This is a genomic window from Streptomyces sp. NPDC013457 (genome assembly GCF_043089925.1).
In the GTDB taxonomy this organism is placed as follows: domain Bacteria; phylum Actinomycetota; class Actinomycetes; order Streptomycetales; family Streptomycetaceae; genus Streptomyces.
Map to the genome: position 1 here is coordinate 127,208 of NZ_JBICBL010000016.1, position 55,518 is coordinate 182,725.

51 protein-coding genes (2 of these 51 only partly in view) are annotated in these 55,518 nt (G+C 72.4%); 26 read left to right on the forward strand and 25 right to left on the reverse strand.

What is annotated here, in order from left to right; translation table 11 throughout:
* The 3 genes from ACF1G2_RS33295 to ACF1G2_RS33305 all read right to left on the reverse strand — a co-directional run.
* Positions 1-820 carry the 5' portion of an endo alpha-1,4 polygalactosaminidase gene (locus ACF1G2_RS33295; RefSeq protein WP_391801887.1) on the reverse strand. The gene continues 53 nt to the left of window position 1, outside the view, so only the first 820 of its 873 coding nucleotides appear in the window; the start codon lies at positions 818-820; the stop codon falls past the left edge of the window.
* 188 nt (positions 821-1,008) lie between these two features.
* On the reverse strand, positions 1,009-1,455 hold the full coding sequence (locus tag ACF1G2_RS33300) for an SRPBCC family protein (protein ID WP_391801888.1): 447 nt from the start codon (positions 1,453-1,455) through the stop codon (positions 1,009-1,011).
* 83 nt (positions 1,456-1,538) lie between these two features.
* The gene (locus tag ACF1G2_RS33305) at positions 1,539-1,805 is read right to left on the reverse strand and encodes a DUF5990 family protein (RefSeq protein WP_391801889.1); all 267 of its coding nucleotides are present in this window, start codon (positions 1,803-1,805) and stop codon (positions 1,539-1,541) included.
* Between the two features lie 424 nt (positions 1,806-2,229).
* On the opposite strand from ACF1G2_RS33305, the gene helR reads away from it, so the two are divergent.
* Together helR and ACF1G2_RS33315 are read left to right on the forward strand one after the other, a co-directional pair.
* Complete coding sequence (helR, locus tag ACF1G2_RS33310) at positions 2,230-4,401, forward strand: RNA polymerase recycling motor ATPase HelR (RefSeq protein WP_391801890.1); 2,172 nt, start codon at positions 2,230-2,232, stop codon at positions 4,399-4,401.
* Between the two features lie 151 nt (positions 4,402-4,552).
* Complete coding sequence (locus tag ACF1G2_RS33315; protein ID WP_391801891.1) at positions 4,553-5,929, forward strand: cytochrome P450; 1,377 nt, start codon at positions 4,553-4,555, stop codon at positions 5,927-5,929.
* A gap of 26 nt (positions 5,930-5,955) precedes the next feature.
* On the opposite strand, the gene ACF1G2_RS33320 is transcribed toward ACF1G2_RS33315, so the two are convergent.
* Positions 5,956-6,702 carry a permease prefix domain 1-containing protein gene (locus ACF1G2_RS33320; RefSeq protein WP_391801892.1) on the reverse strand — a complete coding sequence of 249 codons (747 nt, stop codon included), beginning with the start codon at positions 6,700-6,702 and terminating at the stop codon, positions 5,956-5,958.
* Entirely contained in the window at positions 6,699-7,040 is a 342-nt protein-coding gene (locus ACF1G2_RS33325) for a PadR family transcriptional regulator (RefSeq protein ID WP_391801893.1), read from the reverse strand. The genes ACF1G2_RS33320 and ACF1G2_RS33325 overlap by 4 nt, the downstream gene beginning before the upstream one ends.
* 84 nt (positions 7,041-7,124) lie before the next feature.
* On the opposite strand from ACF1G2_RS33325, the gene ACF1G2_RS33330 reads away from it, so the two are divergent.
* Entirely contained in the window at positions 7,125-7,574 is a 450-nt protein-coding gene (locus tag ACF1G2_RS33330) for a DUF2269 family protein (RefSeq protein ID WP_391801894.1), read from the forward strand.
* Positions 7,571-7,852 (forward strand): hypothetical protein, encoded by a 282-nt coding sequence (locus tag ACF1G2_RS33335; protein WP_391801895.1) that lies wholly within the window; start codon positions 7,571-7,573, stop codon positions 7,850-7,852. Before ACF1G2_RS33330 ends, ACF1G2_RS33335 begins: the two co-directional genes overlap by 4 nt.
* 101 nt (positions 7,853-7,953) lie before the next feature.
* Here the strand turns inward: ACF1G2_RS33335 and ACF1G2_RS33340 are convergent, their stop codons facing one another.
* Entirely contained in the window at positions 7,954-8,694 is a 741-nt protein-coding gene (locus tag ACF1G2_RS33340) for a class I SAM-dependent DNA methyltransferase (RefSeq protein ID WP_391801896.1), read from the reverse strand.
* 125 nt (positions 8,695-8,819) lie between these two features.
* On the opposite strand from ACF1G2_RS33340, the gene ACF1G2_RS33345 reads away from it, so the two are divergent.
* Positions 8,820-9,311 (forward strand): NUDIX hydrolase, encoded by a 492-nt coding sequence (locus tag ACF1G2_RS33345; RefSeq protein WP_391801897.1) that lies wholly within the window; start codon positions 8,820-8,822, stop codon positions 9,309-9,311.
* Between the two features lie 4 nt (positions 9,312-9,315).
* Here ACF1G2_RS33345 and ACF1G2_RS33350 read toward each other — a convergent pair whose 3' ends face one another.
* A complete protein-coding gene (locus ACF1G2_RS33350) occupies positions 9,316-9,978 on the reverse strand; it encodes a class I SAM-dependent methyltransferase (RefSeq protein ID WP_391801898.1) in 663 nt (220 codons plus the stop codon).
* 161 nt (positions 9,979-10,139) lie between these two features.
* On the opposite strand from ACF1G2_RS33350, the gene ACF1G2_RS33355 reads away from it, so the two are divergent.
* A complete protein-coding gene (locus ACF1G2_RS33355) occupies positions 10,140-10,925 on the forward strand; it encodes an SGNH/GDSL hydrolase family protein (protein ID WP_391801899.1) in 786 nt (261 codons plus the stop codon).
* 42 nt (positions 10,926-10,967) lie between these two features.
* Here the strand turns inward: ACF1G2_RS33355 and ACF1G2_RS33360 are convergent, their stop codons facing one another.
* Entirely contained in the window at positions 10,968-11,372 is a 405-nt protein-coding gene (locus ACF1G2_RS33360) for a DUF5997 family protein (RefSeq protein ID WP_391801900.1), read from the reverse strand.
* Between the two features lie 58 nt (positions 11,373-11,430).
* Here ACF1G2_RS33360 and ACF1G2_RS33365 point away from each other — a divergent pair, with 58 nt between their 5' ends.
* Positions 11,431-12,216: a LysR family transcriptional regulator substrate-binding protein gene (locus ACF1G2_RS33365; protein WP_391801901.1), complete on the forward strand. Its 786-nt coding sequence runs from the start codon at positions 11,431-11,433 to the stop codon at positions 12,214-12,216.
* An 82-nt stretch (positions 12,217-12,298) separates the two neighbouring features.
* Positions 12,299-13,309 carry an MBL fold metallo-hydrolase gene (locus ACF1G2_RS33370; protein ID WP_391801902.1) on the forward strand — a complete coding sequence of 337 codons (1,011 nt, stop codon included), beginning with the start codon at positions 12,299-12,301 and terminating at the stop codon, positions 13,307-13,309.
* Positions 13,310-13,387: 78 nt separating this feature from the next.
* Here the strand turns inward: ACF1G2_RS33370 and ACF1G2_RS33375 are convergent, their stop codons facing one another.
* From ACF1G2_RS33375 to ACF1G2_RS33410, 8 genes are all read right to left on the reverse strand, one after another.
* Positions 13,388-14,572 carry a cytochrome P450 gene (locus ACF1G2_RS33375; RefSeq protein WP_391801903.1) on the reverse strand — a complete coding sequence of 395 codons (1,185 nt, stop codon included), beginning with the start codon at positions 14,570-14,572 and terminating at the stop codon, positions 13,388-13,390.
* A complete protein-coding gene (locus tag ACF1G2_RS33380) occupies positions 14,562-15,269 on the reverse strand; it encodes a tRNA-dependent cyclodipeptide synthase (protein ID WP_391801904.1) in 708 nt (235 codons plus the stop codon). The genes ACF1G2_RS33375 and ACF1G2_RS33380 overlap by 11 nt, the downstream gene beginning before the upstream one ends.
* 252 nt (positions 15,270-15,521) lie before the next feature.
* Positions 15,522-16,928 (reverse strand): serine hydrolase domain-containing protein, encoded by a 1,407-nt coding sequence (locus ACF1G2_RS33385; RefSeq protein ID WP_391801905.1) that lies wholly within the window; start codon positions 16,926-16,928, stop codon positions 15,522-15,524.
* Positions 16,929-17,054: 126 nt separating this feature from the next.
* On the reverse strand, positions 17,055-17,942 hold the full coding sequence (locus tag ACF1G2_RS33390; protein ID WP_391801906.1) for a hypothetical protein: 888 nt from the start codon (positions 17,940-17,942) through the stop codon (positions 17,055-17,057).
* 142 nt (positions 17,943-18,084) lie between these two features.
* Positions 18,085-18,330: a hypothetical protein gene (locus tag ACF1G2_RS33395; RefSeq protein WP_391801907.1), complete on the reverse strand. Its 246-nt coding sequence runs from the start codon at positions 18,328-18,330 to the stop codon at positions 18,085-18,087.
* 195 nt (positions 18,331-18,525) lie between these two features.
* Positions 18,526-18,870, reverse strand: a complete 345-nt coding sequence (locus ACF1G2_RS33400; protein WP_391801908.1) for a hypothetical protein — start codon at positions 18,868-18,870, stop codon at positions 18,526-18,528.
* Between the two features lie 107 nt (positions 18,871-18,977).
* Entirely contained in the window at positions 18,978-20,504 is a 1,527-nt protein-coding gene (locus tag ACF1G2_RS33405) for a carboxylesterase/lipase family protein (RefSeq protein WP_391801909.1), read from the reverse strand.
* Between the two features lie 81 nt (positions 20,505-20,585).
* A complete protein-coding gene (locus tag ACF1G2_RS33410; protein WP_391801910.1) occupies positions 20,586-23,225 on the reverse strand; it encodes a SpoIIE family protein phosphatase in 2,640 nt (879 codons plus the stop codon).
* A gap of 178 nt (positions 23,226-23,403) precedes the next feature.
* Between ACF1G2_RS33410 and ACF1G2_RS33415 the strand changes: the two genes are divergently transcribed.
* Positions 23,404-24,768, forward strand: coding sequence for an NAD(P)/FAD-dependent oxidoreductase (locus ACF1G2_RS33415; RefSeq protein ID WP_391801911.1), 1,365 nt, complete (start codon positions 23,404-23,406; stop codon positions 24,766-24,768).
* Positions 24,769-24,819: 51 nt separating this feature from the next.
* Here ACF1G2_RS33415 and corA read toward each other — a convergent pair whose 3' ends face one another.
* On the reverse strand, positions 24,820-25,902 hold the full coding sequence (gene corA / locus ACF1G2_RS33420) for a magnesium/cobalt transporter CorA (protein WP_391801952.1): 1,083 nt from the start codon (positions 25,900-25,902) through the stop codon (positions 24,820-24,822).
* Between the two features lie 179 nt (positions 25,903-26,081).
* Between corA and ACF1G2_RS33425 the strand changes: the two genes are divergently transcribed.
* Positions 26,082-27,434, forward strand: coding sequence for a serine hydrolase domain-containing protein (locus tag ACF1G2_RS33425; protein WP_391801912.1), 1,353 nt, complete (start codon positions 26,082-26,084; stop codon positions 27,432-27,434).
* 87 nt (positions 27,435-27,521) lie between these two features.
* Positions 27,522-28,115, forward strand: a complete 594-nt coding sequence (locus ACF1G2_RS33430) for a hypothetical protein (protein ID WP_391801913.1) — start codon at positions 27,522-27,524, stop codon at positions 28,113-28,115.
* 31 nt (positions 28,116-28,146) lie between these two features.
* Here ACF1G2_RS33430 and ACF1G2_RS33435 read toward each other — a convergent pair whose 3' ends face one another.
* Genes ACF1G2_RS33435 through ACF1G2_RS33445 form a run of 3 tightly spaced genes read right to left on the reverse strand, consistent with a single transcriptional unit; the run spans position 28,147 to position 30,925 of the window.
* Positions 28,147-29,097 carry a tellurite resistance/C4-dicarboxylate transporter family protein gene (locus ACF1G2_RS33435; RefSeq protein ID WP_391801914.1) on the reverse strand — a complete coding sequence of 317 codons (951 nt, stop codon included), beginning with the start codon at positions 29,095-29,097 and terminating at the stop codon, positions 28,147-28,149.
* Positions 29,098-29,147: 50 nt separating this feature from the next.
* Complete coding sequence (locus tag ACF1G2_RS33440; protein ID WP_391801915.1) at positions 29,148-29,927, reverse strand: class II aldolase/adducin family protein; 780 nt, start codon at positions 29,925-29,927, stop codon at positions 29,148-29,150.
* The gene (locus ACF1G2_RS33445) at positions 29,924-30,925 is read right to left on the reverse strand and encodes a C-terminal binding protein (protein WP_391801916.1); all 1,002 of its coding nucleotides are present in this window, start codon (positions 30,923-30,925) and stop codon (positions 29,924-29,926) included. Before ACF1G2_RS33445 ends, ACF1G2_RS33440 begins: the two co-directional genes overlap by 4 nt.
* Before the next feature lie 204 nt (positions 30,926-31,129).
* Between ACF1G2_RS33445 and ACF1G2_RS33450 the strand changes: the two genes are divergently transcribed.
* On the forward strand, positions 31,130-32,029 hold the full coding sequence (locus ACF1G2_RS33450) for an Lrp/AsnC family transcriptional regulator (protein ID WP_391801917.1): 900 nt from the start codon (positions 31,130-31,132) through the stop codon (positions 32,027-32,029).
* 42 nt (positions 32,030-32,071) lie between these two features.
* Positions 32,072-32,998 carry a universal stress protein gene (locus ACF1G2_RS33455; protein ID WP_391801918.1) on the forward strand — a complete coding sequence of 309 codons (927 nt, stop codon included), beginning with the start codon at positions 32,072-32,074 and terminating at the stop codon, positions 32,996-32,998.
* A gap of 137 nt (positions 32,999-33,135) precedes the next feature.
* On the opposite strand, the gene ACF1G2_RS33460 is transcribed toward ACF1G2_RS33455, so the two are convergent.
* From ACF1G2_RS33460 to xylB, 3 genes are all read right to left on the reverse strand, one after another.
* Entirely contained in the window at positions 33,136-35,862 is a 2,727-nt protein-coding gene (locus ACF1G2_RS33460; RefSeq protein WP_391801919.1) for a molybdopterin-dependent oxidoreductase, read from the reverse strand.
* Positions 35,859-36,686 carry an FAD binding domain-containing protein gene (locus ACF1G2_RS33465; RefSeq protein ID WP_391801920.1) on the reverse strand — a complete coding sequence of 276 codons (828 nt, stop codon included), beginning with the start codon at positions 36,684-36,686 and terminating at the stop codon, positions 35,859-35,861. The genes ACF1G2_RS33460 and ACF1G2_RS33465 overlap by 4 nt, the downstream gene beginning before the upstream one ends.
* A 181-nt stretch (positions 36,687-36,867) precedes the next feature.
* On the reverse strand, positions 36,868-38,355 hold the full coding sequence (gene xylB / locus ACF1G2_RS33470; protein WP_391801921.1) for a xylulokinase: 1,488 nt from the start codon (positions 38,353-38,355) through the stop codon (positions 36,868-36,870).
* A 134-nt stretch (positions 38,356-38,489) separates the two neighbouring features.
* On the opposite strand from xylB, the gene xylA reads away from it, so the two are divergent.
* From xylA to ACF1G2_RS33535, 13 genes are all read left to right on the forward strand, one after another.
* Entirely contained in the window at positions 38,490-39,674 is a 1,185-nt protein-coding gene (gene xylA, locus ACF1G2_RS33475) for a xylose isomerase (protein ID WP_391801922.1), read from the forward strand.
* A gap of 203 nt (positions 39,675-39,877) precedes the next feature.
* Entirely contained in the window at positions 39,878-40,519 is a 642-nt protein-coding gene (locus ACF1G2_RS33480; protein ID WP_391801923.1) for a GntR family transcriptional regulator, read from the forward strand.
* Positions 40,520-40,523: 4 nt separating this feature from the next.
* On the forward strand, positions 40,524-41,432 hold the full coding sequence (locus ACF1G2_RS33485) for a dihydrodipicolinate synthase family protein (RefSeq protein WP_391801953.1): 909 nt from the start codon (positions 40,524-40,526) through the stop codon (positions 41,430-41,432).
* Entirely contained in the window at positions 41,429-43,189 is a 1,761-nt protein-coding gene (gene araD, locus ACF1G2_RS33490; RefSeq protein ID WP_391801924.1) for an L-arabinonate dehydratase, read from the forward strand. Before ACF1G2_RS33485 ends, araD begins: the two co-directional genes overlap by 4 nt.
* 82 nt (positions 43,190-43,271) lie before the next feature.
* The gene (locus ACF1G2_RS33495) at positions 43,272-44,228 is read left to right on the forward strand and encodes a carbohydrate ABC transporter permease (RefSeq protein ID WP_391801925.1); all 957 of its coding nucleotides are present in this window, start codon (positions 43,272-43,274) and stop codon (positions 44,226-44,228) included.
* The gene (locus tag ACF1G2_RS33500) at positions 44,228-45,154 is read left to right on the forward strand and encodes a carbohydrate ABC transporter permease (protein WP_391801926.1); all 927 of its coding nucleotides are present in this window, start codon (positions 44,228-44,230) and stop codon (positions 45,152-45,154) included. The genes ACF1G2_RS33495 and ACF1G2_RS33500 overlap by 1 nt, the downstream gene beginning before the upstream one ends.
* 5 nt (positions 45,155-45,159) lie before the next feature.
* Complete coding sequence (locus ACF1G2_RS33505) at positions 45,160-46,338, forward strand: Gfo/Idh/MocA family protein (protein ID WP_391801927.1); 1,179 nt, start codon at positions 45,160-45,162, stop codon at positions 46,336-46,338.
* A complete protein-coding gene (locus ACF1G2_RS33510) occupies positions 46,335-47,174 on the forward strand; it encodes a PmoA family protein (RefSeq protein ID WP_391801928.1) in 840 nt (279 codons plus the stop codon). Before ACF1G2_RS33505 ends, ACF1G2_RS33510 begins: the two co-directional genes overlap by 4 nt.
* Entirely contained in the window at positions 47,171-48,736 is a 1,566-nt protein-coding gene (locus ACF1G2_RS33515; RefSeq protein ID WP_391801929.1) for a family 43 glycosylhydrolase, read from the forward strand. The genes ACF1G2_RS33510 and ACF1G2_RS33515 overlap by 4 nt, the downstream gene beginning before the upstream one ends.
* Positions 48,733-50,070, forward strand: a complete 1,338-nt coding sequence (locus tag ACF1G2_RS33520) for an ABC transporter substrate-binding protein (RefSeq protein WP_391801930.1) — start codon at positions 48,733-48,735, stop codon at positions 50,068-50,070. The genes ACF1G2_RS33515 and ACF1G2_RS33520 overlap by 4 nt, the downstream gene beginning before the upstream one ends.
* A gap of 58 nt (positions 50,071-50,128) precedes the next feature.
* Entirely contained in the window at positions 50,129-51,469 is a 1,341-nt protein-coding gene (locus tag ACF1G2_RS33525; RefSeq protein ID WP_391801931.1) for a polysaccharide lyase family 1 protein, read from the forward strand.
* 171 nt (positions 51,470-51,640) lie between these two features.
* The gene (locus tag ACF1G2_RS33530; protein WP_383309407.1) at positions 51,641-51,853 is read left to right on the forward strand and encodes a DUF4287 domain-containing protein; all 213 of its coding nucleotides are present in this window, start codon (positions 51,641-51,643) and stop codon (positions 51,851-51,853) included.
* Positions 51,854-51,944: 91 nt separating this feature from the next.
* Positions 51,945-53,813, forward strand: coding sequence for a hypothetical protein (locus ACF1G2_RS33535; protein ID WP_391801932.1), 1,869 nt, complete (start codon positions 51,945-51,947; stop codon positions 53,811-53,813).
* A gap of 6 nt (positions 53,814-53,819) precedes the next feature.
* Here ACF1G2_RS33535 and ACF1G2_RS33540 read toward each other — a convergent pair whose 3' ends face one another.
* Both ACF1G2_RS33540 and ACF1G2_RS33545 read right to left on the reverse strand, forming a co-directional pair.
* A complete protein-coding gene (locus tag ACF1G2_RS33540) occupies positions 53,820-54,086 on the reverse strand; it encodes a hypothetical protein (protein WP_352190044.1) in 267 nt (88 codons plus the stop codon).
* Between the two features lie 52 nt (positions 54,087-54,138).
* Positions 54,139-55,518, reverse strand: partial view of an FAD-binding oxidoreductase gene (locus ACF1G2_RS33545; protein ID WP_391801933.1) — the 3' portion only. Its footprint extends 27 nt past the window's final position; 1,380 of the gene's 1,407 nt are visible here — the last part of the coding sequence; its start codon lies beyond the right edge, outside the window; its stop codon occupies positions 54,139-54,141.

The following is a 55,518-nucleotide window of genomic DNA, read 5'->3' on the forward strand; positions in this document are numbered from 1 at the left end:
CCCGCTGCACGATGGAGAGGGTGCCGCCCCAGCGCGCGCACGCCCGGGAAAGGCCCTCCGGCTCGTACTCGATGACCAGCACGCGGTTGTCGAAGGCGGTCGCGTACGGTGCGCACTCGTCGTACTGGCCGCACTCCTCGGCGACCGCGAAGTCGAAGCCGATGTCCCGGCCCCGCGGCGCGAGTTCGGCGGCGTTCTTCTGTCCGATCGCCAGTCCGGCCGCATGGGCGCGGCCGACGAGCAGCCGGGCGAAGGCGAGGTCGTGCTCGGCTGTGAGACGGCCCTGGGAGCGTTCGTACGAGTCGAGGTTGTCGGCCTCGACCGCCTGGTACCCGGCGGTGGCGCAGCCGTCGATCCACGCGCCGACGATCGCGGCGAGACGCTGCCGCTTGGCGGGGGTGGAGATGTCGAAGAGGGCCTCGTCCCAGTCCTGGTCGACGACCAGTTCGCCCGAGGGGCTCCGGAGGAGCAGGTCGGGGTGGTGATCCTGCCACCACTCGGTGGCGTCCGGCTGGGCCTGGAAAGCGTTGACGTAGCAGATGTTGTAGAGCCCGTCGGCCGGCTTCGCCGTGCGGTCACGGGAGACCGCTCCGACTCCGGGGGGCGGCGGGTACGGCCCGCCGATCTGGTAGTCGAACCCGACGTGGGGCTCGGGCGGGACGACCGCGCCGGGGGACGAGGACGGCGGCGCGGGCGGGGCGGAGTCGCCGTCACCTCCGTCGCCGGACGAGGTACATCCGACCGCCGTGGCGGCGAGCACGCCGGCCAGGGTCAGGGCCGACAGCGCGCTGCGGAGGGGACGGGATGCGCGGGCGATCACGGTGCGGGGGCTCCTGGTCGTCGATTGCTCGGGGCGGCGCACGGCCGCCCGCGATCCCCTACGGTACGTGCGCGGCCCGACCCGGCCCGCATCGGACCACCGGACACCCGGCGAACGGGCCGACAACATTGAGCGTGCGTCACACATCCACGGTGCTCACGTACCTGAACGTGAGGAACGGGACGTGGTCACGACGCCTCGGCCGCCGCCTTGATGCGGCGGCCGAACGCGTCGGCGTCCTTGCGGGCCGCGCCGAGCGCGAGGCCGACGAGCAGCTTGCCGAGTCCGTGGCCCTCCAGGACGTTGAAGATCCTGACCCGGGTTCCGCCGTTCGGGAGTGGTTCGAGGTCGTAGCCGCCCTCGGCGGCCGTGACGATGTTCTTCGAGATCTCGGCCCAGCGGATCCGGTGCGGTGCGTCGAACTCGGTGATGCGGAACTCGCGCCCCGTCTTCATCCCGGCGTCCTTCACCGTGCTGCGGAAGACGGTGCCCACGGCCGTCGGCGTGTCGGGGACGCGCTCGATCCTCTGCACCCGGGGGCTGAACTTGGGGTCGTTGCGGCCGTCGGCGAGGAACGCGAAGACTTCCTCGATGGGACGGTTCACGTCCGTCGTCGCCTCGAACTGTCCGGACATGAGCGCACTCCCTGGTGTGTTCGCCGTCTGTCGGCGAGCGTACGGGAGGGGGTCACGCCCCGCACTCCGGAGCGGCCGGACGGTCAGCGGGTCGTCCAGCGGACGCGCGGCGGGCGCACCGAGGCACAGAGCGGCATGCCGCAGGCGTCGGTCAGGCCGAGCCGTGCTTCGGCGGAGCCTCGCTCCACGGCCTGGGCGGGGAGGTCGCCGAGGAGGAGTCCGGCCCGGCGGAACATCGTGAACGCTCCTCCTGCTGGTACCTCGCCCCAGGTGAGGTAGAGGAAGCGGGCGCCGCGCCGGCCCTGCACGTACGGCCCGCGGAAGTCCCGCGTCCCGTCCGGCGCGAGCATCGTCTCGACCGTGAACTCCCACACCGTTCGGCGGCGTCCGCGGGCACCGCGCCTTCCGGCTCGCGCCCGCGCTGCACCGCGACGTGCACGTCCTGGTGGTCGCCGCAGGTCCGTCCCGGCAGGTCGCTGCCGACGATGCGCAGGGAGAGCGCCGTCCTGTCGCTCACTGCGAGTCCACCCCGCCGCCGCCCTGTGGTGTCATCATCGGCTCTCGACCTCCCGGGCACATCGTGGGGCGCGTCTGTCCGCACGCTGCGGGAGGTGTGAGGCTGCCCGGACTCCGCGGGCGATGGGGGCGGGGAGGTGTACTCACTCCCCGCCACTCTCAACTTATAGCGCACAGGGGGGCTTGCGGCAAGGCCCCGGTGGTGCCGCACAATCGCCCATCTAAGCCAGCCACCTGCGGACATAGGAGATTCACCCAGTGCGTGTGACCGCCCTGCCCCACAGTGCGTTCGACCTTTCCGGCCACCTCTCCGCCAAGGCCGTCCCGGCGCTGATCGGCCGTGACGAGCAGCACTTCGTGGCGATCGCGGAGAGCCTGGAGCAGACGATCGCCGAACTGTCCGAGCGCCTCGACGCCACACGGAAGGCGCCCGGCGGCGTCGGCCGCGAGGCGATGGACCGGGACGCGGAGATCCACCGGCTGAGCAACCGCCTGCGCACCCTGCGCCGCTTCGGCCTCGACCTGTGCCTCGGGCACGTCGTCGCCGCCGACGACCCGGAGCCCGTGTACATCGGACGGCTCGGCCTCACCGACAGCGAGGGGCGCCGGCTGCTGCTCGACTGGCGCTCCCCCGCGGCCGCGCCGTTCTTCGCGGCCACGCACGCCGACCCGATGGGCCTGACGAGCCGTCGCAGGTACCGCTGGACCCGCGGCCGGATCAGCGACTACTGGGACGAGGTGTTCACGGCCGACGGGCTCGAAGGGCACGCCGCGCTCGACGACCAGTCCGCCTTCATCGCCAGCCTGGGCGCCACGCGGTCGCCCCGGATGCGCGACGTGCTCGCCACCATCCAGGCGGACCAGGACGCCATCATCCGGGCGGGATCCCGCGGGGCACTCGTCGTCGACGGCGGCCCCGGTACGGGGAAGACGGTCGTCGCCCTGCACCGCACGGCGCATCTCCTCTACTCCGACCCGCGTCTCGGCCACCGCCGCGGCGGCGTGCTGTTCGTCGGGCCCCACCAGCCCTACCTGTCCTACGTGGAGGACGTGCTCCCCAGTCTCGGCGAGGAGGGCGTGCAGACCTGCACCGTGCGCGACCTCGTCGCGGAGGGCGCCCGGGCGTCGGCCGAGACCGACCCCGAGGTGGCTCGTCTGAAGTCGTCCGCGGACATGGTGAGGGCGATCGAGAAGGCCGTCGCGTTCTACGAGGAGCCGCCCCGCGAGGGCATGAACGTCACAACCGACTGGGCCGACTTCTGGCTGAGCGCCGACGACTGGGCCGAGGCGTTCGCGGCACCGGACCCGGTTACCCCGCACAACGAGGCGCGTGACCTGATCTGGGATGAGCTGACCACGATCCTGCTGGGCAAGTTCGACGGAGACGTCGCACCCGAGGTGTTCCAGAGATCGCTCCGCAACGACCAGGAACTGGCCGACACCCTCCATGGCGCGTGGCCGCTGCTCGAACCGACCGACCTCGTCGGGGATCTCTGGTCGGTCCCCGCCTACCTGCGCATGTGCGCCCCGTGGCTGGGTCCCGACGACGTGCGGAAGCTGCGGCGCGCTGACGCCCAGGCCTGGACGGTGTCCGACCTGCCGCTGCTGGACGCGGCGCGGCAGCGGCTCGGGGACCCGGAGGCGGCACGGCGCAAGCGGCAGCACCAGGCCGCCGTCTCCGCCGAGCGCGAGCGGATGGCCCGGGTGATCGACGAGATCATCACGACCGCCGACATCGACCAGGCCGGCGACGAGAGCGAGGGCGCGGTGCGGATGCTGCGCGGGAAGGACCTCCAGGACAGCCTGATCGACGAGACCGCACTGCCGGGCACCGACCGGGACCTGCTCGTGGGTCCGTTCGCGCACATCGTCGTGGACGAGGCCCAGGAACTGACCGACGCGGAGTGGCAGATGCTGCTCCAGCGCTGCCCGTCCCGGAGCTTCACCATCGTCGGCGACCGTGCGCAGGCCCGGCAGGGGTTCACGGAGTCGTGGGAGGAGCGGCTGGAGCAGATCGGGTTCGACCGGATCGAGGTGGCCTCGCTGGGCATCAACTACCGCACGCCCGAGGAGGTCATGGCGGAGGCGGAGCCGGCGATCCGGGCCGCGCTTCCGGACGCCAACGTGCCGGCCTCCGTCCGCAGCAGCGGCGTGCCCGTCGGCCACGGATCCGTCGCGGACCGCGACGCGATCCTCGACGAGTGGCTGTCCGGGCATGCCGAGGGGACCGCCTGTGTCATCGGCGACCCCGCCTTCCGTGAGACGTCCCGCGTCCGCTCGCTGACGCCCGCACTGTCGAAGGGTCTCGAGTTCGACCTGGTCGTCCTCGTCGACCCGGAGGCGTTCGGCAGGGGTGTCGAGGGAGCGGTCGACCGCTATGTCGCGATGACCCGGGCGACGCAGCGGCTTGTCGTCCTGACGGGCTCCTGACCCGGGGGTGACGGACGAGGGCGCCGGTCCCGGGGTGTGCGGGGCCGGCGCCCTGGCGTCATGGCACTGCCTCTGGCCTGCGCGGATCCCCGCGTGATCCCTCGCACAGACCGACCGGTAGGCGTGCGGTCGCGTGCTAGCGTCCGCGAGCGTGACATCCGCCCCCGGCGGGCCCGGGCCCGCTTCTCCGACGGGTCCGGCCGGCCCCTGCCCGTACGGTGGCGGGACCGGCTCCGCGCCCGCGCCGAGTCCGCTGCGCGACCGGTTCGGTGGTCCCGTCGGCCGTTTCGAACTGCTCGACCTGTTCGGCGAGGAGTTCGTCGCCGATCCCTACCCCTGGCTGGACGCGCTGCGGACCGAGGCGCCGGTCCATCACGACGCCGCCACCGGTCTGTGGCTGGTCAGCCGGTACGAGGACATCCGCCGGGTGCTGCTCGATCCGGAGGCGTTCCGGCCGGACAACGCTCAGCACGCGGTCACGCCGCTGACCGTGCCGGCGCTGCGGCTCCTCGCCCGCGCGGGATTCCGGCTGCGGCCCGCCCTGGCCAACAACGCGACCGAGAGCCACGCCGGGCTGCGCCGTGTGGTGACGCGGTTCTTCAACGCCCAGCGGGTCGCCGCGGCGGTGCCGGTGATCGGGCGGATCGCAGGCGAACTCCTCGACAGCGTACGGGCGGAGCTCGACGCACGGGGTTCCGGCGACCTCTTCGGCACGTTCGCGCACACCCTGCCCTGCCGGGTCATGATGGAGCTCCTGGGGATCGACGATCTGGACCCCGTGACGCTGGTGCGCTGGAGCGACGCCTCTCTGGAGCTCTTCTACGGTCGGCCGGATCCGGAGCGGCAGGTCGAACTCGCCGCGCTCGTCGGCGAGTTCCACCAGTGGCTGACGTCGGTCGTCGTCGACCGGAAGGCGGCGCCGGACAGCTTCGTGGGGGCGCTCGCCCGCCACCGCCTGCCCGACGGCGAGGCGGTGGACGTGCATACGGCGGTCGGCGCCTGCTTCTTCGTCTTCATCGCCGGACAGTCCACGACCGGTCAGCTCATCGCGACGGTGCTGCGTAACGCGCTCGCCGAACCCGGCCTGTGGCAGCGATTGGCACACGAGGAGGGGCTGGCCGAGGCGTGGGTCGAGGAGGTGCTGCGCCGGGAGCCGCCCGTGACCACCTGGCGCCGGGTGACGGCGGCTCCGGTGGAGCTGGGCGGCGTACGGCTCGACGCCGGCGCCGAGTTGCTGCTGATGCTCATGGGCAGCGGATCCGACACCGAGGTCTTCGACGCCCCGGACCGGCTGCTCCCCTCGCGGGCCAACGTCCGCCATCATCTGTCGTTCGGGGCGGGCCGCCACCGCTGCCCGGGCGCCTCCCTTGCCCGTACGGAGGCGGCGGTGGCCCTCAAGGCGGCGGCCGGCCGTCTCCCGGGTCTCCGGCTCACCCCGGGTGCGCCGCCTCCGCCCGTCCTGGACCTGCTCTCGTTCCGCGCACCGCTGGAGGTGCGGGTGACTGACGCCCTGACCGCCGGAGTCTGAGGCGCTCGGACACCGGGGCGCGGCGGTCAGGCGGGCAGCCGGGCGCAGCGGCGGCAGGCGCGGGCCGAGGAGGCCGTCAGGGCGTGGGAGGCCGCGGCGAGGCCGCACGCCAGGGCGATCAGGGGCCACTGTGCGGTCATGAAGGACGCGACGGCCAGCGAGAGGGCGGCGAGCGCCATGGACACCGTGGCCGTCGTGCCCGTCCACGCGACCAGGAGCGGGAGTCGCTCCGGGGTGGGCAGGCGGCGGGCGAGTGTGCCCGTGGCCGCCAGGGCGCTCGCGGCGAGCAGGGCGGCGGCGCCCGCGACGACGGCCAGCAGTTGAGCCGTACGGGGCAGCAGCCCGTCCGGGCCGGTCCCCGTGGTGACGAGGGTGTACCAGCAGGCGAGGAGCAGCGGGGCCACGAGGACGACGGAGCGCGCCGTGTGGCGGGCCTGGGCGATCGTCAGTTCGCGCTGGCAGGCGGGGGCGAGTTCGGCGGGCGTCCCGAACTCCCGTACCGCCTCGCGGACCGCTTCCCCGTAGGGCGTTCCCTCGCGGGTGTACGCCTCCACGGCGTCGGACAGCCCGCCGCGCACCTCCTCGACGAGGCGCTCCATGATGCGGCGCGGACCGTGGAGCGCGCCGCGCAGCTCCGTGGCGAACGCGTCGATCGGGTCCCCGGAGTCCGTCGGGTCCGCCGAGCCGACGGAGTCGGTGGGGTCGATGGAGCCGGTGGGATCGGTGATGTCGGTGGGATCGGTGGAGTCGTCCACGTCCCTGCGCGCCCTCATGTCGCGGGCCTGGGCGGGGCGGCGGGGTTGAGGACCGAGCCGATCGCCGTCGTGAACTCGCGCCAGGCCGCCCGCTCCCCCGCGAGCGCTCCGCGCCCGGCGTCGGTGAGTTCGTAGCAGCGTCGGCGGCGTTCGCCGGTCGCGTCCCAGCTGCTGCTCAGCAGACCGATGCGCTCCAGCCGGTTGAGCGCCGGATAGATCGTGCCCGTGCGCAGGTCGAGCACGCCTCCGCTGCGCTGCTGGACCGCTGTGATGATCGCGTACCCGTGCAGCGGCCCCGGCTCCAGCACGGCCAGCAGCAGTCCGTCGAGGTGCCCTCGCACCGCATCAGCCCTCATAGGTAGGCAGCCTACTCAATGAAGCAGTAGCCGTGCTATCTATTGGCAGCCAACATATAGCGCATCGGCTGGAGGGGGCTCGCAGTGACCAAGCTGCTGCTGTCCATACACGTACTCGCGGCGATTCTGGTGGTCGGGCCGATCACCGTCGCCGCCTCGCTCTTCCCCCGCTACGCGCGGCAGACCTCCTCGGTCGCCGCGCTGCTGCACCGGATCTGCCGGGGTTACGCCGTCGCCGGCGTCGCCGTCCCGGTCTTCGGCATCGCCACGGCGATCCAGCTCGGCGTCCTCACCGACGTCTGGCTGATCACCTCGCTGGTGCTGACCGCGATCGCCGCCGCCGTCCTGATCCTCGCGATCCTCCCCGGCCAGCGGCGCATGCTGGACGGGGCCGAGACCGCCGGAGGCCCCGGCGACTCGGCCTCGCGCGCGACTGCGGCGCGGCTGGCCATGCTCACGGGCGTCTTCAACGTGCTGTGGGCGGTCGTCGTGGTCCTCATGATCGTCCGGCCCGGCTCGACGACGGGGGCGTGACGACCGTGCGCGTCCTTCGTATCGCCGCCGCCGCGGAGGCGGCCTCCCTGGTCGCCCTGCTGGCCAACCTGCTCACCGCGCACGCGCCCGCGGTCTCATCCCTCGTCGGGCCGCTTCACGGGACCGCCTACCTGGTCACGATCGCGGCGGCCTGGCCGGCTCCCGGCGCCGCCCCGTCGGGCGCCCGATGGCTCGCCGCCATCCCGGGGGTCGGCGGACTGCTCGCGCTCCGCCGGCTCCGGGGCAGCCACCCAGACGCCCAGAAGCCCGCAGGCTGATCGCCGGCCGGGACGCCGAGCATGACTCCGCGACCCGGCGCCCGGCGCAGCGTCGCGGAGCCCGGCGCCCGGCGCAGCGGCGTGGAGCCCGGCGGCCGGCTTCAGGCCGGCTTGCGCCATACGGAGATGTGCTTCGGGGAGTCCTGGACGAACGGCGCCCCGTCCCAGTCCGCGACGCGGCGCTCCAGCTCGAGCCCGGCGATCCGTGCCATCAGGTCGAGCTCCGCCGGCCAGGCGTACCGGTGCCGGGAGTTGCCACGACGGTAGCGGCCGTCGTCGCCGTCACGGGTGAAGTGGTGCGAGACCAGAATCTGCTCGACCAGGTCGAAGGTGTCGAAGCCCAGATGCCGCTCGGAGACGTCGAACGGCACCGCGACCTGGCCGGGTGGCAGGGACCGCAGCGGCGGCACGCCCAGCTCGATGACGAATCGGCCGCCGGGCTCCAGATGACGTGCGGCGTTGCGGAAGCACTCGACCTGCTCGTCCTGCGTGAGCAGATTCGTGATGGTGTTGTAGACGAGATAGACCAGGGCGAACTCGCCCGGAACGACCGTGGTGGCCATGTCCCCGATGGTGACCGGGAGCGCGCTCTCGTCGGCCTTGCGCCGCAGCACCGCCGCCATGTGCTCGGAGAGTTCGATGCCCACGACCCGCACGCCGCGTTCCCGGAGCGGGACGCCCACTCGTCCGGTTCCGATGGCGAACTCCAGCGCCCGGCCGTCTCCGGCGAGCTCGGCGAGAAAGGCGAGAGTCGGTCCGAGCACGGCGGCCGAGGACATCTCGGTCTCCTCGGCGTCGTAGCGGTCGGCGGTCGCACGGGTCCACAGTTCACTGCTCGTCACGAGCGCCCACTCTGCCGGGTGCCGAGGGACACTGTCGACGCGTTTTCGCCGCCAGGAGTTCCCCGGGCGGGCATGGTGTTGGCTGGCTTGCGACACCATGCCCCGCATCCGTACGAGGAGTCGACATGTCCCCCGCCGGCCAGCCGCCCCAGCGCAACGCCCAGCCCCCGACCGCCCAGGCCTCGCTCGGCGCCGGTGTCGTGGTGACCGACGACGCCGGGCGGGTTCTGCTGGGGCTGCATCCCAGCGGGGCGTGGGAGCTGCCCGGCGGGAAGGTGGATCCGGGCGAGTCCATCGAGTCGGCGGCGGTGCGTGAACTCGCCGAGGAGACCACGCTCGTGGCCGACGCGGCCGACGTCGAGGTCATCGGGATCCTGCTGGACTCGCTCACCTCGACGGAGCTCACCCGGCTGACGGCGGTGGCGGTCGTACGGGCCTTCAGCGGCACCCCTGCCGTGGCGGAGCCGGACAAGATCCTGCGCTGGGAGTGGACCGCGCTCGACCGGCTCCCCGAGCCGCTGTTCACGCCCTCCGCCCAGGCGCTCAGGACGTGGCGCCCCGAACTGCCCATCGAGGAGGGTCCGTTCCACCGCTACCGCGTGATGCCGGGCCGCTGACGGATCACACCTCGGCGATGAGGGCGTACCGTTCGTCGTCCACCCGCTTCCCCCAGAGGTCGTCGTCCGCGGCTCCGTCGAGGGGTTCGACGCGGAGGCGGGCGACGAGCGGGCGGACGGCCGCGGCCAGCCCCTCGGCGCCGATGCCGCCGTGCCATGGCAGGGCCTCGGCACCCGCGACGTACGGGACGCCGCTCTGCCCCGACTCCCGCCAGCGCCCCTCGACGAGGACCAGCGTGCCGCCCGGCCGCAGGCGGCTCACCCAGGCGCGCAGTGCGGCCTCGGGGTCGGGCAGGGTCCACAGCAGGTGCCGGGACAGCACGGCGTCGAACCGCTCGCCCCCGGTCGGCGGCGCCATCGCGTCACCGGACAGGAACCGGCCTTCGAGGCCGGCCGCCGCGAACTTGGCCTGCGCCTGTTCCACCATTCCCGGAGCCAGGTCGACGCCCGTCACCCGATGGTCCGCCGAAGCGAGGAGCAGCGAGAGGGAACCCGTCCCGCATCCGACGTCGAGGACGTCGGCCGGTGCGGGCGGCATCCAGGTCTCGAGACGCCGGGCCCAGGCCGCGCGGGTGCGGTCGGCGCGCAGTCCGTGGTCGGGTTCGTCGTCGAAGCTCGGGGCGGCGGAGTCCCAGTAGGCGGCGATGGCCTCGGTACGGTAGGTCATCCGACGATCTTGGCAGCGGGCACTGACAGCGGGCCCGGGACCTCGTCCGCGCACCGAGAGACCAGCGGGGAACCTAGTCGCGGAATTGAATAGGTACGGTGTTGAATACCTCTGACGCGTGCCGCTGAGGGCACGCCGCCGCACGGAGGAGCAAGAGGCCCATGCACACCGGCCCGTACACGCGTTATGTCGCCCTGGGCGACAGTCAGACCGAAGGCCTCGGGGACGGCGACGACACCACCGGCCTCCGTGGCTGCGCCGATCGGCTCGCGGAGCTGATGGCGGCGAGCAGCCCCGGACTGACCTACGCCAATCTGGCCGTACGGGGCCGCCTCGCGGGTCAGGTCCGCTCCGAACAGCTCGGTCCGGCGCTGGCGCTGCGGCCTGACGTGGCCACCGTGGTCGCCGGGATGAACGACCTCCTCCGGCCACGGTTCGACGCGGACGAGGTGGCCGGTCATCTGGAGGCGATGTTCGCCCGGCTCACGGCCCAGGGCGCGCGGGTGGCGACGGTGACGTTCCCGGACACGGGGCGGGTGATCCCGCTCGCCCGGCCGCTCGCCTCGCGCGTCCTCGCGCTCAACGAGCGCATCCGTGAGGCGGCGGCGCGGCACGGCGTCGCGGTCGCCGAGACCTTCCACCACCCGGTGGTGACGGACTCCCGGCTGTGGAGCGACGACCGGCTGCACGCGAGTCCGCTCGGCCATGAGCGGATCGCCGCGGCGGTCGCCCACGCCCTCGGGGTTCCGGGCAGCGACGACGCCTGGACCCGTCCGCTGCCCGAGCGCCCGGGCCCCCCGCCGTCCGTCCCGCGCAGGGCGCTCGACGAGGCGCGGTGGGTCGCGGGCTTCCTCGGCCCGTGGCTCGGAAGACGGCTGCGCGGCCGCTCCTCGGGGGAGGGCCGCACGGCGAAGCGTCCCGAGCTGGTGCCGGTCCTGGCCGGGTGAGGGACGGCGCGGGCCGTACCGCTCACTCGGCGCGAAACAGCCTCAGGAGTCCGAGCGGTCGGCCTTCGCCGCCTTCTCCGCCTGCATCTCCTTGATGCGGACCGCTTCCTTGCGGACCTCGGCCTGCGTGGCGCGCTCCTTCTGGAGCCACTCGGGGTCGTCCGCCTTCAGTGCCTCGATCTGCTCGGTGGTGAGGGCCTCGGTGATGCCGCCACGGGCGAGTCCGGAGATGGAGATGCCGAGCTTCGCCGCGATCACCGGCCGCGGGTGGGGGCCGTTGCGCCGGAGCTCGCGGAGCCACTCGGGCGGATCGGTCTGCAGGGCGTTCAGCTCGGTGCGCGAGACGACACCCTCCCGGAAGTCGGCGGGGGTGGCCTCGAGGTACACACCCAGCTTCTTCGCCGCGGTCGCGGGCTTCATCGTCTGGGCGCTCTGGTGCGACGTCATGGTGTCAAGGGTATCGAGCGTGTGAGCTACCTCTGACCACGACCGGTAACCTGGCGGGGTGACTGGCCAGGAAGAACCCTCCTCGTTCCGGCTCGCGTACGTACCGGGAGTGACGCCCACGAAGTGGGTGCGGGTCTGGAACGAGCGCCTGCCGGACGTCCCGCTGACCCTCGTCCAGGTGCCGGCCGCCGAGGCGGACGAGCTGCTGCGGACCGGCGGTGCCGATGCCGGGCTCGTGCGCATGCCGGTCGACCGTACGGAGCTCAGCGCGATCCCCCTGTACGCCGAGACGACCGTGGTCGTGGTTCCGAAGGACCATGTGGTGGCGGCGGTCGAGGAGGTGTCGCCCGAGGAGCTGGCGGACGAGATCCTGCTGCACCCGCTCGACGACACACTCGACTGGGACCGTCCGCCGGGGCGGCCGGCGATCGAGCGCCCGGCGACGACGGCCGACGCGATCGAGCTGGTCGCGGCCGGTGTGGGTCTGCTCGTGGTCCCGCAGTCGCTCGCGCGCCTTCACCACCGCAAGGACCTCACCTACCGGCCGCTGTCGGACACCCCCGAGTCGCGGGTCGCGCTCTCCTGGCCGCAGGCGGAGCCGACGCCGGACCTGGTGGAGGAGTTCATCGGAATCGTTCGCGGGCGGACGGTCAACAGCACCCGGGGTCGCGCCGCGACGCCGCCGCAGCCGAAGGCCAAGGCGAAGGCGAAGCGTCCGGAGAAGAGCGGCAGGCCGGCCGACAAGAGCCCCCGGGCCGGTTCCGGCGGTGCGAAGGGCGCCAAGGGTTCGAAGAGCGTCAAGCGCGGCAGCAGCAAGCCCGGCAAGCCCCGCCGCAGGCCGTAGCGGCCCGTCGCGCCTCGCCGGAGGGGGCGTCCGTGCGTTCCGGTGATGGACAGCGGAACGCGGCGGGTGATCTTCTGACGGGATGACCGACGACACGCACGCGTACGCCCGGCGGAACGTCCTGCGGGGCGCCGCCATCGGCACGGCCTTACCGTTTCTGCCGACCACGGCCCATGCCCGCACCCCCTCCCCCGCCACCGCCACCGCCGCTCGGAATCGCGCCGAGGCCTCCGCGCACGCCTCGGCCTCGCTTCGGTGGCTGGGCACGTCCGGCTGGCGGATCGACACCGGCGGGCGCACGGTGCTCTTCGACCCGTATCTCACCCGCTTCAGGACCGGCCTCTTCGACGGGGACTTCGACCCGGCCACGCGGATCGCGGCGACCGATCCCACGCTCGTACGGGAGTACGCCGGTCGCCCGGAGCTGATTCTCGTCAGCCACTCGCACTGGGACCACATCGCCGACGTCCCCTACCTCGCGAAGACCACCGGGGCCCGTGTGGTGGGAACCGAGACGACCTTCCATCTGCTGGTGGCCTTCGGCGTGGACCCGCTCCAGATCTCCGTGGTCAAGGGCGGTGAGGTGCTCGACTTCGGCGGCGGCCTCACCGTGGAGGTGGTGGCGAGCCTCCACAGCCGTAACAGGAAGCACTCCTACTTCGCGCCGGGCACGCTCACGGCGCCGCCCGCCGCCGCTCCGGCGACCATCTCCGACCTGCCCGAGGGCGACACGCTCGCCTTCCAGGTCACGGCCGGCTCCGACGGGCCCGCCGTGTTCCTGATGGGCGCGAGCGACTTCGCCGAGCGGGCGGCCGAGGGGCTGCGGCCCGACGTGGCGACGGTCGCGGTCCCCTCCAGCACCGCGACCCACCGGTACGTCCCCCGGCTGCTGCGCACCCTGGGATTCCCGCCGGTCGTGGTCCCGGTCCACTGGGACGACTTCGAGACGCCGCTGCGCGGGCCCGTGGTGCCCGACCCGACGATGGACCTGTCCGGGCTGATCGGCCAGGTGCACCGGGAGTCGCCCGCGAGCCGTGTCGTCGTTCCCGACTACCGGACCGTGTACGGCGGTGACATGCGACCCCGTCGCTGACGCACCGTCGCCCCCGGCGGGTGGCCGGGGGCGACGGCGGTCGGCGTACGTGCGCGTGCGGATCAGGTCACCCGGGGATCACCAGGCGACCGGCAGACGTTCGGGGATGCGCTTCATGAAGCGGGTTCGCCAGACGAGCTGGTCGAGCGGCACCGCGAGGTGCAGGTCGGGCATCCGGTCGAGCAGGATCTCCAGGGCGATCTCGGTGTGCCGCTTGCCGAGCGCGGTGGCCGGGCAGTAGTGACCGCCGCCGCCGAAGGAGAGGTGGGTTCCGGCGTTCGGCCGGTCGATGTCCACCGTGTGCGGGTCGGGGAAGACCGCCGGATCGGTGTTGGCGGCCTCCACGAGGACGAGGAGGAGCTCCCCCTTCCGTACGTCGACGTCTCCGAGTGTGACGTCCTCCAGGGCGAGGCGCGGAAGGCCGTCTGCGATGGAGAGGTTGACCCGGAGCAGCTCGTCGACGGCGGCGGGGATCTTTTCCGGCTCCTTGCGGAGCCGCTCCCGGACGTCGGGGTTCTGGAGCAGGGAGAACAGGGCCATGGTGAGGAAGCCCATGGTGGAGATCACGCCCGCGCCGAAGAAGGTGACGCCGACCGTGGCGAGCATCTCGTCGGTCAGATGGGCGTAGTCGGGGTTCCCGCGCAGGGCGGCGAGCTCGGCCATGAGGCCGGTGGTCGCCGCGTCGTCGAGGCGCTCGACCATATAGGCGATGTCGCGGTCCCAGTTGAGCCGGGCGCCGGTGACGGGGCAGGCCGAGTTCATGAAGGCGATGTCCAGGCTGGCGGCGAGGCGCGGTGCGTCGGACTCGGGTATGCCGAGGATCCTGCAGTGCAGGTGTTCCGCGTACGGGCTGGTGAACCGGGAGCGGAGGTCCACCGGCGGTCCGTACGCGAGGAGTTCGTCGACGAGCTCGGAGGCGTGGCGGCGCATCCAGTCGGTGAGGCCGTCGTTCTTGGGGTTGATGGCCTTGAGAACGGCCTTGCGGAGCCCCGCGCCGGTGATGTTCCCCATGTTGTTGACCACCTCGGGCGGGATGGTCAGCGCGTACTGCCGGGGCACTCCGGGGGCGGAGGTGTCCTTGAGCGAGAACCTCGGGTCTTCGAGGACCTGCTTGCAGAGCGCGTAGGAGGAGACCAGCCATGCCTCGTCGCCGGCGATCGTACGGACCCGCTTGACCGGCTCGGCGCGCAGGGACTCGATCTCCGGCGGCAGGCGGTCGCCCCGGGCGGAGAACGGAAAGTCGATCAGCGTGTCAGTGGTCATCGTGGTCTCCGGGGATCGCGGTGACGATGGCGTGGCCCTGGTTGCGGGAGGCACGCAGCCCGGAGCCCCGTGAGTAGAGGAGTTCGGCCATCGGCAGGAGCTGGTGGTAGCAGTTGAGGGAGGACGGGACACCGAGGATCGCGGGGGTGTCCAGAAAGAGCGGGGCCTCGGCGCAGATGTACTGGAGACAGACCTCGCGCTGGCGGGCGGTGGGTGTCTGTCCTTCGAGGACCTTGGAGGAGAGGAAGGCCGAGACGAGCAGGTCGCACGTGGCGAGGAACTCGGCGTCGGTGGCGAGCAGGTCGTCCAGGTGTTTGCGCAGGTGCCGGTAGGCGGGGATGTCGAGGAGCGCCGACATGGGGCGCCCTCGGAGCCGTTGGCCGCCGGGGTCGGTGGCGGCGACGGCGTTGTTGACCTTGGCGCGTACGCCGCGGAGGTTCTTGACCGTCTTGCGGCGGGCCTCGTCCGGCGGGTAGCCGAGGGCCTCGAACATGTCGTCGACGTGCAGGTCGGTGTAGATGAGATCGACCTGCTCGAAGTTGCGGAGTCCCCAGGCGGCGAGGTCGGCCACCCGCTGGGCGGAGAAGTAGCCGTTGCCCGGGGAGATGCCGATGACCGCGTGGGCGCCTTCGGTGTGGATCACTTGGCAGTGCTGCGTGTACGGCTGGACCTTGAAGCTGTCGGTCGCTGTCGTCAAGTGAAGAGATGTCCTTCGTCACCGCTAGTCCCGTGGGGGCCGTGTGCCCCTGGTGTGGCGGCGACGGCATGAAGTTACCGGCGATCTCCGGAGAGTGACGATTCTGATCGAGACGTGACCTGAAGTCGTCTGTACATGGCGGAAAATGACGCACCGCCCCGCCTTGGATCGGAGCATTCCGGCCAAGAAATCTCGGCGGGTCCGCCGACCCGTCCGGCCTCCGTGCGGGGGCGAGGCCGACCGGACGAGCCGTCACGCGGAGCCGGTGGGAACCCGGTTGAAGACCCGCCCGCCGAGGTCGATGCCGGCTATGGCGCCGCTCGTGTCGCGGGAGAAGTAGCCGCGCTGCCCCGCCAGCCCGCCGGCCGTGACGATGAACTCGTCGCCGTCGCCGGGCAGCAGGCCCATGGCGGCCGGCTCGTAGTCCGCGGGCATCTCGAACTCCGCCGACTCCCGGATCTCGGGCTTGATCGCCGCCGCGAGGGTCACCTCCGCCCCGTCGGTGGCGACGGTGAGGGTCATGGCCTCGTTCTCGTACGCCCCGACGATCGTCCCGGCCCGCGTCCCGTCGTACGGCAGCGGCTCCGGGTCCGCGTCCACGACACCGAGGTAGTGCTCCAGGGCCCAGCGGACGACCGAACGGTTGGAGGGGATGCCCTCCGGGCCGGCGTTGGACATGGCGACGACGGCGAAGTTCCGCTCGGGCACGAGCACCAGCTCGGCGAACTGGCCGTTGACCGAGCCTCCGTGCTCGATAGTACGGACGCCGCCCGCCTCGCGCAGGAACCAGCAGATGCCGAAGCCGTCGCCGAGGTTGCTGGCGCGCAGCTCGACCGTCTGCCGCCTCATCGCGTGCAGCAGTTCGGTGGGCAGAAGGCGCTCGCCGCCTTCCGTGAGACCGTCGCCGAGGTGGAACCGCGCCCAGGCGAGGACGTCCGATGCGGAGGTCGCGAGGCCGCCGCCGGGGTTGTCGGTCCGGGTGAGCCTCCATTCCCTCGCCACGGCCGGACTGCCTTCCTCGCCGGGGTTGTGGCCCACGGCGAAGCGCCTGGTCATGACCTCGCCCGTGCCGAAGAAGCTGTTCGTGAGGCCCAGCGGCTCGATCAGGAGCGAGGCGACGGCCCGCGCGTACGTCAGACCCGTGACGTTCTCCAGGACCCGGCCGAGGAGGTTGAATCCGGCCTGGCTGTAGGAGGCGCGCTCGCCGGGTTCACCGATGAACGGGAGGTCCGCCAGCGTCTCCACGAAAGCGGCCAGCGCGTCGTCGCCGTCACCGGTGTCGACGATGAGGTTCCAGTCGAGTCCCGAGGTGTGGTTGAGCAGGTCGAGGACGGTGATCTCGGCGGCCGCCTTCTCGTCGGCGAGCACGAGTTCGGGGACGTAGCGGCGTACCGGTGCGTCCAGGTCGACGCGGCCGTCGGCCACCAGCCGCATGAGCGCGGTCGCCGTGAAGGTCTTCGTCGCCGAGCCCACGAGGAAGAGTGTGTTCTCGTCCACCGGGAGCGGGTTGTCGATGCTGGTCACGCCGTGGCTCGCGAAGGTCTCGCGGCCGTCCGCCCAGACTCCCACGCTGACACCGGGGATTGCGTGCTCGGTGGCCGTGCGGGTGACGAACTCGGCCAGCTCGGCCTGGGACTGCTCGGTGCGGTGCGCGCTCATGGGAGGTTCTCCTGCTCGGGTGTCGTCGTTCTCCATGACCACGACGATGCCCGGCCGCCCTGACAGCCTGCGGCCCGCACGCTGACGGGCGCCGACAGCGGCTGTCAGCGCCCGTCAGGACTCGGCTCAGCGGCCGATCTCGGCGGCCGGCCCCATGACGATGACGGGCTCCTTGGCCGGGTCGAGGGCGCGCAGGAGCTCGCGCATGACGTCCGCGGTCAGGGAGATGCAGGCCTGGGTGGGGCCGCCGTGGTCGACGTGGACCCAGACGCCTCCGCCGCGGTCCTCGCCGAGCGGCCTCTCCCGGTTCAGGGGCGTCGTGCCGGGGATGCGGTTGTAGTCGATGGCGACGACGTAGTCGAACGAGCCCTCCAGGGGTTCGCCGAGGAAGCCGGTGCCCGGGGAGACGAACTGCTCGTCCTGGTCGTACGGCAGCTTCGAGCCGGGGTCGGGCAGACGGCCGCCCGCGTCTCCGAGCCGGAACACACCGATCGGGGTGCGCAGATCACCGGCCCAGTGGTCGTCCGTCCAGCCGCGCAGCGCGTTGTGGGCGGGCCAGGGGCCGCCCTTGCGCTGCCATCGCCCTGCGGCGTCCCGTTCGTAGAACACGGCCGTGGCCTTGCTGGTGTCCAGGGACCCGCCCGTGACGACGAACGCCTGCTTCGTACCGTCCGGGATCTGCGTCAGCATCGTCGGACCGACACCGGGCGGGCCCGTAGGGGCCTTCGGCTCGGCCACGGCGGTTCCGGGCGCGCCGAGGGCGCCGGGCGCGCCGGGGCCGCCGGGGGCCGCGGCGCCTCCGCGCCCGGCCGCCGGTGTCCCGGGGGACTCGGCCGCCCCGGGCGACCGGGGCGCGGTGGCCGGCCCCGCGTTCTTGGACGCGGCGCGTGCTCCGGGCGCGGCGGTCGGAGCGGGTTCTTCCGCCGACACCTTCATGTAGCCGATGACCGCGAGTGTCGCGCAGATCGCGGCGGCCACCACGCGCGGGCCGGTGCGGACGTTCCTGACAGGCATGGGGCAGCATCCTCCGACGCTGGGGACGGCAATGCCGCGATACGTACCCGATCCGGGTGCGCGCCTGTCGGATGAACGGCGTACTCACCCGACCGGGGCAGAGCGGACGGCGTGTCACGGTCCGCCCGGACCTGAATGTCCGTCAGGAGGTTGCGCCGCCCCGGAGGCCCCGCCATCGGGGCGCCCCGCCGTCCGGCCGGTCGGGGCTCGCTGAGTGGAACGGGACCCCGAGCCGGGCGGCGAGGGCCTGACCTGCGCGCCGGGCCTCCTCGGCCTCGGGCCACGGCGGGACCGTGCCGTCGAAGAACCGGATGTCGCCACCGTGCCGGATCACGGCCGGCGGGTGACCGGCCTCCGGCTGGTCCGTGACGAGGACGAGGTCCACCATCCAGCCGAAGGTGTCGCCGTCCCACAGCGCCTCGACCGCCGCCGGCCGCCCCGGCAGCGTCGCGGCCCGCTCCGCAAGGGCCGCCGGGTCGAGCGGCTCCGTGGCCCCGGTCCGCGCCCGGACCGAGTTCGCCCTGGCGCTCGTTCACAGCGTGTCGAGCGCCTCGCGCAGACCTGGTCAGTTCATGATCCCGTGTCAGGCGGTGGCGGCGGGGGTCTCGTCGAGCTCCCAGGCGTGGCGCTTGAAGTCACGGACGAAGTCGGGGTGGTCCTCCCAGTTGCGGGCGACGCGACGCAGGACGTCCCAGTTGTGCTCCAGGGCCTGGTCGATGATGTGACGGAGCGCCGGATCGGCCTCCGCCCGCTGGTCGGCGAGGCCCTTGACCGCCGCGGCCGCCTTCACCGTGCCGAGGAGGGCCCGCAGCGCGCGGGAGGTGTCGTCCATGCCGAAGCCGTGGTCGCTGCCGTTCTCGGGGTCGAACAGCGGCCGCAGGCGGTCCTCGATGAACGCGGTGATCCGCTCGAAGTGCTGGACGTCCATCGGGTTCTCCCTGTCCTGCCGTCGTCCCCTTGGGAGGGAGCGGCCTGTCGCGTGCTTCCGTGGTCCGCGCGGTGGTGCGTCCGCGCCCGCCGATTATCCCGTCTCCGCTATGGGAGTGACGGCGGGGCCGTCCGTACGCCGTCCCAGAGGGCGTACGCGGGTGTCGCGCCCTCGGTGCGGTCGCCGGGCACGTCCCAGACGTGGACGGTGGGTGAGACGGTGCCGGCCGGCGAGGGTGTGAGCGGGGCCCAGCCCGGGTCTCCGGCGGCGGCGAACGCGGTCCAGGCGTGGACCATCCGCCGGGAGAGGGCCCGGTCGTCGGCGTCGGCGGGACCGCCGGTCAGGAAGTCGGCTCCGGTCGCGTCCAGGGTGCCGAAGGCGAAGGGCACGTCGGCGGCGTGCCAGGCGCGCACCGGGCTGCCGTCGGGGCGGGTACGGCGCCGGTCGAAGCGGGACAGGAACGTGCGGCCCGCCCCGGCCCGGGCGTGGGCCTCTGCGAGGCGGACGGTGGGTACGGAGAAGACCGCGTCGCCCGCGAGGGCCAGGAAGACGTCGAGTACCGGCGCGTCGGGCATGAGGGCGCGGTAGGCGGCGACGAGGGCCGGGGGAAGTCCGTAGTCGGCGGCGAACCGGGCGAGGCCGTCGTCGGTGGTGACCGTCGGCATGCTGCCGACCTGGTGCATCAGCCGGTACTCCTCGGTGGCGTGGCAGACGAGGAGGTCGACCGGGTGGGCCGCGCCGTCGGTGGCCGGGGCCTCGACGGGGTCCCGGGTCAGCAGCACACCGTCGAGGACGGGGCCGTAGAGGACGGTGTCGTAGTGGAGGTACCCCGACGCGGGATCGCCGGCGTACCGCGCCACCACGCGGTCCGAGGCTTCGACGAGCGCCTGCGGGGACGCGGCGAGCAGTCCTTCGGCGGTGGGTGCGACGCCCGCTGCGTGGGCCACCTCGCGGGCCACGTGCTCGGCGAGCTCCGGCGGGAAGAAGGCGTCGGGGACACTGTGGGCGATGGCGCGGCGGAAGAGCCCGTCGGCCCGTCCGCCGCTCATCAGACAGGCGATCGAGCCGCCGCCCGCGGACTGTCCGGCCACCGTGACGTTGTCCGGGTCGCCGCCGAAGGAGGCGATGTTGTCGCGCACCCACTCCAGTGCGGCGATCTGGTCGAGCAGTCCGCGGTTGTCGGGGAAGCCCGGCACGTGCCCGAAGCCTTCGAAGCCGAGCCGGTAGTTGCAGGTCACCACGACCGTGCCGGCGCGGGCCAGAGCGGAGCCGTCGTAGTCCGGCTGGGCGGAGGAACCGAAGGTGTAGGCGCCGCCGTGGATCCAGAAGAGGACGGGCAGCGGGTCCGAAGTCCCCTCCGGGGCCCAGATGTTGAGTGTGAGGATGCCTTCGTCGCCCGGGCGCCAGACCGGGGAGCCTGGCAGTTCCGCCGACTGCGGGGCGACCGCGCCGAACCGGGTGCAGTCCCGTACCTCGTCCCAGGCCTCCGCGGGCCTCGGCGCGCGGAATCGCCCGGCGCCGAACGGCGGTGCGGCGTACGGGATGCCCAGCGTGTTCCGCAGTCCGTCGGCGACCGTGCCGCGCACAGGTCCTCGCTTCGTCTCGACGGTGTGGTCGGCGGTCCCCGCACGCACAGGTGGATCTCCCTCTCGACGCCGTCGGCCTCTCCGCGCGGCAGCCCACGCTGACACGCGGCCCGGCAGCCGGACAAACGATTAAAGATCTTGAGCGAGGCCCTGGGGAGTGTGTACAGCGGTACCGTCCCCTTCCAGGGGCTGTTCGGCCCAGATGACCTTGCCCTCGGCCGTGTAGCGGGTCCCCCAGCGCCGCGTGAACTGCGAGATCAGGAAGAGCCCCCGGCCTCCCTCGTCGGTGGTGCGCGCGTGGCGCAGGTGCGGCGAGGTGCTGCTGGCGTCGAAGACCTCGCAGATCAGGGTGCGTTCGAGGATCAGCCGGAGCCGGATGGGGCCGGTGGCGTGGCGGATGGCGTTGGTGACGAGTTCGCTGACGACGAGCTCGGTGGTGAAGGCGAGCTCGTCCAGGCCCCAGGCGGCGAGCTGTCGGGCGGCCATCACCCGCGCGCGGGCGACGACGGCCGGGTCGGCGGGCAGGTCCCAGACGGCGACCTGACCGGCCGCCAGACCGCGCGTCCTGACGAGGAGGAGGGCGGCGTCGTCGGTGTACGGCCTGCTGGGCGCCAGCTCGTCGACGATGGCGCGGCAGAGTTCGTCGAGCGGCAGGTCACGGGATTCCAGGACGCGGCGCAGCCCTTCCTTGCCCGCCCCCGGCGCGGCGATGATCCCGTCGGTGTAGAAGGCCAGGACGCTGCCCTCCGCCAGCGGCAGCTCGACGGACTCGAAGGGCAGTCCACCGATGCCGAGCGCCGGTCCGGGCGGGAGCACGGGGAAGGTGACCGTGCCGTCGGGCGCCAGGACGGCGGGCGCGAGGTGGCCCGCGCTCGCGAGGTCGCAGCGCAGGCTGACCGGATCGTAGACGGCGTAGATGCAGCTGGCGCCGACGCCCGCGGGGGTGGCCGTGCCGCCGAGCTCGCCTTCGGCGCCCTCCCGGGTGACCTGGAGGACGAGGTCGTCGAGATGGGCCAGGAGTTCCTCGGGCGAGAGGTCCAGATCGGCGAGTGTCCGTACGGCGGTGCGGAGCTGGCCCATCGTGGCGGCCGCCTCGATCCCGTGGCCGACGACCTCGCCGACGACGAGGGCGACCCTGGCTCCCGAGAGGGGGATGACGTCGAACCAGTCGCCGCCGAGGCCGGACAGTTCGTCGGCCGGCCGGTAGAAGGAGGCCGCGTCGACGGCCTCCTGCGCGGGAACGCCGTGCGGCAGCAGGCTGCGCTGGAGCACGAGGGCCGCGGCGCGCTCGCGGGTGTAGCGGCGGGCGTTGTCCAGGCAGACGGCCGCGCGCGCCACGAGCTCCTCGGCGAGCCGCAGGTCGTCGTCGTCGAACGCCTCGTCCTGCCGGGCGCGGAAGAAGGTGGCCATGCCCAGGGTGACGCCCCGGGCGAGGATCGGCACGACGATCGCCGTGTGCGGTTCGGGCTCGGCGGCCGCCGATGCCGCCATGGGCCCGGCGCCCGTGGGCGCGACGCCAACGGGTTCGGTGCCCGCCGGCGCGGCGCCTGGCGTCTCTGCGCCGGTGGCCTCGGCGCCGGTGGTCTTGCCCTCGGCGGTCGCGCCATCGGCGGGCGATTCCGTGTCCGGCCGCTCCTCGGCCGGGGGCAGGGGCACGGGGAGGGCCGCGTCCCGTGTCGCGGCGTCCAGCCGGGCGGCGCGCCAGGAACGGCCGTGGGCCAGGGAGCGGATCTGGGGTGACGACGGCAGGTATCCGCACGGCTCCCCCGGCTCGACCATGGCCAGGATCCCGCCGGGGACCGTCTGCACACCGGCGCGCATGAGCTGTACGGACGTGGCACCGCCCGTGGGTCCCGGAGCGGGCTCCGCGCCTCGGACGACGGTGTCCAGCAGGTCGACGGCGACGAAGTCCGCCAGGCCGGGCACCGCCACGTCGGCCAGGTCCTGGGCGGTGCCGACCACGTCCAGACTGCGGCCGATGCGCTCGCTGGCCAGGGCCATCAGGGCGAGGCGCAGTCGGGCACGGTAGCGGTCGGTGATGTCGACGACCGCGTAACAGACGCCGAGGACGCGGCCGTTGTCGTCGTCCAGCCGGACGAAGGACATGGCGTGGGCATGGTCCCTGCCGGGGTGGGACCGGGGGCGGCCCACGTGCTCGTAGCCGAGGACGGGCTCACCGGTCGCGAGGACCTGGCGCATCTTGGATTCCACGAGGTCGGCGTTCATCCCGGGCTGGATCTCCGCGAACCGCCTGCCGCGCCGTTCTTCGACCGTGCCGCCGCCGAACTGCTCGAGAGCGGTGTTCGACCACACGCACCGCAGTTCGGTGTCGACCAGACAGAGTCCGACGGGCATCCGGGTGACCATCCGCTCCAGGAGCGCGGGGCCCATCGTCCACTGCCGGGACGGAGCCGCTCCCACGGCGACGACGAGCCAACGGGCCGCGCCCGCCTCGCCCGGCAACGGGAGCACCGTGACGTCCACGGCGATCGTTCGGCCGTCCTGGTGACGCGCGAGCAGGACCCCGGACCAGCCGCCGTCCCGCGCCGAGGCCTCCAGGATGCCGGGGAGCCGGGCGGCCTCGTCAGCCGCGAGCAGCGCGCCGACGCGCCGTCCGCTCAGCTCCGCCGCGGGGTAGCCCAGCAGCTTCTCGGCCGCGTACGGGCGGCCGACGACAGCTCCGTCCTCGTCGAAGAGGAGGACGACGGAGTCGGCGACGCCGAACACCGCCTCGTGCGCGGTGCTGTCTGTGCCCTCAGGTCTCCCCACGGCCGTCGGCTCCGTTTCTCCACACCCCGCCCTGTTTTTCCCTTCTACCACACTATGGCCGGTATTCGACTGTCAGGTCGGGCTCCGTCGTCACCTCTTCGGCGGACGGACCGGGTTTCCGATCGGCCCGAGGGGTTAGTCAGCACTCAAGGACCGACGATCCGGGAGGCGGGCAAACGTGACTCGACCGAAGATTCTCGTGGTGGGCGCAGGGTTCGCCGGGATCGCCTGTGTGCGGCGCCTGGAACGGCGGCTGACGAGCCGCGAGGCGCAGATCTCGCTGCTGTCGCCCTTCTCGTACCAGCTCTACCTGCCCCTCCTCCCCCAGGTGGCCTCGGGTGTGCTGACCCCGCAGTCGGTCGCCCTGTCGCTGCGGCGCAGCGAGCGGCACCGCACCCGGATCATCCCCGGCGGCGCGATCGGCGTGGACACCAAGGCCAAGGTCTGCGTCGTACGGACGATCACGGGTGAACTCGTCGACGAGCACTACGACCATCTGGTCCTCGCGCCCGGCAGTGTGACCCGCACGTTCGACATCCCGGGTCTGCGTGAGCACGCGCGGGGCATGAAGACGCTCACCGAGGCCGTCTACCTCCGCGACCATGTCATCGCCCAGCTCGATCTGGCCGACGCCGGGCACGACGAGGCGGAGCGGGCGGCCCGGCTCTGCTTCGTGGTGGTGGGCGGGGGTTACGCGGGAACGGAGACGGCCGCCTGTCTGCAGCGGCTGACCCACAGCGCGGTCAAGCGCTACCCGCGCATCGACCCGAAGCTCATCAAGTGGCATCTGGTGGACCTCGCGCCCAAGCTCATGCCCGAGCTGGGCGACAAGCTGGGCAAGGCGGCGCTGGACATCCTCCGGCGGCGCGGGATCGAGGTCTCGCTCGGGGTCTCGGTCGCCTCCGTGGACGCCGAGGCCGTGACGCTGACCGACGGGCGGGTGCTGCCCAGTCGCACCCTGATCTGGACGGCGGGCGTCGCCGCCAGTCCGCTGATCGCCACGCTCGGCGCCGAGACCGACCGGGGCCGGCTGGTGGTCGGCGCCGACATGGTCGTGCCCGGCGCGGACGGCGTGTACGGCCTCGGCGACGCCGCGGCCGTGCCGGACCTGGCCAAGAAGGACAAGGGCGCCGTCTGCCCGCCGACGGCGCAGCACGCCATGCGGCAGGGCAAGCACGTCGCCGACAACGTCGTCGCCGCCCTGCGCGGTGAGCCGATGTACCCGTACCACCACCGGGATCTCGGCCTGGTGGTCGATCTGGGCGGCCGGGACGCCGTGTCCAAGCCCCTCGGCATCGAACTGCACGGCGCCCCCGCGCAGGCGGTGGCCCGGGCGTATCACTGGTCGGCGCTGCGGACCAATGTCGCCAAGACGCGGGTGATGACGAACTGGCTGCTCAACGCCGTGGCCGGGGACGACTTCGTCCGTACGGGATTCCTCGCGTCCCGGTCCGGCACGCTCGCCGACTTCGAGTACACGGACGCCTACCTGACTCCGGAGCAGGTGCGGGCCCACACGGCCGCCCTGAACGCCCGGGTCTGACGGCGCCCGCTCCAGGGCCACGGGGTCCGGGCGGCGGCGCGCCCGCGGTTGTCAGAGCCAGCCGTTGCGGCGGAAGCTGCGGTGGAGGACGAAACAGGCGACGGCCATGATCCCGACGACGAGCGGATAGCCGTAGGTCCAGCCCAGTTCGGGCATGTGCTCGAAGTTCATGCCGTACACCCCGCAGACCATCGTGGGGACGGCGATGATCGCCGCCCACGCCGTGATCTTGCGCATGTCCTCGTTCTGAGCGACGGTCACCTGCGCCAGATGGGCCTGGAGGATCGAGTCGAGGAGCGCGTCGAAGGACGTGATCTGCTCGGTGATCCGGGAGAGATGGTCGGCGACGTCCCGGAAGTACGGCTTTATCTCCGCCGAGACCAGCGGCAACGGGGCCGCGGCCAGGGCCTGCAGCGGGCGGTCGAGCGGGGCCACGGCCCGCTTGAGTTCGAGGAGTTCCCGCTTCAGCTGGTAGACGCGGCCGGCGTCGCCGCGTGACGCCTGCTCGCTGAAGACGGCCGTCTCGACCGCGTCTATGTCGTTCTGCACGGCGTCGGCGACCGCGAGGTAGTCGTCCACGACATGGTCGGCGATGGCGTGCAGGACTGCCGCGGGGCCCTTGGCCAGCTGTTCGGGGTCCGCCTCCAGCGCCTCCCGCAGCGGGCCGAGCGAACCGTGCCGCCCGTGCCGGACGGTGATGACGAAGTCCGGCCCGGCGAAGACCATGAGTTCACCCGTGTCGACGACCTCGCTGGTGGCGGTGAGCTCCTCGTGCTCCACGTAGCGGACGGTCTTGAAGACGGCGAAGAGCGTGTCGTCGTACCGTTCCAGCTTGGGCCGCTGGTGCGCGTGCACGGCGTCCTCGACGGCGAGCGGATGCAGGCCGAACAGCTCGGCGAGCCCGGCGAACTCCTCGACGGACGGCTCGTGCAGCCCGATCCACACGAACCCGTCACCGGACTTGCGGACCCGTCGCACCGCCTCGTCGGCGGGACAGGCCCCGCGCTGCCGAGCCCCGTCCTCGTACAGCACACAGTTGACGACCGAGCTGCCCAGCGGCGAGCGTGCCGGATGGCTCAGGTCCACGGTCCGGCGGTAGGCACGGCGGACGGTGCGCCTCAGGTTGCGGATTATCGGCACGTCGGGCTCCTCGGGGACGATCAGCGGACAGTGTGCCACCGACGGACCGTGGGCGGGACTCCTGACAAATGTCACATCTTCCTGTGAACAGGATCCTCCCGGGGGTGGAGAGGGGGCCTGGGGCCGGCGACAAGGATGGAATCACCGCACTCGCCGAGGAAAGCAGGACCTCCATGTCTTCGTCCCCCAGTGCCCGCCTCACGGCGGTCGCCACGGCCGCTCTGATCACCCTCTCCGTCTCGGTGTTACCGGCGCAGACCGCCGTGGCGGCACAGCCCGGCTCCGCCGCCGCCGCTGCCTCCGCCGCGGTGGCACCGGCAGGTCGCGGCCCTCTCGACCGCGCGGCGCTGCGCGGCTCGCTCGACGCCTTCCACAAGGCCGGGATGTACGGCGCCTATTCGGCGGTCCGTGACGGCTCGGCACAGTGGCGGGGAGCCACCGGTTTCGCCGACGTCGACACCCGCAGGCCCACCGGGCCGAACTTCGAGCACCGGGTCGGCAGCATCACCAAGACGTTCACGGCCGTCGCCGTGCTCCAGCAGGCCGGGGCGGGGCGCATCGACCTCGACGCGCCCGTCGGCCGGTACGTTCCGGATCTGGTGCCCGGCGAACGCGGCCGCCTGGTGACCGTGCGGATGCTGCTCAACCACACCAGCGGCATCGCCGACTACGTCCTGCCCGCCTTCCCCGGCATCCTCGAGAACCCCGGCAAGGCCCTCGACGAGAACCGCCTCCGCCGCATCGCCCCCGAGGAGCTCGTCCGCCTGGGTCTCGCGGCGCCGCCCGTGGCGGAGCGCGGTACGCACGCGTACTCCAACACCAACTACATCCTCGCCGGGCTGCTCCTGGAGCGGGTGACCGGTGAGAAGGCCGAGGCGTACATCGCCCGGAACGTCATACGGAAGGCCGGGCTGCGCCACACGTACTTCCCGAGCTCCCCGTCGCTCAGGGGACCGCACGCCCGGATGTACGAGTCGTTCTTCGGCCTGATCGACCCGCCGCGCGACTACAGCGTCGCCGACATGTCGTGGGCCGGCACGGCCGGCGCCCTCGTCTCGACGACGAGCGACCTCAACGACTTCTACCGCGCGCTGCTCGGCGGCCGGTTGCTCGGCGCGGCGGAGCTGCGCGCGATGAAGACCACCGTCCCCGCGTACGAGACGCCGCCGGGCGAGGAGCCGCGGATGCGGTACGGCCTCGGCATCTACACCCTGCAGATGCGCAGCGGCGGCTGGTACTGGGGCCATGACGGCGGCGTGTTCGGCGCGGGCACGTGGGCCCTGTCCACGGAGGACGGCCGTCGTCAGGTCGCCATCGGCTACAACCTGATGAAGTACCAGCGCTTCGACGAGCAGGGCCGACCGCTGCCGGATCCGATCACGGACGCGCTGTACGCGCATGTCGACGGCGCCCTCGCGGGTACCCCCGCGCCCGCGCGCGGCGCGACGGCGGGACAGGGCACGCAGACGCTGCCGTCAGGGCTGCCGATCGGCCCGGACGCGCTCCACCAGGCGTCCCTGCGGTAGGTGTCCACGGCGCGGGCCGCCCGGAGCGCTCTCACTCCGGGAGCCCCGCTGCGACGCGGTCGGCGGCATGCGCCATCATCACCGGTCATGAGAGCTCTTGTCGGCATCGAACTGCCGGGCTTCCGACTCGTCGAGCCCGATGTCTGGGTCAGCGACGCGGGTGATGTGCTGTCGCTGCACTTCTTCGCACTGCGTCCGGACCTTCCCGCGCCCCTGGACGACGGCCCGTCGCTGCGCGCCGCGCTGACCCGCTTGACCGCGGACGCCGGCGGCGGGCTCATCGAGGCCTCGGTGAAGTCGCTGGGCGGGCTGCCCGCACTGCGGCAGATACTCAAGCTGCCGATGCCCGGACAGGCCCATGGGCAGGTCTTCATCGGCAGTTTCACCGTCCCGAGGGCGGAGTGCAGCACGGTGGTGAAGATCCAGGCGCCCGAGCGCGGGACGACGGGGATGCGCGAGGCGATGGTGATGGCGCAGGTCGGTCCGGACGCCTACTTCCGGGCCCATCCCTACGCCCCGGAGGTCCAGGGCGGGCTGCCGTTCCACGCCGCGGACCACGCCCGGTACGACGCCGAGTTCCCGGACCACCCGCTGACCCGGGTACGGAACGTGCTCGGCGCGCTGGCCGAGGGCGTCGGCGTGGCACCCGAGTTCGCGGCGCTGGCTCCGTTCGCGGGCTGAGCGGCGTACGAACGGCCGCCTCGCGGGGGACCTAACTTCCCTGGGAGGCGGCCGTTCGTCGGGGGGTCGTGTGAAGCGTCGCCGCCAGGGTGGCGAGCCAGGCGAGGGCCGCGGTCCACAGCAGGATCTGTCCGAGGGTGTCGAGCCAGCCGACGGCCGCCGCCGTCGACGTGGAGAGGCAGGCGACCGCCGTCATGCCCATCGGGAAGACGGTGGCCCAGCGCCGTACGTCATAGGCCAGGCGCGGCCGGAGCAGCTCGGCCACGAACAGCACTGCGTACCAGACGAGGTCGACGACCAGCAGGAACAGGGTGGTGCTCCGCAGGGAGGTGTGGGTCACGCCGGTCCACACGCCCGTCGCGAGGAGCTTGGAGCCCGCCAGTGCGGAGATGGCCATGGCCCCGCCGGCCACCCACTGGTCGCCGGCGCCCGCCACGACCTGCCCGAAGTCGAAGCGGACCAGGGCGGCGAGGTAGAGCAGCAGGCCGAACAGGAAGAAGGCCAGGGACGTGTAGCCGAGCCAGTCGCCGGCCCAGGGTGTGAGGATGGCGCCGAGGACCGCGAGCGCCTCGGTGGCCACGCAGATCAGGAAGACACCGCCCGGCATGCCGCTCCGCAGGTGGGTGAGGACCGCTGTGAGCAGTACCGCCCACAGCACGGCCGAGCCGGCGAGGAGCACCGCGGCCAGGTGGGTCCAGCCGAGGAGGGCGACGCGCACTCCGAGCACGGTGGTGGCGGCGACGGCGGTCAGCGCGGGCGGGGTGTCGGCTTCGGCGAACCAGCGGCGACGGCTGTGCAGCAGCCGGGTGCCGAAGTCGAAGGCGAGCAGCACCCACAGTGCGCCCGCGATGCCGAGCATCAGACGGGACACGGTCTCCAGGCCGGTCAGACGGAAGCCGACCGAGATGATGCCGGTGGCCATCACCGCCGCTCCCGCGGCGGGCGGCAGCTCGGCCCACCGGCGGGCAGTGCGCTCGTTCATGATCCCCATCGCAGCGGCTCTCCACCGTGTCCGCCACTCGGAGGCTCCGATCAGTCCTGGTACTCCGGGCAGGTCCGGTCCAGGAGGCGGAGCATCGCCGCCCATGCCAGGCCGTACGCGTCGTCGTCCTCGAAGTCGGAGGTCGCCTCGCCGGTGAGCTGCCGGGCCGTGTACGCGCAGACCTCGGGGTCCGGGACGACCAGGGGGACGCCGCTCGACTGTGCGGCGATCTGGATCTCGCAGGCGCGCTCCAGGTAGTACATGCGCAGGAACGCCTGGGCCGCGCTCTCCCCCACCGTCAGCAGGCCGTGGTTGCGCAGGACGAGGGCGGGGTGGGTGCCGATGTCGGCGACGAGGCGGCGCTGCTCGTCGAGGTTGAGGGCGACTCCCTCGTAGTCGTGGTAGCCGACGCGGTCGTAGAACTCCATCGACATCTGGTTGAGCGGGAGCAGTCCGCCTTCCTGCGCGGCGACGGCGCAGCCGGCCTTGGTGTGGGTGTGCAGGACGCAGTGCGCGTCCTCCCGGGCCGCGTGGATCGCGCTGTGGATGACGAAGCCCGCCGGGTTGACCGGGTGGGGGGTCGGCTCGACGGGGTTGCCGTCGAGGTCGATCTTCACCAGGTTGGACGCGGTGATCTCCTCGAAGAGCAGCCCGTAGGGATTGATGAGGAAGTGGTGGTCGGGGCCGGGCAGCCGCAGGGAGATGTGGGTGAAGATCAGGTCGGTCATCCCGAAGTGGGCCACGAGCCGGTAGACGGCGGCGAGTTCGCGGCGCAGCCGGAGTTCTTCGGCGGTCCTCGTCTGCGGGGCGTGGGGCGCTGCGGTGGTCATGCGAGGACTCCTTCGAGGGCGGTGGCGGTGGGGTCGACGACCGCTGTCCGCGGGCGGCCGGTGCGGTGCCAGGCGATGACGTTCTCGGCGGGTCCGCACACGTACGCGCGGCGCGAGGTGTCGGACAGGAAGGCGCTGTGCGGGGACAGCTGGATGCGCGGGTGGCGGCGTAGCGGGTCGTCCGCCGGGGGTGGTTCGACGGGGAAGACGTCGAGTGCCGCGCCGGCCAGGTGGTCCCGGTCCAGGGCGTCCGACAGGGCGGCCGGGTCGACGAGTTCGCCGCGCGCGACGTTGACGAGGAAGCCGCCGGGGCGCATGCGCGCGAGCAGCGCCCCGTCGACGAGGCCCCGGGTGGCCGGGGTGAGCGGGACGTGCAGGGAGAGGACGTCGGCGGCCGCGGCCAGGTCGCCGAGGTCGTCGTGGCGTGCGATGCCGGCCGGCCAGTGGGCGGGGTCGGCGTGCGGGTCGTGGGCGGCGACGCGTCCGAAGACCGGCGCCGCGAGGGCCGCGAAGGAGCGGGCGATCCTGCCGAGGCCGACGAGCCCGAGGGTCAGCTCGCTCGCCCGGCGCGGGAGTCGGCCCTCCGCCGCGAACTCCGCGTTCCAGCCGCCGGAGCGGACGACGGCGTCGGCCCGGGGGAGCCGTCGGACGAGGGAGAGCGTGGAGGCGAGCGCGTGGACGGCGACGTCCTCGGTGGCGGCGCCGGGCAGGTTCGCGACCCACACCCCGCGCCGCCGGGCCTCGGCCGTGTCGACCATGTCGTACCCCGCGGACATGGTCGCGATGATGCGCAGTCCCGGGAGCCGGTCGAGGAGCGCGGCGTCGATCCGCGCGTAGCCGACGATCAGGGCGACCGCGTCCCTGGCCGCGTCCGCCAGGGCGCCGGGGTCCCGCGTTCCGGCGACGCGTACCTCGAACCCGGCCTCGGCGAGCAGCCGGACGCCGGGCTCGGGGTCCAGGTCGTCGGTGTCGGTGAAAACGGCGACGGGCTGATTCACCCGACCCCCTCTCGGTCGTACTGCTGATTCGTCGGTCGATTACGAGATGAACTTACGTTTCATCTGCACTACTGTCCACCAGCACATGACACGGTCGCGCGTGACCCGTGTCACGAACGGATCCGCATCGCGGAGCGGTGTCCGAGAATGGCGGTCGGACCCGGGGCCGCCGCCCTGTGGCCGCCGAGCCGAGGAGAGCACCGGGTGGAGCTGGATTCCGTCGACCTCGCCGTCGTACGCGCGCTGCAGAAGGACGGACGCCTCGCGTACGAGACGCTGGCCCAGCACGTCGGCCTGTCCCGGCCCGCGACCCGGGCGCGGGTGCAGCGCCTGCTGGAGTCGGGAGCCGTCCGGGTCGTGGCGGTCGTCCATCCCTCCGTCCGCGGGCTGACCGCGTCCGCGCATCTCTCGATCGATGTCGACGGCGCGGCGGAGCCGGTGGCGCGGGCCGTCGCCGAACTTCCCGAGGCCCCGTTCGTCAGCCTGACGGCCGGGCAGCGGGCGATCATGACGGAGTTGCGCACCGAGGGTTTCGAGGCACTGGAACGGAGCATCGAGCGCGTACGTTCCGTGCCCGGTGTCGCGGTGGTCGACCCGCTGATCGGCACCCGTCACCTCAAGGACCCCTATCTGCTGGCGGACGAGCCGGCCGTGTCGGACCTGGACGACACCGACCTGCGGATCCTCGACGCCCTCGAACAGGACGGCCGGCTCCCCTTCGCCGACCTCGCCGAACGCGTGGGCCTCTCCCCCGGGGCCACCCGCGCCCGCACGCTGCGCCTCCTGGACGGCGGCGTGGTGAAGGTGCTGGCACTGGTCCGCCCCGAGGTCCTGGGCCTGGGGTACGCGTGCGGGTTCGCGGTACGGGTCGAGGGCGCGCGGGACCCCGTGGCGCGGGCGCTGGCCGCCTCTGAGGAGGTCACCTTCCTGTCGGCCTGCCTGGGACGCGCGGAGCTGGTCGGCACGGTCACGGCGGGCTCCCTGGGGTCCGTACGGGCGGCACTCGACGCGATGCGGGGGCTGCCGGGCGTACGGAGCGTCGAGAGCTGGATCCATCTGGAACTGGTCAAGGAGCGGTACGACCTCGGCGCACCGGCGGAGTAGGCCCACCGAGCGGGGCGCCGGGAGGCGGGGAATCATGCCCCTATGAACGAGAAGCCGGTTGTCGTCGGCGTGGACGGGTCCGAGCACAGCCACCTGGCCCTCGAATGGGCCCTGAGCGTGGCGCAGCGGCTCGACTCTCCCCTGGTCGTCGCCCATGTGCGCTCCGACGCGCTGCAGCTGGGCAGCGCCCGGATCGCCTCGCTCGGCGAGACGGCCGAGATTCCGGACGCCGTTCTCGACGGTGTCCGCGCCTGGGTGGAGGAGCAGAGCCCGCGGGTGCCGGTGCGTTTCGACTCGCTCGACGGCTCCGTGTCGGACGCCCTGCTGGACGCGGCCAGGACCGCGCGGTTCCTGGTGACCGGATCGCGTGGACGGGGCGGCTTCGCGAGTCTCCTGCTCGGCTCCTCCGGCCGGACCCTGGCCGCCTCCGCCCCCTGTCCCGTCGTCGTGGTGCCGCACGAGGCGCGAACCGTGTCGCTGGAGGGCGACGGCGAGTCGGGCCGGGTCCTGGTGGGGCTGCATCCGGAGGAGACCGGCGACGAGGTCGTGGACTTCGCCTTCCACGCCGCCCAACAGCGCGGAGTGGCCCTCGAAGTGGTGACCGCCTACCGTTTGCCGCCGTCGCCGATCATGCTGGTCGGCCCGCCGGCGCCCGCGCTGCAGATGCCGCCGCCGGTGCCCGTGGATGAGACCCCCGAGCTGGTCAAGGAGACCGTGAACCTCCAGGAGGACCGGCTGCGGCCGTTCACCGAACGGTACAGGGACGTCGAGGTCGTGCCCGTCGTCGTACCGGCGGGCGCGGCGGGTCGGCTCGTCGAAGGGTCGCGGCGCGCTGCCCTGGTCGTCGTGGGCCGGCACCGCAGGCACCGGGTCGCGACGCTCCTCATGGGCTCGGTCGCCCACGCGGTGCTGCACCACGCGCACTGCCCGGTCGCGATCGTCCCGCCCCACGGGGCCACGTCGACGTGAGAAGGGCCGGCCGGCGGCAGCGGCCGAACCGTCATGGCGGGGTCCGGAACTGTCGCGTGATCAGGTAGAAGACGGCCATCCAGAAGACGGTGACGACGGCGACGGTGCCGAGGCCGATGCGGTTGGTTTCCCGGTGGTCATCGGCCCGTGCCCGTCCACGCGTGCCTGCTCCGGGCGAGCCGGCCGTAGATCCGTTCCGGGGTCAGGGGGAGTTCCCGGTACCGCACGCCGGTGGCGTCGTGGAGCGCGTTCGCCAGCGCCGGGGCCACCGGGTTGATGCAGGACTCCGCCATGCCCTTGGACCGCATGGGCCCCACGGAGTCCGTGGAGGGCACCAGGAGCACTTCGGTGCGGGGGACGTCGGCGAAGGTGGGGATCCGGTAGTCGCGGAGGTTCGGGTTGACCATGACGCCGTCGGCGTCGACCCGGTGGTTCTCCGTCAGCGCGAATCCGATGCCCTGGGCGACCCCGCCGTCCACCTGCCCCCGGACCTGCTCGGGGTTGATCACCACACCGGCGTCGGTCGCCTGGACGCTGTGCAGGACACGGATCTCGCCCGTGACCGGATGGACGGCGACACGGAAGCCCTGGGTGTTGGAGACGACGCTCCGGGGCGAGCCGTACGCCTTGCGGGCGGCGGTGAACCGGATGCCGCGGGAGCGGGCGAGGGCGACGAGTTCGGCCAGCGGGACGCGGGTGTCCCCGCAGACGACGTCCTCGTCGTCCATCGTGCACATCACGACGTGGACGCCCGCGTGGGCGGCGGCGAACTCCAGGATGCGGTCGCGCACCGCGTTCGCCGCCCGGAGCACCGCGTTGCCCGCCACGAAGAGTCCGGCGCTGGCGAAGGCACCGGTGTCGAATCCGGTGCGGTCGGTGTCGGACTGTACGAGACGGATCCGCGACGGCACGGTGCGCAGCTGGGTGGCGGCGATCTGGACGTGCGCGGTCGAGGTGCCCTCGCCGAACTCGACGGTGCCGACGGCGAGTTCGTAGACCAGGTCGTCGCCGAGGGTCAGCCACGCCTCGGAGATGTGCTGGGTCGGGGGCGCGGTCCCGTGCAGGGAGCTCGCCACGCCGACGCCGACGAGCCACTCCGGGCCGGGCGCCGGCTGGTCGGCCGTACGGGCGAGGGAGCCCGCCACCAGGTCGACGCACTTGGCGAGGCCGTCCTCGTTGAACATCACGTCGTCGGGGCCGTCGTGCATCGCGACGAGCGGATCGCCGGGCCGCACGATGTTGCGGCGGCGCAGGGCGAAGGGGTCCATGTGCAGGGCGAGGGCGAGTTCGTCCATCGCCGACTCCACGGCGAAGGCCGGCTGCGTCATGCCGTACCCGCGCAGCGCACCGCTCGGGACGGTGTTGGTGTAGACGGAGTAGGCGTCGTACCTCTTGTTGGGGCAGCGGTAGATCATCACGGCGGCCCCGCCCGCGTGGAGCGTCTCGCCGCCGTGGTTGCCGTAGGCGCCCGTGTTGGACACGTTGCGGACCTGGAACGCGGTGAGGGTGCCGTCGGCCTTCGCGCCGAGCCTGACCGTCAGCCTCATCGGATGGCGGGGCGAGGCCGTGGTGAACTCCTCCTCGCGCGTGTACTCGAAGGAGACGGGCCGCCCGGTGTCCAGCGCGGCGAGCGCGGCCAGGTCCTCGGAGATGACCTCCTGCTTGCCGCCGAACCCGCCGCCGACGCGCTTGCAGAAGACACGGAGCTGGTCCGGGCGCAGCGCGAACAGGTACTCCAGCTTGGCCTTGGCGATCGACGGGGACTGCGAACTGGTGCGGACGTTCAGCCGGCCGTCCTCCATCCAGGCGATCGAGCCGTGGGTCTCCAGGTGCGCGTGCTGCACGCGCGGTGAGACGTAGGTGCCTTCGTGGATGACGTCGGCCGCGGCGAAGCCGGCGTCGACGTCCCCGATGTGCGTATGGATCTCCAGCAGGAGGTTGCGGTGGGGATCGCGGACGAACGGGTCCTCCGATCCGTGCAGTTGGGGCGCCCCGTCGGCCATGGCCTCCTCCGGGTCGAAGACCGCCGGCAGTACCTCGTACTCCACGACGAGGCGACGGCAGCCCTCCTCCGCCGCCCCGACGGTGTCGGCCACCACCGCGGCGACGCGCTGGCCGACGAAACGGACCGTGTCGTCGAGGATGTACGTGTCGTCCGGATCGACGAGGTGGTCGGTGTGGATCGCCGTGGTGAACCGCCTGCGCGGCACGTCCTCCCAGCCGTAGACGCCGCGCACGCCGGGGACGGCGAGCGCGGCGGTCCTGTCGACCGAGACGATCCGGGCGTGCGCGTGGGGTGAGTGGAGCACCTTGAGGTGCAGCATGCCCTCCATGCGGACGTCCATCGTGAACTCGGCGCGGCCGGTCACCACGTCCTCGGCCGCCGGCGCGCCCACGCTCGCCCCCACGGCCTTGCCGGGTTCGGCATCCTGGACGGCGGAGCGGCCCCGCACGGCGTCCTCGATCGCGCGGTAACCGGTGCAGCGGCAGAGGTTGCCCTTGAGCGCCCGCGGAAGGTCGGCCTTCTGTTCCCCGGTGAACGTGGCCGAGGTCATGATCATCCCCGCGGTGCAGAAGCCGCACTGGAAGCCCGGCGCGTCGCGGAAACGGCGTTGCGCGGGATGCAGGTCGCCCGGCGTGCCGAGACCCTCGATCGTGGTCACCTCGTGGCCGTCCGCGCGGAAGGCGGGGGTGACGCAGCTGTGGACCGGAGTGCCGTCCAGCCACACCGTGCACGCGCCGCAGTCGCCCGCGTCGCAGCCCTTCTTGACACCGAAGTGGCCCAGCTCCCGCAGGTAGGTGCGCAGGCACTGGCCGGGACGCGGTTCCGCGTCGAAACTCCTGCCGTTCACGCGGTAGGTCATGCCGGGTCCTGTGCCATGAGTTCGCGGCGGATCTCTTCGGCGAAGTGCCGGGTGAGGTGGCGACGGTGGTCGGGAGTCCCGTTGGGGTCGGCGAACCAGACGTCGGCGGGGATCGCGTCGACGCTCCGTCGCATGGTCTGGGCGTCGGGCATCCGGTCGAAGGCGAACCGTACCGGCCTGGTGGTGCCGGCGGTGACGGTGAGCATGAGGTCGCTCGCGCCGGGTGTGCGCGTCCCGATCAGGAACACGGTGGAGCGGCCGAGGCGGGTCAGCGTGAACCGGCGGTGGGCGGCGCGTTTGCGCAGGGCACGCGCAGGGATGTGCACGCGGCGCAGGATCTCGCCCGGGGCCAGGATGTTGCGGTGGTCCCCGGTGACGAAGTCCAGCGCGTCGACGGTGCGTACGGAGCCGTCGGCGGCCCACAGTTCGTAGCGGGCTTCGAGGGCGACCGCCAGCGTGATCATCGGGCCGGCGGGCAGGGACAGGCAGATGTTCCCTCCGACGGTCGCCGCGTTCCAGATCTTGAACGAGGAGAGGAACGCCTCGCAGGCCGTGGCGAGGAGCGTCCCGGCCGCCCAGTCGCCGGGCGGCACGAAGGCGTGGAGGTCGCGGATCGTGCAGGTGGCCCCGATCTCCAGTCCGGTGTCGCCCGGCACGAGGGGTGCCCACGGCAGCGCCGTGAGGTCGACCAGGCGGCGCAGGTCCGGCTGTTCGACGGAGTACAGCCACGTCCCGCCCGCGAGCCAGGCGTCGCCCTCGCGCCAGTCCGCGCCCGGCCGTTCGTTCGGCAGCCGGACGAGTTCGGTGACGGTGTTCAGGTCCATGGGGAGACACCTGCCCCTGCGCGCGGGGAGCGTGCCCCGTCCAACGCATCGGGATCGCCTGGAGACGGCCGCGCCCCCGTGGTGGGAGACAGGACCGCCGGACACGGCAATTTCCTTCCAGCGTAACGAGGACGGTCCGTCCGCGCGCGGCCGGAACAGGCTGCCGCGGGTCGGTGGCGAGTCAGGTGAGGAGGCTCGGGGCCGCCCGGTCCAGGACGGTGGCGATCCGGTCCCAGGCCGCCTCGTCGCGGGCCACCGGCTCCAGCGTCTCCCCCCGTCCCGTGCCCCATGCCGTGGCGAGTGCGACGGGGTCCTCTCCGGTCGCGGCGGAGGCCGCGAGCGCGGCCGCGCCGAGCGCGACGAGTTCGGTCGCGGCGGGGACGGTCACGGGGCGGCCGGAGAGACGGCGGATCGTATCCCTCCAGGCACGCCCCTGGGCCCCGCCGCCGATCAGGTGCAGCGGGCGGTCCCGTACCGCCGCGTCCGAGGGGTCGAGGCCGCAGGCGGCGAGGAGGTCGTCGAGGGCACGCAGCACGGTGAACGCGGCGCCCTCGTAGGCCGCGCCGAGGATCGCGCGCGGTGTGGTGGTGTGGCGCAGTCCGGTGACGAGGCCGGTGGCGTGCGGAAGGTCGGGGGTGCGCTCGCCGTCGAGGTACGGCAGGACGACGACGCCGTCGCCGGGTGCGGTGTCCTCGCGGTCGAGCCCGAGCAGTCCGGCGAACCGGTCCACGGCCAGGCTGCAGTTGAGGGTGCAGCCGAGAGGGAGGTACGTGCCGTCGGCCGCGGCGAATCCGGCGAGGCCGGGGGCGGCCGGGCGGTTCCGGGTGGCGGCGAAGACGGTGCCCGAGGTGCCGAGGCTCACGACAGGATGGTCCAGGAGCCCCGCGCCGCCGAGGCCCAGACCGACGGCCGCGGCCATGTTGTCTCCCGTACCGGCGGCGACGGCGACGCCGGGCGGCAGTCCGAGCGCGCGGGCTGCGGCCGGGGTGAGCGTACCGACACGGGTGGCACCGCTCGGGGCGACGACGGGCAGCAGGGCTTCGTCGAGACCGAGCAGGGCCAGGATCCCGGGGTCGTAGGCGCGGGCCGCCGTGTCGTACCAGCAGGTGCCCGAGGCGTCCCCGGGGTCCGTGGCGGCGACTCCGGAGAGGCGCTCCGTCAGGAAGTCGTGGGGGAGCCTGACGGCGGCCGTGGAGGCGGCGACGACGGGTTCGTGGGCGCGTAGCCACTGCCACGTGGTGGCGGTCATCGAGGCGACCGGCACCGAGCCGGTCCGGGCGAGCCAGCCGTCCGGACCGCCGAGCGCGGCGGTGAGTTCGACGGCCTGAGGTGCGGACCGGGTGTCGTTCCAGAGCAGGGCGGGGCGCAGTGGGCGGCCCGCCGCGTCGAGAACCACGAGGCCGTGCTGCTGGCCCGCGACGGCGATGCCGGTCACGGCGGAGGAGGGCGTCCCCGCGTCGGTGAGGGCCTCGGCGACGGCGTCGCGCAGTGCCGACCACCACTGCTCGGGGTCGCTCTCGCGGGCTCCGCCCTCCCCCGTGACCGTGTGCGCGGCCCGGCCGGTTCCGCGTACGGCGCCGGTCTGCGCGTCGACGACGAGCGCCTTGGCGGACTGTGTGGAGCTGTCCACTCCGATCACGACCGGGGGCGTTGGGCGCGTCGCCGTCATAGGTCTCACCTTCGTCGTCCACTCTGGCGCCGGGTCGCGCCGTGCCGTATTAGTTATCTCAGAAAACAAATAGATGGGCCAGGTCGCGCCGCGCCCTTCCTGTCATCCGAGAACGGCAACAAAAGGGACAGAACATGACGGAACGCATCTCCCCCACGCGCTTCTCCCCCACACCCGAGGACCGGTTCACCTTCGGCCTGTGGACGGTCGGCTGGCAGGGCCGCGACCCCTTCGGCGAGGCCACCCGACCGGCGCTCGACCCCGTGGAGTCGGTGGAACGGCTCGCCGCGCTGGGGGCGTACGGCGTCACGTTCCACGACGACGACCTGATCCCCTTCGGGGCCTCGGACGCGGAGCGTGAGTCCGTGGTCAAGCGCTTCCGGGCGGCGCTCGAACGCACCGGCCTGAAGGTGCCGATGGCCACGACCAACCTCTTCACCCACCCCGTCTTCAAGGACGGCGGCTTCACCGCCAACGACCGGGACGTGCGGCGGTACGCCCTGCGCAAGACGATCCGCAACATCGATCTGGCCGTCGAGCTGGGCGCCACGACGTATGTCGCCTGGGGCGGCCGCGAGGGCGCCGAATCGGGCGCGGCGAAGGACGTCCGGGTGGCGCTCGACCGGATGAAGGAGGCCTTCGACCTGCTCGGCCAGTACGTCACCGAGCAGGGCTACGAGCTGCGGTTCGCGATCGAGCCCAAGCCGAACGAGCCGCGCGGCGACATCCTCCTGCCGACGATCGGCCACGCCCTGGCCTTCATCGAGCGCCTGGAACGGCCCGAACTGGTGGGAGTGAACCCCGAGACGGGCCACGAGCAGATGGCAGGACTCAACTTCCCGCACGGCATCGCCCAGGCACTGTGGGCCGGCAAGCTCTTCCACATCGACCTCAACGGCCAGTCGGGCATCAAGTACGACCAGGACTTCCGCTTCGGCGCGGGGGATCTGCGCCAGGCGTTCTGGCTGGTGGACCTGCTGGAGACCGGAGGGTACGAGGGGCCGCGGCACTTCGACTTCAAGCCCGTGCGAACGGACGGCTTCGACGGGGTCTGGGAGTCCGCGAAGAACTGCATGCGCAACTACCTGATCCTCAAGGAGCGCGCGGCCGCCTTCCGCGCCGACCCCGAGGTCCAGGAGGCCCTGGCCGCCTCCCGGCTGCCCGAACTCGCCGTGCCCACGGCCTCCGACGGCCTCGCCGGACTGCTCGCCGACACCGGCGCGTACGAGGAGTTCGACGTGGCGGCGGCGGCCGAGCGCTCCATGGCGTTCGAGCGCCTGGACCAGCTGGCGCTCGAACACCTGCTGGCGGTCCGCTGACCGCCCCGACCCTTCACCACGGCGGGCGCCCGGACCACGGACCGGGCGCCCGTTGCCGTTCGCCCCGACAGGAGAAGACGGTAAGCGCTTTCTAAGAATCCTGCGCGAAGCATTGACGAAACATCAACGCCCACTTAGCTTCATCGGCGTTGCACTTCGTACGTCATATATGAGACGCGATACACGAGATCTGAGAGTGCGTCATGACCTTCGCCCCCAGTCCCATCCCCTCCCGCACCCAGTACGTCCTGGAGGCGATCAAACACGACATCCTGACCGGTGGCCTCAGTCCTGGCCAGGCGCTCGTGGAGACCGAACTCGCCGCCCGATTCGGGGTGTCGAAGACCCCGGTGCGCGAGGCCCTCAAGACCCTGGTCGGCAGCGGTCTCGTGGTGATGAGCCAGTACAAGGGCGTGACGGTACGGATGGTGGACGCCGACATGGCCCGCGAGGTCTACGACGTACGGCTGCTGCTCGAACCCGAGGCCGTGCGCCGTACCGTCGACGCCGGCGCGCCCCTCGACGAGGCGCGGGCCGCGCTCGGCCGGGCCGAGGCCGCCGACGATCCGGCCGAACGCTCCCTGGCCAACCGGGACTTCCACCGCGCCCTCTACCTGCCCTGCGGCAACCCGCTGCTCGGCCGGATGCTGGACGAGGTCCGCGACCAGGCCGCCCTGGTCTCCACCGTGGCCTGGGCCGCGACGCCCTCCTGGGAGCGCGAGGCGGCCGAGCACGAGGAGATCCTGCGGCTCGCGCTGGCCGGCGACTCCGCCGGCGCCGGTCTCGCCGTCCACGACCACATCGCCTCCTTCGTCGAGCGCGCCTTCCCCGAGGACGGTGAGTGACCGAGTGACCAGGAACTTCGAGACCGAGAAGGCCGCGCTCGCCGATGTGGTGGCGATCCCGGTGACCCCGTTCGCCGAGGACGGCTCGGTGGACACCGCCGCCCACCGCGCGCTGGTGCGCAGGATGCTCGACGCCGGCATCCGCACCCTCACGCCGAACGGCAACACCGGCGAGTTCTACGCCCTCACGCCCGAGGAGCGCCGCCTGGTCACCGAGGTGACGATCGAGGAAGCGGCCGACCGGGCCGCCATGCTGGTCGGCGTCGGCCACGACGTGCCGACCGCGGTCGCGGCCGCGCGGCACGCCCGCGACGCCGGAGCCGGCATGCTGATGGTCCATCAGCCGGTCCATCCGTACGTCTCCGACGGCGGCTGGGTCGACTACCACCGGGCGATCGCCGAGGCCGTTCCGGAGCTCGGCGTCGTGCCGTACATCCGGAACGCGCTGCTCGGCGGCGAGCGGCTCGCGGAGCTCGGCGCGGCCTGCCCGAACGTCATCGGTGTGAAGTACGCGGTCCCGGACGCGTCGCGCTTCGCCGGCTTCGCACGTGACGCCGGTCTCGACCGTTTCGTCTGGGTGGCCGGGCTCGCCGAGCCGTACGCCCCGTCGTACTTCGCGAGCGGGGCGACCGGTTTCACCTCGGGTCTGGTCAACGTGGCGCCCTCGGTGTCCCTGGAGATGCTCACCGCCCTGCGGGCCGGGGACTATCCCGCGGCGATGAAGGTGTGGGAGCAGATCCGCCGCTTCGAGGAGCTGCGGGCCGCCAACGGCAGCGCGGACAACGTCACCGTCGTCAAGGAGGCGCTGGCCGCTCTGGGCCTGTGCCGCCGGGACATCCGGCCCCCGAGCCGCGAACTTCCGGAGCGGAGCAGGGCCGAGGTCGCGGCGATAGCCGCGAGGTGGCAGGCATGAGCGCCCCCGTCGGCTCCCGGGACCCGGGCCGGCAGGCCCCGCGCGGCCCCGGGGAGCTGCGCAGTCATCGCTGGTACGGGACCGACGGACTGCGCTCGTTCAGCCACCGGGCCCGCACCCGGCAGCTCGGCTATCTGCCCGAGGAGCACCTGGGCAAGCCGGTCGTCGCCATCCTCAACACCTGGTCCGACATCAACCCCTGCCACGTCCATCTGCGCGACCGCGCGCAGGCGGTGAAACGCGGGGTGTGGCAGGCCGGCGGCTTCCCGCTGGAGTTCCCGGTCTCCACGCTCTCGGAGACGTTCCAGAAGCCGACGCCGATGCTCTACCGCAACCTCCTGGCGATGGAGACGGAGGAGCTGCTGCGCTCCTACCCCGTCGACGGGGCCGTCCTGATGGGCGGCTGCGACAAGTCGACCCCGGCGCTGCTGATGGGCGCGGCCACCGTGGACCTGCCGACGGTGTTCGTCCCCGCGGGTCCGATGCTCCCGGGGCACTGGAGGGGCGAGACCCTCGGCTCCGGTACGGACATGTGGAAGTACTGGGACGACCGGCGGGCCGGTCTGATCGGCGACGGCGAGCTGGCCGAGCTGGAGAACGGGCTGGCCCGCTCCCCTGGCCACTGCATGACGATGGGCACGGCCTCCACCCTCACCGCCGCGGCCGAGACGCTGGGCGTGACGCTGCCGGGCGCCTCCTCCATCCCCGCCGTGGACTCCGGTCACGACCGGATGGCGGCCGCCTCGGGGATGCGGATCGTGGAACTCGTCCGGCAGGACCTGCGGCTCTCGCGGATCCTCACCCGTGCGGCGTACGAGGACGCGGTCGCCGCCGTCCTGGCGCTCGGCGGGTCGACGAACGCCGTCATCCATCTGATCGCCATGGCCGGCAGGTCCGGGGTGCGGCTTGCGCTGGACGACTTCGACCGGATCGCGCGGTCGGTGCCGGTGCTCGCCGACCTCCGCCCCGGCGGGCGGTACCTGATGGAGGACTTCCACTTCGCCGGCGGCATGCCGGGCTTCCTCTCACGGCTCACCGACGTGCTCCATCTGGACCGGCCGACCGTCTCCCACCCGACGCTGCGGGAGCAGCTCGACGGCGCCCTCGTGCACAACGACGAGGTCATCAGGGTGCGTTCGCGGCCGCTCGCGGACGAGGGCGGGGTGGCGGTGCTGCGCGGCAACCTGTGCCCGGACGGTGCGGTGATCAAGCACATCGCCGCCGAGCCGCAGCTGCTCAAGCACACCGGTCCGGCCGTGGTCTTCGACGACTACCGCTCGATGCAGCGGACCATCGACGATCCGGAGCTCGGGATCACGCGCGACCACGTCCTGGTCCTGCGCAACTCGGGCCCCAAGGGGGGTCCGGGCATGCCCGAGTACGGAATGCTGCCGATCCCCCGTCATCTGCTGGAGCAGGGGGTGCGCGACATGGTCCGGATCTCCGACGCCCGGATGAGCGGGACGAGTTACGGCGCCTGCGTGCTGCACGTGGCACCGGAGTCGTACGTCGGCGGGCCGCTCGCCCTCGTCCGCACCGGCGACCTCATCACCCTGGACGTCGAGGCGCGCACGCTCCACGCCGAGGTGGACGAGGAGGAGTGGGAACGCCGTCGGGCCGCGTGGACTCCCCCGCCGAAGCGCTACGAGCGCGGCTACGGCGCGCTGTACACCGAGCAGATCTCCCAGGCCGACACCGGCTGCGACTTCGAGTTCCTGGCCAGGCCGGGAACGACGCCGGATCCGTACGCGGGCTGACACCCGCCCCGGTCCACCCCAGCCCCTCCTCCGTCGAACACCGTCTGCGAAGCGCCTCGCGCCCGAGAACGGAGCCGCCGTCATGGCCACAGCCGTGACCCCACCGCCCAAGGCACCAGCGAACAGACCTCCGGGACCTGCGCGTCCCCGCCGCGGTACCGGAGCGGCGCCACGCCGTCTGCCGTATCTGCTGATCGCCCCCGCGGCGCTGCTGATGCTGGGTTTCATCGCCTATCCGGTGCTCAGCGTCTTCTACTTCAGCCTGCGGCACCACAATCCGACGAAGCCCTGGCGGAACGGCTTCGCCGGCTTGGAGAACTTCACCCGGATCCTCACCGAGGACCCGCACTTCTGGGGCACCCTCACCTTCAGCCTCAAGTGGGTCGCCGTCGAGGTGACGCTGCAGCTGCTCTTCGGACTGGCGCTAGCCCTGATCGTCAACCAGACCTTCGTGGGCCGGGCGCTCGGCCGGGCGCTGGTCTTCTCCCCCTGGGCCGTCTCCGGCGTGCTCACCTCGGCGATCTGGGTCCTGATCTACAACTCGCAGACGGGCATCACCCGTTACCTCGCCGACATGGGCGTCGGCGAGTACGGGACGTCGTGGCTCTCCGACACCTCCACGGTCTTCTCCGCGGTGGTCGTCGCCGATCTCTGGCGCGGGGTGCCGTTCTTCGCGATCCTCATCCTCGCCGACCTGCAGTCCGTGCCGAAGGACCTGTACGAGGCGGCCGAGGTCGACGGGGCGGGCCGGATACGGCAGTTCGTCCACATCACGCTGCCGCATCTGAAGGACGCGATCATCCTCTCCACCCTGCTGCGCGCGGTGTGGGAGTTCAACAACGTCGACCTGCTCTACACGCTGACGGGCGGCGGGCCCGCGGGCGAGACGACGACCCTCCCCCTCTACATCGCCAACACCAGCGTCGACGCCCACAACTTCGGTTACGCCTCCGCCCTGACGACGGTGGCGTTCGTGATCCTTCTCTTCTGCTCGATGGTCTATCTGCGCCTGAGCAAGTTCGGAGGCGAGAGCACGTGATGGCCCGGAACGCCACCCCCACGGCGCCGGCGGCGCCGGCCGTCGCGGCCGCCACGGTGGCCGCCGCACCCCCGACCCGTACGCCTCCGACCCCGCGCCGCACACGGCGGCGCGCCTGGGACGAGGCCCCGCGCTGGCAGATCTATCTGCCGCTCGGCATCTATCTGCTCTTCACCCTCGTCCCGTTCTACTGGATCGTGCTCTTCGCGGTCCGCCCGGCGGGCTCCACCTCGCTCCTGCCGTGGCCGATGACGACCGCCCACTTCGAGAAGGTGTGGAACGAGCGCAGCTTCGCCACGTTCTTCCAGAACAGCCTGCTCATCGGGGTGGCGACGCTGGTGCTGACCACGGTCGTCGCACTGGCCGGCGGCTACGCCCTGGCCCGGTTCGACTTCCGGATCAAGAAGGGCTTCATGCTGGCCCTGCTCTGCTCCCAGTTCGTGCCCGGCGCCCTGCTGCTCGTCCCGCTGTTCCAGATCTTCGCCAGTCTGAGCATGATCAACTCGCTGGGCAGTGTGATCATCGCGGAGACCGTGTTCCAGCTTCCGCTGTCGATGATTCTCATCAGCGGCTTCATCAGGAACGTGCCGTACTCCCTGGAGGAGGCGGCCTGGGTCGACGGCTGCAGCCGGTTCGCCGCCTTCCGGATCGTGGTGCTGCCGCTGCTCCGGCCGGGGCTCGTGGCCGTGGGCTCCTTCGCCTTCGTCCACTCCTGGAACCACTTCCTGTTCGCGCTGATGTTCCTCAGCAGCCAGGAGAAGCAGACGATCCCGGTCGGCCTCAACACGCTGATGGGCGCGGACAGTGTGGATCTCGGCGCGCTCGCGGCGGGCGGGGTGATAGCGGCACTGCCCGTGGTGATCGTGTTCGCCTTCATCCAGAAGTGGCTGGTCACCGGCTTCAGCGCGGGGGCGGTTAAGGGATGACCGCGATGACCGCCCTCCGCGAACTCCTCCGCGAACCCCTCCCCGTCGTCCTGGCCGGCGCCCGCGGCCACGGGCGGTCCCATCTGGTCAACATCCGCCGGCTCGAACGCCTCGGGCTCGTCACGCTCGCCGGCGTCTGCGAGCTGCGGCCGCTCGACGCGCGGGAGCTGGACGGCTTCGGCACGCCCGAGCAGTCCGAGGACCTCGACGCGCTGCTCGCCTCGACGGGCGCCGCGATCGCGGTCGTCTGCACCCCGATCCAGACCCACACCGACCTGGCCCTGATCGCCGCCCGCCACGAGGCGCATCTGCTCCTGGAGAAGCCCCCGGCTCCGTCGTACGCCGCGTTCCGGCGGATGGCCGACGGGGTCGCCGCGGCCGGGGTGGCCTGCCAGATCGGTTTCCAGTCGCTCGGTTCCCATGCCGTTCCCGCGATCCGGCGGCTGATCGGGGAGGGCGCGATCGGCGAACTCCTCGGAGTCGGCGGGGCCGGGGCCTGGGTGCGCGACGAGGCGTACTTCCGGCGCGCTCCCTGGGCGGGGCGGCGGAGGATCGACGGCGTCGACGTGGTCGACGGCGCGCTGACCAATCCGCTCGCCCACGCGGTGGCGACCGCGCTCGCCCTGGACGGCGCCACACGCGCGGAGGACGTCGAGTTCATCGAGACGGAACTGCTGCGGGCCTACGCCATCGAGTCCGACGACACCTCGTGCGTCCGGGTCCTCACCACCCGGGGAACGAGGGTCAGTGTGGCGGCGACGCTCTGCGCCGAGACGCCCTCGGAGCCGTACGTCGTGGTGCACGGGACCCGGGGGCGGATCACCTTCTGGTACAAGCAGGACCGGGTGCTCCTCCAGCGGGCCGGGCACGGTCCCGAGGAGTCCGTGTACGGGCGGACCGATCTGCTGGAGAACCTGGTCGCCCATGTCGGGGGCGGGGCCGGACTGCTCGTACCGCCCGGGGCGACCGGCGCGTTCATGCGGGTCGTCGAGGCGGTACGGATCGCTCCCGACCCGCTGGAGCTCCCGGCGGACGCCTGGCGCTCCGAGCCCGGCGCGGGCGCGCCGCGCCGGGTGGTGCCCGGCATCGACGGCCTGGTCGCGGCGAGCGCCGACACCCTCGGTCTCTACTCCGAACTCGGCGCGCCCTGGGCCCCGCTGCCCCGGAAGGCGGTGTGCGGATGAGCGCCCCGACGGTGCTGCGCTGCGCCGGCCGCCCTGTCGCCCGCTACGTCCTGCGGTCCGGCACCGGCGCCGACCGTTCGCCGCGCCCGTATCTGCACCCCGTCTCGACACTCGGCGGCGTCACGGTCACCGAACGGCTCCCCGCCGACCATCCGCACCATCTGGGCGCCGGTGTCGCCGTCCCCGACGTCGCGGGGTTCAACTTCTGGGGCGGGCGGACCTTCGTCCGCGACCGGGGACCGACCGTCCTCGACAACCACGGCGTGCAGCGGCACCAGGGATTCGAGCGGCGGGACGGCGGCGGCTTCGTGGCGGAGCTGAGCTGGGTCGCCGGAGGCCGCGTCCTGCTCCATGAGCGCCGCACCGTCTCCGCCGTGCCGCTCGACGACACGGCGTGGGCTCTGGACCTCTCCTTCTCGCTGACCAACGCCTCCGGCGAGGAGCTGTCCTTCGGCAGCCCGGCCACGAACGGACGACCCGGCGCCGCCTACGGCGGATTCTTCTGGCGGGCACCTCGGGAGGGCGCCGCGCCGGACGTCTTCGGTGCGGACGCGGAGGGCGAACGGGCCGTGCACGGCGCCCGTGCGGACTGGGTCGCTCTCGCGGGCCGCGACTGGACCCTGGTCTTCGCGGGTGCCACCGAGGAGACCCGGCGCGACCCGTGGTTCGTACGCGCCGCCGAGTACCCGGGGGTCGGCTCCTCCCTCGCCTCCGAGGAGCGCCTCGCCCTCGCGGCCGGCGCGACGGCGGAGCGCCGCGTGGTCACCGTCGTCGCCGACGGGCTTCTCGACCGCGGCGGCGCGGCAGCGCTGGTGCGCAAGGCGGTGACGGCATGAGGGCGACCGCACCCACCGGGGACCTCGGGGACGGGACGTACCGCAATCCCGTCCTGGCCGCCGACTGGTCCGATCCGGACGTCGTGCGCGTCGGCGAGGACTACTACCTCACCGCCTCCAGCTTCGGCCGGGCGCCCGGACTGCCGATCCTGCACTCGCGCGACCTGGTCAACTGGACGCTCCTCGGCCATGCCCTGGAGCGGCTGCCCCCGGAAGCCTCCTTCGCCTCGCCTCAGCACGACCGGGGTGTGTGGGCGCCGTCGCTGCGCCACCACGACGGCCGGTTCTGGATCTTCTGGGGCGACCCCGACCACGGGATCTGGCAGATCAACTCCCCTTCCGTACGGGTGGGATGGAGCACCCCGCACCTGGTGAAGCCGGGCCGCGGCCTGATCGACCCCTGTCCGCTGTGGGACGAGGAGACGGGCGAGGCGTATCTCGTCCACGCCTGGGCGAAGTCCCGCTCCGGCGTCAGCAACCGGCTCACCGGCCACCGGATGAGCGCCGACGGCACCGAACTCCTCGACGGCGGGAGGACGATCGTCGACGGCGACCGTCTCCCGGGCTGGTTCACCCTCGAAGGCCCCAAGGTGTACCGGCACGACGGCTGGTTCTGGATCCTCGCCCCGGCCGGGGGCGTGGCCACGGGCTGGCAGGGCGCCTTCCGCTCCCGCCGCTTTTTCGGCCCGTACGAGGAGCGGGTGGTCCTTGAGCAGGGCGGTACGGAGGTCAACGGCCCGCACCAGGGCGGCTGGGTCCGTACGCAGCGGGGCGAGGACTGGTTCCTGCATTTCCAGGAGCGCGGGGCGTACGGACGGGTGGTCCATCTCCAGCCGATGCACTGGGGTGAAGACGGCTGGCCGGTCCTCGGCGACGGGGGCTCTCCCGTCCTGGTGCACCGCAAGCCCGCGCTGCCCCGGCAGCCGCTCTCGGCACCGGCCACGGACGACGACTTCCCCGGCGGCCGCTTCGGACGGCAGTGGCAGTGGACGGCCAACCCGAGGGAGGGCTGGACGACCCGGCACTCCGCCGACGGCCTGTGGCTGAACTGCGGCCGTACGGAGGAGACCGAGGATCTGCGCCGGCTGCCGCACCTTCTCACCCAGCGGCTGCCCGCCCGGCCCTGCGCGATCGAGGTCGAACTCCGCCTGGACAGCGAGGAGCCGGGCGCCCGTGCCGGACTCACGGTCCTGGGCGACGCGTACAGCTGGATCGGGCTCCGTCGCGAGGCGGACGGCGCGGTCCTGCTGGTCCACCGGTTCGCTCCGGTCTCCGCCGAGCGGGAGCGGGAGGCGGCCTTCGCGCGGCCCGCCCCCGACGGCCGGGTCCGGCTGCGGGTCGAGATCGACGACGGTGCCCGCTGCCGGTTCTCGTACGACACGGGTGACGGTCCCACCGACTCCGGTCAGGTCTTCGCGGCCACCCCCTGGCGGTGGGTGGGCGCTCTGATCGGGCTGTTCGCCGCCGCTCCGCCGGGCACCGGCCCCGCCGGGACGGCCGTCTTCAGCGCGTTCCGCATCACACCGAACGACACTCCCCCGAGAGAAGAGAGCCGACGATGACCATCTTCCGCAGCGGGCGGCGCAGAGCCGACGCCCTCGCCCTCGCCACCGTCCTCGCCCTGACCCTCACCGCCTGCGGCGACGACGGCAGCGGCGCCGCCGGCGACAAGGGCGACGAGGGATCGGGCAAGGGAGAGATCACCTTCTGGGACAACAACGGCGGTGTGCGCACCGACGTCTGGAAGGAGATCATCACGGACTTCGAGAAGGCCAACCCCGACATCAAGGTGACGTACGTCGGCATCGCATCGACCGAGGTGCAGTCCAAGTACGACACCGCCATCCAGGGCGGCGGCCTGCCGGACGTGGGCGGCGTCGGTGCCGCCATGCTCGCCGGCATCGCCGCCCAGAACGCCCTGGAGCCGCTCGACGCGCGGGTCGAGTCCGGCGCCCTGAAGGGCAAGCTCAACGCGGGTATGGTCGACAGCGTCAGGTCCGCGGGCGGCCGGGACAAGCTCTTCACCGTCCCCACCTCCGCGAGCAACGGCGTCCTCTACTACCGCACCGACCTCTTCCGGGCGGCCGGCCTCGAGGAGCCCACCACCTGGTCGAAGTTCTACGCGGCGGCCGACAGGCTGACCGCCAAGGAGAAGAACAGGTTCGGCTACACGATCCGCGGCGGCGCGGGCTCGATCGCCCAGGCGCTCGACGCGATGTACGGCCAGAGCGGCATCACGTCCTTCTGGGACGGCGACAGGACGACCGTCAACGCTCCCGAGAACGTGGCGGCCCTGGAGAAGTACGCGGCCCTCTTCAAGAGGAACACCCCGGCGGCCGACGTCAACAACGACTTCACCAAGATGGTCGCCCAGTGGGACAGCGGCGAGATCGGCATGCTCAACCACAACCTGGGCTCCTACAAGGACCATGTGAAGGCGCTGGGCACCGGGAAGTTCCGCGGCATCCCCAATCCGACGACGGACGACGGCACCCGGGTGCAGGTCTCCAACCCGGTCGACGGGCTCGGGCTCTTCTCCTCCAGCAAGAACAAGGCGGCGGCCTGGAAGTTCATCGAGTTCGCCGCCTCGCACGCGTCCAACAGCAAGTGGAACGAGTCGGCCGGCGCCATCCCGGCGAACACCGAGGCGGCCCAGGACCCCTGGATCCAGAACGCGGAGCCGACGAAGCTCGCCGCCGAGGTGCTCTTCAGCGGCGAGGCGGCCATCGTGCAGCTGCCGTACTACCTGCCCGACTGGAACACCATCTCCAAGGCCGACAACGAGCCCGCCTTCCAGAAGGTGCTGCTCGGGAAGTCCACGGCCAAGGACTTCCTGGACGACCTGGCCGAGCAGCTCAACACGGCGCAGGCCGAGTGGAAGTCGCAGAACAAGTGATCCCCGCGGATCACCCCGAGTGGTTCACCCGGCCCGGCCCCGACTCCAAGGAGAACAGATGAGCGGACACAGACACAGCTGCCTGACGGGAGCGACCGCCCTCGTCCTGGCCCTCACCGGCGGCTCGGCGACGCCGGCCGCGGCGCAGGCGCCCGCACCTGAGGCGGCGTCGGCTCAGACGGCCTCGGCTCATGCGCCCGCTGCGGACCCCGCCCGCGCCACGCTTGCCCCCGGGGACGGCTGGGGCTCGGAGGGCACGGGGACGAGCGGGGGCGCGGCGGCCGTCGCCTCCCGCGTCTTCACCGTCACCACCTGGGAGGAGTTCCGGGCGGCCCTCGCCGTCCCGGGCACCGAGCCGAGGATCGTCAAGGTGAAGGGGACACTGAACGCCACGGCCGCGGGCTGCTCCGCGTTCGAGGCGCCGGGCTACGACTTCCGGCGGTACCTCGCCGACTACGACCCGGCCGTCTGGGGCCGTGACACCGTCGTCAGCGGACCGCAGGAGGAGTTGCGCGCGGCGTCCGCGCAGGCGCAGGGCCGGGCGATCAAGGCGTACGTCCCTGCCAACACGACCGTCGTCGGCGTCGGCAGGAACGCGGGAATCGTCGGCGGGAGCGTGCAGATCCAGGGCGTCGACAACGTCGTGGTCCGCAATCTGACCGTCGAGAGCCCGCTCGACTGCTTTCCGCAGTGGGACCCCACCGACGGGGCCACCGGCGCCTGGAACTCCGAGTACGACAGCATGGTCGTGTACGGCTCCACACACGTCTGGATCGACCACAACACCTTCACCGACGGTGCCCACCCCGACAGTTCGCTGCCGAGGTACTACGGCGAGGTGTACCAGCAGCACGACGGCGAGCTGGACGTCGTACGCGGGGCCGACCTGGTCACCGCGTCCTGGAACGTCTTCGCGGACCACGACAAGACGCTGATGATCGGCAACAGCGACAGCGCGGGAGCCACCGACCGCGGCAGGCTGCGGGTCACTCTGCACCACAACCTGTTCAGGAACGTGATCGAGCGCGCGCCCAGGGTCCGCTTCGGCCAGGTCGACGCGTACAACAACCACTTCGTGGTGCCTGCCACCGGATACGTGTACAGCCTCGGCATCGGCCAGGAGTCCCAGCTCGTGGCCGAGAAGAACGCGTTCACCCTGCCGGCGGGTGTCGGTGCGGGCACCATCCTCAAGAAGTGGAAGGACGCCCCGGTCACGACCGCGGGCAACCTCGTCAACGGTCGGCCCGTCGACCTCCTCGCCGCGCACAACGCCGAGTTCCCCGGTGAGGTCCTGCGGGACGGCGCCGGTTGGACGCCAACGCTGCGCGCCCGCGTGGACGACCCGCGGGCCGTGCCCGGTCTCGTCGACCACCGCGCGGGCGCGGGCAGACTCCACTGACTCAGTCTGGCGGGCCACGCCCGCCGCCCGGCGTCGGCCGGAGTCCGGGCTCCGGCCGGCGCCACCCCCGCACCATGACGTGGATCACATGACTCAACCGATCACTTCGCGCGGCCCGTCCGGTCTTACGTACGACACCACACCGCAGCGACAGAACAGGAACACGACGCCATGGCCGACGCAGTGAAGGGCCCCGCGAGCTACTTCCCCTCGATCGAGAAGAAGTACGGCCGTCCGATCGCCGAGTGGAAGGGACTCATCCGCTCCTCGCCGCTGACCAAGCACATGGAGCTCGTCTCCTGGCTGAAGGCCGAGCACGGCATCGGGCACGGCCACGCCAACGCCCTCGTCGCGCACACGCTCGCGGAGGACAGCGGCAAGTGATCCCGCGGCCCGGTCAATTCGCTCGCGCGCGACCGGCCGGGCCTGGCAGGATCCCCCGCATGACCTACGGAATCGAGTCCCACTCCGCCCTGTGAGCGCCCCGGACGAGCGCGGCGCGCTCACCCCTCGGCCCTCCCTGTACGACTACGCGCTGCGCCGGTACGGCGCGGAGCCCGACGGCCGCCTCCCCGAAGGGGGATACCCCGTCCCTGATCCGCCGCCCCGGCCTCTCTCCCCGCTCGACCGGCGCACGGCGCGCCAGAACGCCATCGACGCCGTCACTCCCTTCCTGACCGACCCGGACGCCGTGCGCGCCGCCGACGGCGTGCAGCGGCGCCTGGACGAGCTGGGTCTGCGGAACCACCACGTCCGCCGCGTCGTGGCAGGCCTTCCGCTGGCGGACGAGGCGGCCGCGCTGGCGCTCGCCCGCCGGCTGACCCGTACGGGCTCCGGCAGTGCGGCCGTCGCTCTCGGCCTCGGCCTCCTGGCCAGGCTCGGCGAACCGGAGGACGTGCCCTGCCTCCGGATCCTCGGCCTGATCCGGGACTTCACGGGTGATGCCGTGGAGGCGCTCGCCCGCCTCGACCGCCCCGCGGCCGCCCTCGTCTGGCTCGCCGTACGCGTCAAGGACCGCGAGGTGCGTCCACTGGTCGACGCCCTCGCGGCCGGCGACGACCAGGCCGCCCGGGCCCGGCTGACGACGGTCCCCGCGAGCCCGCGTGCCCTCGGGCCCGAGACCGCCCGCAGGATCGCGGAGGCGGTCCGGCTCGCCGACGTCCTGCGCGAGGATCCGGTCGATCCCGGCGTCCTCGCACAGGCGGCCCGGCTGCTGTCGCGGATGACCAGCCAGCGTGACTACCGTCCCGAGATCCTCCTCTACGAGGAGGCCGTCACCGCCTACGAGTCCGTCGTCGAGCGGGCGGCCCTGCTCCCTCCGACCCTCGACCACTGCGCGACCCTCCTCTCGCTCGCCCTCGACCTGCACAGCGGCCCCAGCAGCGTGCTCCCCTGGCGGCCTGGCAGACGCGCGGAGCTGCTCGACACGCTGGAGTCCGTCCTGCGCGCACCCGCATGGGAGGCCTTGGCCGGTCTCGACTCCGAGGACCCCGCCGATCGGCGCCGGATCCGGTGGATCCGGCGCACGGCCCGGCAGCCCTTCCGCCTCTCCGCGGCGGACGCGCCCGGGCTCCGCATCGAGGTCGCCGTGCGCGATCCCGCCGACCCGGACGTCGCCGAGACCCGCCCGCTGATCGACGGCCGGCCGATCCTCCCGGAGGCCTTCGGCCTGGGCCCCGGAAACGCGCCGGAGGAGCTCCTCGACAGCGGACGTCTGCGGGCGACGGCCGAGCCCCGGGAGGTCCAACTCGCCGAGGCCTACTGCACCGAGGGCTGCTGCGGCGCTCTCTACGTCACCGTGCAGCGGGACGGGGACCAGGTCGTCTGGCGTGACTGGCGGCGCACGTCGTCCGTGCGGCGCGGGCAGACGGAACTCCCCGCCTACCGCTTCGACGCGGCCGACTACGACGCCGAGATCGCACGCGCCGAGAACGACCACTCCTGGGCGTGGCCTGCCCGGATCACGGCACGGCTCCTCGCCGCGGGCCTGCGTGACCGGCCCGACCTCCTGTCGCGCTGGGACGCGCGGTTCGGATGGGTGGGCACCGACTACCACGATCCGGACACCACGGTGCTGTCCTTCGCGTACCAGCCGGGGCTCGCGCCGCGTGACGGCCTCGCCGGAGGGCGGCTGGACATGGACCGCCCTTGGCTGCAGTTCCTCTGGAACCTGCCGGACGACGGCACACCCCCCGAGGCCAGGGCGGCAGCCGCTCTGGCGCGCCTGGAATCGACCGATCCGACGACCCTCGCGCAGGTGAGGGGCGGCAGCAGGGAGCGCGCCGAGGCGCTCGGCTTCCCCTGGCCGGAGGGTGAGCGGAAGCCGCGGCAAGCCGGCGGGTGACCAGGCCTAGCGGGTGTCGCCCTCCCAGTCCCAGTGCACCCCGTCGCCCTCCCGTGGCCCGTACCGGGCGTGACCGCCCGGGCCGTAGGCGCCGATCTCCGTGGCGAGGGCGGCCCCCTCCTCGAGCTGCCCCGCGGTCCATCCCGTGACGTCGAGGAGGAGGCCGTCCAGGGGGCCGGCCACCAGCTCGCGGTAGACCCGCCCGGGTCTGGGGCCGGGATGGGGATCGTCGTGGTCGGCGCCGTAGACACGGCCTCGCATCAGCTCGTCCATACCCGGCAGCATCGCACCCGGCACTGACACTCGCCCGGTCGCGAACGGACGGTCAGGCCGCCGGGGCGATGTTCTGGTTCGAGCGGAAGACGTTGCCGGGGTCGTACTCCCGTTTGAGGGCCCGCAGCCTGCGGAGCTTCTCGGTTCCGTACGCCTGCTCGACGCGGGCCGCGCCCTCCTCCATGAGGAAGTTGACGTAGACGCCCGCGTGGTACGGCTCCAGCGCGGACCACCAGTCCCGTGCCCAGGCCCGCGCCTCGTCGAAGCCCTCGGCGTCGTAGCAGTTGCCGTTGATGTTGAAGGTGTGGCCCACGCTCCGCCCGCTGCACGCGGTCTCGTCCTCACCCACACGGGCGACCGCACCGCCCAGGTGGAAGATGTTGCACGTCGAGAGCGGGGAGGTGAGCTGCTGGGCGTGGGCCGCGCTGATGCCGATCACCTCGTCGTCGAGGCGCTCGATGTCGCATGAGCGGACGTAGTACCACCAGCCGGGGCGGAACGAGGGGTCGAACATCGACTGATGCTGGAGGAAGGGCTTGGGCGCGCAGAGGTCGAGGAGCGGTGTCCCGAACGTCCGCAGGGGGCGGAGCACCCGCCCGCCCGTCTCGATGTCCCCGGTGTAGCAGCTGATCACCGCGATGACCGGCCTGCCGTGCAGCTCCGGCGGGATCGACGGGAGGGGCGGGGCCTTGCGGTGGACGACGATGGTGGTCAGCTCGTCGGGGACGTCGGTGATCCACTCGCGGTAGAAGGCGAGGACGTGCGGCGCCTCTTCCAGCGGCCAGAGAATGGGTCCGGCGAGCACGGTGGGTCCCACGGGGTTGAGCCGGAACTCGAACTCGGTGACGACGCCGAAGTTGCCGCCCGCGCCTCGCAGGCCCCAGAAGAGTTCGGATTCGCGGTCCGCGCTCGCCGTGACGAAGGTGCCGTCGGCGGTGACCAGGTCGGCGGAGAGCAGCTGGTCGACCGTGAGCCCGTACTTGCGCATGAGCCAGCCGATCCCTCCGCCGAGGGTCAGCCCGGCGAGGCCGGTGTGCGTCACGATCCCGGCGGGCACGGCCATCCCGAAGTGCTGCGTCTCGCGGTCGAGTGCCCCGAGCAGCACCCCCGCCTGGGCTCTGACCGTGCGGTTCACGGGGTCGACGCGGATTCCGTTCATGGCCGACATGTCGATGACGAGTCCGCCGTCGACCAGCGACTGGCCGGGGAAGCTGTGTCCGCCGCTCCGTACCGCGACCGGCAGCCCACTGCGCGTCGCGCTCTCCAGCGCCGCGGCGACGTCGGCGACGCCGGTGCAGTACGCGACGAGGGCGGGGAACTTGCTGATGGACCCGTTCCAGATGCGCCGCGCCTCGTCGTAGGCGGGATCGTCGGGTCGGACGAGCCTGCCGGAGAAGGATCGCTCCAGCTCCTGGAAGGCCGCCTCGTCCAC

What these genes read in the sequence shown, in the direction of transcription:
- ACF1G2_RS33355 (WP_391801899.1), top strand. Translation starts at nt 10,140, where the DNA reads ATGCACACCGGCCCGTACACGCGTTATGTCGCCCTGGGCGACAGTCAG.
- araD (WP_391801924.1), top strand. Translation starts at nt 41,429, where the DNA reads ATGAGCGCCCCCGTCGGCTCCCGGGACCCGGGCCGGCAGGCCCCGCGC.
- ACF1G2_RS33520 (WP_391801930.1), top strand. Translation starts at nt 48,733, where the DNA reads ATGACCATCTTCCGCAGCGGGCGGCGCAGAGCCGACGCCCTCGCCCTC.
- ACF1G2_RS33325 (WP_391801893.1), bottom strand. Translation starts at nt 7,040, where the DNA reads ATGAGGGCTGATGCGGTGCGAGGGCACCTCGACGGACTGCTGCTGGCC.
- ACF1G2_RS33505 (WP_391801927.1), top strand. Translation starts at nt 45,160, where the DNA reads ATGACCGCCCTCCGCGAACTCCTCCGCGAACCCCTCCCCGTCGTCCTG.
- ACF1G2_RS33300 (WP_391801888.1), bottom strand. Translation starts at nt 1,455, where the DNA reads ATGTCCGGACAGTTCGAGGCGACGACGGACGTGAACCGTCCCATCGAG.
- ACF1G2_RS33530 (WP_383309407.1), top strand. Translation starts at nt 51,641, where the DNA reads ATGGCCGACGCAGTGAAGGGCCCCGCGAGCTACTTCCCCTCGATCGAG.
- ACF1G2_RS33370 (WP_391801902.1), top strand. Translation starts at nt 12,299, where the DNA reads ATGACCGACGACACGCACGCGTACGCCCGGCGGAACGTCCTGCGGGGC.
- xylA (WP_391801922.1), top strand. Translation starts at nt 38,490, where the DNA reads ATGACGGAACGCATCTCCCCCACGCGCTTCTCCCCCACACCCGAGGAC.
- ACF1G2_RS33540 (WP_352190044.1), bottom strand. Translation starts at nt 54,086, where the DNA reads ATGGACGAGCTGATGCGAGGCCGTGTCTACGGCGCCGACCACGACGAT.
- ACF1G2_RS33480 (WP_391801923.1), top strand. Translation starts at nt 39,878, where the DNA reads ATGACCTTCGCCCCCAGTCCCATCCCCTCCCGCACCCAGTACGTCCTG.
- ACF1G2_RS33510 (WP_391801928.1), top strand. Translation starts at nt 46,335, where the DNA reads ATGAGCGCCCCGACGGTGCTGCGCTGCGCCGGCCGCCCTGTCGCCCGC.
- ACF1G2_RS33455 (WP_391801918.1), top strand. Translation starts at nt 32,072, where the DNA reads ATGAACGAGAAGCCGGTTGTCGTCGGCGTGGACGGGTCCGAGCACAGC.
- ACF1G2_RS33390 (WP_391801906.1), bottom strand. Translation starts at nt 17,942, where the DNA reads ATGCCTGTCAGGAACGTCCGCACCGGCCCGCGCGTGGTGGCCGCCGCG.
- ACF1G2_RS33465 (WP_391801920.1), bottom strand. Translation starts at nt 36,686, where the DNA reads ATGGACCTGAACACCGTCACCGAACTCGTCCGGCTGCCGAACGAACGG.
- ACF1G2_RS33360 (WP_391801900.1), bottom strand. Translation starts at nt 11,372, where the DNA reads ATGACGTCGCACCAGAGCGCCCAGACGATGAAGCCCGCGACCGCGGCG.
- ACF1G2_RS33425 (WP_391801912.1), top strand. Translation starts at nt 26,082, where the DNA reads ATGTCTTCGTCCCCCAGTGCCCGCCTCACGGCGGTCGCCACGGCCGCT.
- ACF1G2_RS33500 (WP_391801926.1), top strand. Translation starts at nt 44,228, where the DNA reads ATGGCCCGGAACGCCACCCCCACGGCGCCGGCGGCGCCGGCCGTCGCG.
- ACF1G2_RS33460 (WP_391801919.1), bottom strand. Translation starts at nt 35,862, where the DNA reads ATGACCTACCGCGTGAACGGCAGGAGTTTCGACGCGGAACCGCGTCCC.
- ACF1G2_RS33430 (WP_391801913.1), top strand. Translation starts at nt 27,522, where the DNA reads ATGAGAGCTCTTGTCGGCATCGAACTGCCGGGCTTCCGACTCGTCGAG.
- ACF1G2_RS33305 (WP_391801889.1), bottom strand. Translation starts at nt 1,805, where the DNA reads ATGCTCGCGCCGGACGGGACGCGGGACTTCCGCGGGCCGTACGTGCAG.
- ACF1G2_RS33350 (WP_391801898.1), bottom strand. Translation starts at nt 9,978, where the DNA reads ATGACCTACCGTACCGAGGCCATCGCCGCCTACTGGGACTCCGCCGCC.
- ACF1G2_RS33525 (WP_391801931.1), top strand. Translation starts at nt 50,129, where the DNA reads ATGAGCGGACACAGACACAGCTGCCTGACGGGAGCGACCGCCCTCGTC.
- ACF1G2_RS33395 (WP_391801907.1), bottom strand. Translation starts at nt 18,330, where the DNA reads ATGGTGGACCTCGTCCTCGTCACGGACCAGCCGGAGGCCGGTCACCCG.
- ACF1G2_RS33515 (WP_391801929.1), top strand. Translation starts at nt 47,171, where the DNA reads ATGAGGGCGACCGCACCCACCGGGGACCTCGGGGACGGGACGTACCGC.
- ACF1G2_RS33440 (WP_391801915.1), bottom strand. Translation starts at nt 29,927, where the DNA reads ATGACCACCGCAGCGCCCCACGCCCCGCAGACGAGGACCGCCGAAGAA.
- ACF1G2_RS33375 (WP_391801903.1), bottom strand. Translation starts at nt 14,572, where the DNA reads ATGACCACTGACACGCTGATCGACTTTCCGTTCTCCGCCCGGGGCGAC.
- ACF1G2_RS33495 (WP_391801925.1), top strand. Translation starts at nt 43,272, where the DNA reads ATGGCCACAGCCGTGACCCCACCGCCCAAGGCACCAGCGAACAGACCT.
- ACF1G2_RS33320 (WP_391801892.1), bottom strand. Translation starts at nt 6,702, where the DNA reads ATGAGGGCGCGCAGGGACGTGGACGACTCCACCGATCCCACCGACATC.
- ACF1G2_RS33345 (WP_391801897.1), top strand. Translation starts at nt 8,820, where the DNA reads ATGTCCCCCGCCGGCCAGCCGCCCCAGCGCAACGCCCAGCCCCCGACC.
- xylB (WP_391801921.1), bottom strand. Translation starts at nt 38,355, where the DNA reads ATGACGGCGACGCGCCCAACGCCCCCGGTCGTGATCGGAGTGGACAGC.
- ACF1G2_RS33435 (WP_391801914.1), bottom strand. Translation starts at nt 29,097, where the DNA reads ATGAACGAGCGCACTGCCCGCCGGTGGGCCGAGCTGCCGCCCGCCGCG.
- ACF1G2_RS33400 (WP_391801908.1), bottom strand. Translation starts at nt 18,870, where the DNA reads ATGGACGTCCAGCACTTCGAGCGGATCACCGCGTTCATCGAGGACCGC.
- ACF1G2_RS33385 (WP_391801905.1), bottom strand. Translation starts at nt 16,928, where the DNA reads ATGAGCGCGCACCGCACCGAGCAGTCCCAGGCCGAGCTGGCCGAGTTC.